The organism is Streptomyces sp. HD, assembly GCF_028369295.1.
Classification (GTDB): Bacteria; Actinomycetota; Actinomycetes; order Streptomycetales; family Streptomycetaceae; genus Streptomyces.
Map to the genome: position 1 here is coordinate 57,007 of NZ_JAQMYP010000012.1, position 55,220 is coordinate 112,226.

At 70.9% G+C, this 55,220-nt stretch carries 58 protein-coding genes (2 of these 58 only partly in view); 38 read left to right on the plus strand and 20 right to left on the minus strand.

The features are described from left to right. From POF73_RS14230 to POF73_RS14250, 5 genes are all read left to right on the plus strand, one after another. Positions 1-362: the 3' portion of a carbohydrate ABC transporter permease gene (locus tag POF73_RS14230; protein ID WP_272115091.1), read on the plus strand. The gene continues 625 nt to the left of window position 1, outside the view; 362 of the gene's 987 nt are visible here — the last part of the coding sequence; its start codon lies off the left edge, out of view; its stop codon occupies positions 360-362. 2 nt (positions 363-364) lie between these two features. Further along, complete coding sequence (locus tag POF73_RS14235) at positions 365-1,195, plus strand: carbohydrate ABC transporter permease (protein ID WP_272115093.1); 831 nt, start codon at positions 365-367, stop codon at positions 1,193-1,195. Positions 1,196-1,204: 9 nt separating this feature from the next. Then, positions 1,205-2,821 (plus strand): glycoside hydrolase family 3 protein, encoded by a 1,617-nt coding sequence (locus POF73_RS14240; RefSeq protein ID WP_272115094.1) that lies wholly within the window; start codon positions 1,205-1,207, stop codon positions 2,819-2,821. A gap of 61 nt (positions 2,822-2,882) precedes the next feature. Then, a complete protein-coding gene (locus POF73_RS14245) occupies positions 2,883-3,131 on the plus strand; it encodes a helix-turn-helix transcriptional regulator (protein ID WP_030949243.1) in 249 nt (82 codons plus the stop codon). Beyond that, the gene (locus POF73_RS14250; RefSeq protein WP_272115096.1) at positions 3,128-3,664 is read left to right on the plus strand and encodes a hypothetical protein; all 537 of its coding nucleotides are present in this window, start codon (positions 3,128-3,130) and stop codon (positions 3,662-3,664) included. Before POF73_RS14245 ends, POF73_RS14250 begins: the two co-directional genes overlap by 4 nt. A gap of 53 nt (positions 3,665-3,717) precedes the next feature. Here the strand turns inward: POF73_RS14250 and POF73_RS14255 are convergent, their stop codons facing one another. Both POF73_RS14255 and nagB read right to left on the minus strand, forming a co-directional pair. After that, positions 3,718-4,194, minus strand: a complete 477-nt coding sequence (locus POF73_RS14255; protein WP_272115097.1) for a DUF3592 domain-containing protein — start codon at positions 4,192-4,194, stop codon at positions 3,718-3,720. Positions 4,195-4,311: 117 nt separating this feature from the next. Beyond that, on the minus strand, positions 4,312-5,097 hold the full coding sequence (nagB, locus tag POF73_RS14260) for a glucosamine-6-phosphate deaminase (protein WP_272115098.1): 786 nt from the start codon (positions 5,095-5,097) through the stop codon (positions 4,312-4,314). Between the two features lie 427 nt (positions 5,098-5,524). On the opposite strand from nagB, the gene POF73_RS14265 reads away from it, so the two are divergent. Then, positions 5,525-6,613 (plus strand): SIS domain-containing protein, encoded by a 1,089-nt coding sequence (locus tag POF73_RS14265; RefSeq protein ID WP_272115099.1) that lies wholly within the window; start codon positions 5,525-5,527, stop codon positions 6,611-6,613. Between the two features lie 31 nt (positions 6,614-6,644). On the opposite strand, the gene POF73_RS14270 is transcribed toward POF73_RS14265, so the two are convergent. Further along, positions 6,645-7,397, minus strand: a complete 753-nt coding sequence (locus POF73_RS14270) for an SDR family oxidoreductase (RefSeq protein WP_272115100.1) — start codon at positions 7,395-7,397, stop codon at positions 6,645-6,647. A 97-nt stretch (positions 7,398-7,494) separates the two neighbouring features. Between POF73_RS14270 and POF73_RS14275 the strand changes: the two genes are divergently transcribed. Together POF73_RS14275 and POF73_RS14280 are read left to right on the plus strand one after the other, a co-directional pair. Then, on the plus strand, positions 7,495-8,136 hold the full coding sequence (locus tag POF73_RS14275; RefSeq protein WP_272115101.1) for a TetR/AcrR family transcriptional regulator: 642 nt from the start codon (positions 7,495-7,497) through the stop codon (positions 8,134-8,136). 421 nt (positions 8,137-8,557) lie between these two features. Then, complete coding sequence (locus tag POF73_RS14280; protein WP_272115222.1) at positions 8,558-10,024, plus strand: sensor histidine kinase; 1,467 nt, start codon at positions 8,558-8,560, stop codon at positions 10,022-10,024. Between the two features lie 243 nt (positions 10,025-10,267). Here the strand turns inward: POF73_RS14280 and POF73_RS14285 are convergent, their stop codons facing one another. Together POF73_RS14285 and POF73_RS14290 are read right to left on the minus strand one after the other, a co-directional pair. Continuing rightward, complete coding sequence (locus POF73_RS14285; protein ID WP_006142322.1) at positions 10,268-10,525, minus strand: WhiB family transcriptional regulator; 258 nt, start codon at positions 10,523-10,525, stop codon at positions 10,268-10,270. A gap of 319 nt (positions 10,526-10,844) precedes the next feature. Beyond that, a complete protein-coding gene (locus POF73_RS14290; protein WP_272115104.1) occupies positions 10,845-11,813 on the minus strand; it encodes a diacylglycerol/lipid kinase family protein in 969 nt (322 codons plus the stop codon). A gap of 169 nt (positions 11,814-11,982) precedes the next feature. On the opposite strand from POF73_RS14290, the gene POF73_RS14295 reads away from it, so the two are divergent. Further along, complete coding sequence (locus tag POF73_RS14295) at positions 11,983-12,429, plus strand: hypothetical protein (protein WP_272115106.1); 447 nt, start codon at positions 11,983-11,985, stop codon at positions 12,427-12,429. 21 nt (positions 12,430-12,450) lie between these two features. Here POF73_RS14295 and POF73_RS14300 read toward each other — a convergent pair whose 3' ends face one another. The 3 genes from POF73_RS14300 to POF73_RS14310 all read right to left on the minus strand — a co-directional run bounded on the left by POF73_RS14300 (position 12,451) and on the right by POF73_RS14310 (position 14,538). Beyond that, positions 12,451-13,578: an RNA polymerase sigma factor SigF gene (locus POF73_RS14300; protein WP_272115107.1), complete on the minus strand. Its 1,128-nt coding sequence runs from the start codon at positions 13,576-13,578 to the stop codon at positions 12,451-12,453. 17 nt (positions 13,579-13,595) lie between these two features. Then, complete coding sequence (locus POF73_RS14305) at positions 13,596-14,009, minus strand: anti-sigma regulatory factor (RefSeq protein WP_004925829.1); 414 nt, start codon at positions 14,007-14,009, stop codon at positions 13,596-13,598. A 268-nt stretch (positions 14,010-14,277) separates the two neighbouring features. Continuing rightward, the gene (locus tag POF73_RS14310) at positions 14,278-14,538 is read right to left on the minus strand and encodes a UBP-type zinc finger domain-containing protein (protein WP_272115113.1); all 261 of its coding nucleotides are present in this window, start codon (positions 14,536-14,538) and stop codon (positions 14,278-14,280) included. A 150-nt stretch (positions 14,539-14,688) separates the two neighbouring features. Between POF73_RS14310 and POF73_RS14315 the strand changes: the two genes are divergently transcribed. Further along, complete coding sequence (locus POF73_RS14315; RefSeq protein WP_272115114.1) at positions 14,689-16,284, plus strand: Na+/H+ antiporter; 1,596 nt, start codon at positions 14,689-14,691, stop codon at positions 16,282-16,284. A 7-nt stretch (positions 16,285-16,291) separates the two neighbouring features. Here POF73_RS14315 and POF73_RS14320 read toward each other — a convergent pair whose 3' ends face one another. After that, positions 16,292-17,209 carry a 1-aminocyclopropane-1-carboxylate deaminase/D-cysteine desulfhydrase gene (locus POF73_RS14320; RefSeq protein ID WP_272115115.1) on the minus strand — a complete coding sequence of 306 codons (918 nt, stop codon included), beginning with the start codon at positions 17,207-17,209 and terminating at the stop codon, positions 16,292-16,294. A 48-nt stretch (positions 17,210-17,257) separates the two neighbouring features. Next, entirely contained in the window at positions 17,258-17,848 is a 591-nt protein-coding gene (locus POF73_RS14325; RefSeq protein ID WP_272115117.1) for an N-acetylmuramoyl-L-alanine amidase, read from the minus strand. 299 nt (positions 17,849-18,147) lie between these two features. On the opposite strand from POF73_RS14325, the gene POF73_RS14330 reads away from it, so the two are divergent. The 9 genes from POF73_RS14330 to POF73_RS14370 all read left to right on the plus strand — a co-directional run bounded on the left by POF73_RS14330 (position 18,148) and on the right by POF73_RS14370 (position 24,989). After that, the gene (locus POF73_RS14330; RefSeq protein ID WP_272115119.1) at positions 18,148-19,554 is read left to right on the plus strand and encodes a family 2B encapsulin nanocompartment shell protein; all 1,407 of its coding nucleotides are present in this window, start codon (positions 18,148-18,150) and stop codon (positions 19,552-19,554) included. 113 nt (positions 19,555-19,667) lie between these two features. Further along, positions 19,668-20,753, plus strand: coding sequence for a family 2 encapsulin nanocompartment cargo protein polyprenyl transferase (locus POF73_RS14335; RefSeq protein ID WP_272115121.1), 1,086 nt, complete (start codon positions 19,668-19,670; stop codon positions 20,751-20,753). Positions 20,754-20,993: 240 nt separating this feature from the next. Continuing rightward, on the plus strand, positions 20,994-21,602 hold the full coding sequence (locus POF73_RS14340) for a GNAT family N-acetyltransferase (protein ID WP_272115122.1): 609 nt from the start codon (positions 20,994-20,996) through the stop codon (positions 21,600-21,602). A 201-nt stretch (positions 21,603-21,803) separates the two neighbouring features. After that, positions 21,804-22,388 (plus strand): dihydrofolate reductase family protein, encoded by a 585-nt coding sequence (locus tag POF73_RS14345; RefSeq protein WP_272115123.1) that lies wholly within the window; start codon positions 21,804-21,806, stop codon positions 22,386-22,388. Positions 22,389-22,414: 26 nt separating this feature from the next. Further along, positions 22,415-22,636 (plus strand): hypothetical protein, encoded by a 222-nt coding sequence (locus POF73_RS14350; protein WP_272115124.1) that lies wholly within the window; start codon positions 22,415-22,417, stop codon positions 22,634-22,636. A 96-nt stretch (positions 22,637-22,732) separates the two neighbouring features. Beyond that, positions 22,733-23,146 carry a YciI family protein gene (locus tag POF73_RS14355; protein ID WP_272115126.1) on the plus strand — a complete coding sequence of 138 codons (414 nt, stop codon included), beginning with the start codon at positions 22,733-22,735 and terminating at the stop codon, positions 23,144-23,146. 47 nt (positions 23,147-23,193) lie between these two features. After that, entirely contained in the window at positions 23,194-24,420 is a 1,227-nt protein-coding gene (locus tag POF73_RS14360; RefSeq protein WP_272115128.1) for an RNA polymerase sigma factor, read from the plus strand. 9 nt (positions 24,421-24,429) lie between these two features. Continuing rightward, the gene (locus POF73_RS14365) at positions 24,430-24,762 is read left to right on the plus strand and encodes a DUF952 domain-containing protein (RefSeq protein WP_272115130.1); all 333 of its coding nucleotides are present in this window, start codon (positions 24,430-24,432) and stop codon (positions 24,760-24,762) included. Then, positions 24,759-24,989, plus strand: a complete 231-nt coding sequence (locus POF73_RS14370) for a hypothetical protein (RefSeq protein ID WP_272115131.1) — start codon at positions 24,759-24,761, stop codon at positions 24,987-24,989. The genes POF73_RS14365 and POF73_RS14370 overlap by 4 nt, the downstream gene beginning before the upstream one ends. 59 nt (positions 24,990-25,048) lie before the next feature. Here POF73_RS14370 and POF73_RS14375 read toward each other — a convergent pair whose 3' ends face one another. Next, a complete protein-coding gene (locus POF73_RS14375; RefSeq protein WP_272115133.1) occupies positions 25,049-25,843 on the minus strand; it encodes a VOC family protein in 795 nt (264 codons plus the stop codon). A gap of 125 nt (positions 25,844-25,968) precedes the next feature. Between POF73_RS14375 and POF73_RS14380 the strand changes: the two genes are divergently transcribed. Together POF73_RS14380 and POF73_RS14385 are read left to right on the plus strand one after the other, a co-directional pair. Continuing rightward, positions 25,969-27,123 carry an inorganic phosphate transporter gene (locus tag POF73_RS14380; RefSeq protein WP_272115134.1) on the plus strand — a complete coding sequence of 385 codons (1,155 nt, stop codon included), beginning with the start codon at positions 25,969-25,971 and terminating at the stop codon, positions 27,121-27,123. 34 nt (positions 27,124-27,157) lie between these two features. Then, entirely contained in the window at positions 27,158-27,391 is a 234-nt protein-coding gene (locus POF73_RS14385; protein ID WP_272115135.1) for a hypothetical protein, read from the plus strand. Positions 27,392-27,525: 134 nt separating this feature from the next. Here POF73_RS14385 and POF73_RS14390 read toward each other — a convergent pair whose 3' ends face one another. Then, a complete protein-coding gene (locus POF73_RS14390) occupies positions 27,526-28,965 on the minus strand; it encodes a glycosyltransferase family 39 protein (RefSeq protein ID WP_272115136.1) in 1,440 nt (479 codons plus the stop codon). Between the two features lie 366 nt (positions 28,966-29,331). Continuing rightward, the gene (gene sodN, locus POF73_RS14395) at positions 29,332-29,727 is read right to left on the minus strand and encodes a superoxide dismutase, Ni (RefSeq protein ID WP_007491258.1); all 396 of its coding nucleotides are present in this window, start codon (positions 29,725-29,727) and stop codon (positions 29,332-29,334) included. 145 nt (positions 29,728-29,872) lie between these two features. On the opposite strand from sodN, the gene sodX reads away from it, so the two are divergent. Beyond that, positions 29,873-30,307 carry a nickel-type superoxide dismutase maturation protease gene (sodX, locus tag POF73_RS14400; RefSeq protein ID WP_272115223.1) on the plus strand — a complete coding sequence of 145 codons (435 nt, stop codon included), beginning with the start codon at positions 29,873-29,875 and terminating at the stop codon, positions 30,305-30,307. Here sodX and POF73_RS14405 read toward each other — a convergent pair. Further along, positions 30,211-30,840 carry a CGNR zinc finger domain-containing protein gene (locus tag POF73_RS14405; RefSeq protein ID WP_272115137.1) on the minus strand — a complete coding sequence of 210 codons (630 nt, stop codon included), beginning with the start codon at positions 30,838-30,840 and terminating at the stop codon, positions 30,211-30,213. The genes sodX and POF73_RS14405 overlap by 97 nt on opposite strands. 99 nt (positions 30,841-30,939) lie before the next feature. Between POF73_RS14405 and POF73_RS14410 the strand changes: the two genes are divergently transcribed. The 3 genes from POF73_RS14410 to POF73_RS14420 all read left to right on the plus strand — a co-directional run bounded on the left by POF73_RS14410 (position 30,940) and on the right by POF73_RS14420 (position 33,060). Further along, entirely contained in the window at positions 30,940-31,713 is a 774-nt protein-coding gene (locus POF73_RS14410; protein ID WP_272115138.1) for a class I SAM-dependent methyltransferase, read from the plus strand. A gap of 148 nt (positions 31,714-31,861) precedes the next feature. Beyond that, complete coding sequence (locus POF73_RS14415; RefSeq protein ID WP_272115139.1) at positions 31,862-32,350, plus strand: SigE family RNA polymerase sigma factor; 489 nt, start codon at positions 31,862-31,864, stop codon at positions 32,348-32,350. Next, positions 32,347-33,060 carry a hypothetical protein gene (locus tag POF73_RS14420; protein WP_272115140.1) on the plus strand — a complete coding sequence of 238 codons (714 nt, stop codon included), beginning with the start codon at positions 32,347-32,349 and terminating at the stop codon, positions 33,058-33,060. Before POF73_RS14415 ends, POF73_RS14420 begins: the two co-directional genes overlap by 4 nt. Before the next feature lie 61 nt (positions 33,061-33,121). Here POF73_RS14420 and POF73_RS14425 read toward each other — a convergent pair whose 3' ends face one another. Genes POF73_RS14425 through POF73_RS14435 form a run of 3 tightly spaced genes read right to left on the minus strand, consistent with a single transcriptional unit; the run spans position 33,122 to position 35,813 of the window. Continuing rightward, a complete protein-coding gene (locus POF73_RS14425) occupies positions 33,122-33,883 on the minus strand; it encodes an amino acid ABC transporter ATP-binding protein (RefSeq protein WP_272115141.1) in 762 nt (253 codons plus the stop codon). Next, entirely contained in the window at positions 33,880-34,821 is a 942-nt protein-coding gene (locus tag POF73_RS14430; RefSeq protein ID WP_272115142.1) for an amino acid ABC transporter permease, read from the minus strand. Before POF73_RS14430 ends, POF73_RS14425 begins: the two co-directional genes overlap by 4 nt. A 32-nt stretch (positions 34,822-34,853) precedes the next feature. Further along, positions 34,854-35,813 (minus strand): ABC transporter substrate-binding protein, encoded by a 960-nt coding sequence (locus POF73_RS14435; protein WP_272115143.1) that lies wholly within the window; start codon positions 35,811-35,813, stop codon positions 34,854-34,856. A gap of 648 nt (positions 35,814-36,461) precedes the next feature. Here POF73_RS14435 and POF73_RS14440 point away from each other — a divergent pair. From POF73_RS14440 to POF73_RS14455, 4 genes are all read left to right on the plus strand, one after another. Beyond that, positions 36,462-37,685 carry an NAD(P)-dependent malic enzyme gene (locus POF73_RS14440; RefSeq protein WP_272115144.1) on the plus strand — a complete coding sequence of 408 codons (1,224 nt, stop codon included), beginning with the start codon at positions 36,462-36,464 and terminating at the stop codon, positions 37,683-37,685. A gap of 196 nt (positions 37,686-37,881) precedes the next feature. Continuing rightward, a complete protein-coding gene (locus POF73_RS14445) occupies positions 37,882-38,844 on the plus strand; it encodes a zinc-binding dehydrogenase (protein WP_272115145.1) in 963 nt (320 codons plus the stop codon). 125 nt (positions 38,845-38,969) lie between these two features. Continuing rightward, positions 38,970-39,179 (plus strand): helix-turn-helix domain-containing protein, encoded by a 210-nt coding sequence (locus tag POF73_RS14450; RefSeq protein WP_003997975.1) that lies wholly within the window; start codon positions 38,970-38,972, stop codon positions 39,177-39,179. Beyond that, a complete protein-coding gene (locus POF73_RS14455) occupies positions 39,179-39,742 on the plus strand; it encodes a Clp protease N-terminal domain-containing protein (RefSeq protein WP_272115146.1) in 564 nt (187 codons plus the stop codon). Before POF73_RS14450 ends, POF73_RS14455 begins: the two co-directional genes overlap by 1 nt. 220 nt (positions 39,743-39,962) lie before the next feature. Here POF73_RS14455 and POF73_RS14460 read toward each other — a convergent pair whose 3' ends face one another. Both POF73_RS14460 and POF73_RS14465 read right to left on the minus strand, forming a co-directional pair. Further along, complete coding sequence (locus tag POF73_RS14460) at positions 39,963-41,015, minus strand: PadR family transcriptional regulator (RefSeq protein WP_272115147.1); 1,053 nt, start codon at positions 41,013-41,015, stop codon at positions 39,963-39,965. 1 nt (position 41,016) lies between these two features. After that, positions 41,017-42,081 carry a DUF4097 family beta strand repeat-containing protein gene (locus POF73_RS14465; protein WP_272115148.1) on the minus strand — a complete coding sequence of 355 codons (1,065 nt, stop codon included), beginning with the start codon at positions 42,079-42,081 and terminating at the stop codon, positions 41,017-41,019. A gap of 169 nt (positions 42,082-42,250) precedes the next feature. Between POF73_RS14465 and POF73_RS14470 the strand changes: the two genes are divergently transcribed. From POF73_RS14470 to fxsT, 9 genes are all read left to right on the plus strand, one after another. Then, positions 42,251-43,093, plus strand: coding sequence for a hypothetical protein (locus POF73_RS14470; RefSeq protein ID WP_272115149.1), 843 nt, complete (start codon positions 42,251-42,253; stop codon positions 43,091-43,093). A gap of 93 nt (positions 43,094-43,186) precedes the next feature. After that, the gene (locus tag POF73_RS14475) at positions 43,187-43,366 is read left to right on the plus strand and encodes a DUF6104 family protein (protein WP_128557595.1); all 180 of its coding nucleotides are present in this window, start codon (positions 43,187-43,189) and stop codon (positions 43,364-43,366) included. Positions 43,367-43,744: 378 nt separating this feature from the next. Beyond that, a complete protein-coding gene (locus tag POF73_RS14480; protein WP_272115150.1) occupies positions 43,745-44,101 on the plus strand; it encodes a CU044_2847 family protein in 357 nt (118 codons plus the stop codon). Beyond that, positions 44,098-46,050: a VMAP-C domain-containing protein gene (locus POF73_RS14485; RefSeq protein WP_272115151.1), complete on the plus strand. Its 1,953-nt coding sequence runs from the start codon at positions 44,098-44,100 to the stop codon at positions 46,048-46,050. The genes POF73_RS14480 and POF73_RS14485 overlap by 4 nt, the downstream gene beginning before the upstream one ends. A 136-nt stretch (positions 46,051-46,186) precedes the next feature. Continuing rightward, the gene (locus tag POF73_RS14490) at positions 46,187-47,185 is read left to right on the plus strand and encodes an AAA family ATPase (protein ID WP_272115152.1); all 999 of its coding nucleotides are present in this window, start codon (positions 46,187-46,189) and stop codon (positions 47,183-47,185) included. A 3-nt stretch (positions 47,186-47,188) separates the two neighbouring features. Then, complete coding sequence (locus tag POF73_RS14495) at positions 47,189-50,461, plus strand: tetratricopeptide repeat protein (protein ID WP_272115153.1); 3,273 nt, start codon at positions 47,189-47,191, stop codon at positions 50,459-50,461. Beyond that, a complete protein-coding gene (locus tag POF73_RS14500) occupies positions 50,458-50,610 on the plus strand; it encodes a hypothetical protein (protein ID WP_272115154.1) in 153 nt (50 codons plus the stop codon). The genes POF73_RS14495 and POF73_RS14500 overlap by 4 nt, the downstream gene beginning before the upstream one ends. Next, positions 50,607-51,806, plus strand: coding sequence for an FxsB family cyclophane-forming radical SAM/SPASM peptide maturase (locus POF73_RS14505; RefSeq protein ID WP_272115155.1), 1,200 nt, complete (start codon positions 50,607-50,609; stop codon positions 51,804-51,806). Before POF73_RS14500 ends, POF73_RS14505 begins: the two co-directional genes overlap by 4 nt. A gap of 111 nt (positions 51,807-51,917) precedes the next feature. Next, positions 51,918-54,878 (plus strand): FxSxx-COOH system tetratricopeptide repeat protein, encoded by a 2,961-nt coding sequence (fxsT, locus tag POF73_RS14510; protein ID WP_272115156.1) that lies wholly within the window; start codon positions 51,918-51,920, stop codon positions 54,876-54,878. On the opposite strand, the gene POF73_RS14515 is transcribed toward fxsT, so the two are convergent. Beyond that, positions 54,879-55,220 carry the 3' portion of a hypothetical protein gene (locus tag POF73_RS14515; RefSeq protein WP_272115157.1) on the minus strand. 240 nt of this gene lie beyond the right edge of the window, so 342 of the gene's 582 nt are visible here — the last part of the coding sequence; its start codon lies off the right edge, out of view; the stop codon is at positions 54,879-54,881.

A 55,220-nucleotide genomic window follows, 5' to 3' on the forward strand; every position in this document is an offset into this window, starting at 1 on the left:
ACCTGTACGCGGCCACGACCACCATCCCCGACGAGCTGTACGAAGCCGCCTCGCTGGACGGGGCCGGCGCGTGGAAGAGCTTCACCACGGTGACACTGCCGTTCCTGCGGCCCTTCCTCTACGCCACGACCTTCCTGGAGATCATCTGGGTCTTCAAGGCGTTCGTGCAGGTCTTCACCATCAACGGCGGCGGCCCCGACCGGCTCACCGAGATCCTGCCCGTCTACGCCTACATCGAGGGCGTCGGCAACCAGCACTACGGCATGGGTGCCGCGATCGCCGTTCTGACCATCCTGATCCTGCTCGGTCTGACCGCCTACTACCTCAGGATCGTGCTCAAGCAAGAGGAAGAGGAGGTCTAGCGGTGAAGCGCTCGCTCTTCGGCCGCCTGTGGCCCAATGTCACGGCCGTCGTCCTGTTCATCGGCTTCGTCTTCCCCGTGTACTGGATGTTCTCCACGGCCTTCAAGCCGACCGGCGACATCATCTCGGAGGACCCGGTCTGGTTCCCGACCGACGTCACCTTCGAGCACTTCGAGAAGGCGACCGGCGTCGACCACTTCTGGACGTACGTCTCCAACTCGCTGATCGTCACGCTGTGCGCCGTCGGCCTCGCCCTGGTCGTCGCCCTCGCGGGTTCCTTCGCCCTGGCCCGGATGCGGTTCAAGGGGCGGCGGGGCTTCATCATCGGCTTCATGCTCGCCCAGATGGCACCCTGGGAGGTCATGATCATCGCGATGTACATGATCGTGCGGGACGCGTCGCTGCTGAACAGCCTCCTGCCGCTGACGGTCTTCTACATGATGATGATCCTGCCCTTCACCATCCTGACCCTGCGCGGCTTCGTCGCCGCGGTGCCCCGGGAGCTGGAGGAGGCCGCGATGGTCGACGGCTGCACCCGCGCCCAGGCCTTCCGCAAGGTCATCCTGCCGCTGCTCGCGCCGGGCCTGATGTCCACGTCCCTGTTCGGCTTCATCACCGCATGGAATGAATTCCCGCTGGTCCTGGTGCTGAACAAGGAGGCGGAGGCGCAGACCCTGCCACTGTGGCTGTCCAGCTTCCAGACCGCCTTCGGCAACGACTGGGGCGCGACGATGGCGGCGTCCTCCCTCTTCGCCATTCCGATCCTGATCCTCTTCGTCTTCCTGCAACGCAGGGCTGTCAGCGGCCTGACGGCCGGCGCCGTGAAGGGATAACGCCACCCGATGACGACATTCGCCAGCGGTACGGACACTCTCACGCGCGACGCGCTGACGGTCCTCCAGCCCGGCTTCACCGGCACCACCGCCCCCGACTGGCTGCTGCGCCGGCTCGGCGAGGGCCTCGCCTCCGTCGGCCTGTTCGGCCGCAACATCGCCTCGCCCGAACAACTGGCCGCGCTGACGGCTCAGTTGCGCGCCGAGCGTGACGACGTGCTGGTCGCGATCGACGAGGAGGGGGGTGATGTGACGCGGCTGGAGGTGCGGACCGGCTCCAGCTTCCCCGGCAACCACGCCCTCGGCGCGGTGGACGACGTGGAGCTGACCCGTGAGGTCGCCGCCGAACTCGGGCGCCGCCTCGCCGCCTGCGGGGTGAACCTCAACTGGGCCCCGTCGGCGGACGTGAACTCCAACCCCGCGAACCCGGTGATCGGAGTACGCTCCTTCGGCGCCGACACCGCTCTGGTGGCCCGCCACACGGCCGCCTACGTCACGGGCCTCCAGTCGGCAGGCGTCGCGGCCTGCACGAAGCACTTCCCGGGCCACGGCGACACGGCGGTCGACTCCCACCACGCCATGCCCCGCATCGACGCGGACGCGTCGACACTGGCCGACCGCGAACTCGCCCCGTTCCGCGCGGCGATCGCCGCCGGTACGCGAGCAGTGATGAGCGCGCACATCCTCGTCCCCGTCCTCGACCCCGACCACCCGGCAACCCTCTCCCGCTCCGTCCTGGCCGACCTCCTGCGCGGCGAACTCGGCTACACCGGCCTGATCGTCACCGACGGCATGGAGATGCAGGCCATCGCCGCCACCTACGGCATCGAACGCGGCAGCGTCCTCGCCATCGCGGCCGGCGCCGACGCGATCTGCGTGGGCGGCGGACTCGCGGACGACGAGACGGTACGGCGGCTGCGGGACGCGCTGGTGGGGGCGGTCCGCTCTGGGGAGCTGGCCGAGTCCCGCTTGGCCGAGGCGGCTGAACGAGTGCGGGAGTTGGCACACTGGACGGCGACCGCCTCCGGAGGGGAGGCCGGCGGGGAGACCGCCGGGGCGAGGGCCAGGGCCCGGCTCGGGGCCGGCAACGGCGTCGGGGCTCGGGCCGGGACCGGCGTGGGGACCGGCGTGGGGACCGGTGTCGGGGCTGACGGCGAGGGGCGGGCGGACATCGGCCTTGTCGCCGCGCGCCGAGCCCTGAGGCTGACCGCCTCGTCGCCCTTCACCCCCCTAACCGAACCGCCGTACGTCGCCGCCTTCACTCCGGTCGCGAACATCGCGGTCGGCGACGAGACCCCCTGGGGCGTGGCGGCGGAGCTGGCCCGACTGCTCACCGGCACGGAGACGGGCAGCTACTCGGGTACGGGTGAGGAAGCGGGGCGTGCGGCCCTGGAGGCGGCGGGCGACCGGCGTGTGGTGGCCGTGGTCCGCGACGAACACCGCCACCCCTGGATGGCCGCAGCCCTGGACACCCTCCTGACCTCCCGCCCCGACACGATCATCGTCGAGATGGGCGTCCCCCAGGCGACCCCCCGAGGCGCCCTGCACATCGCCACCTTCGGCGCGGCCAGGGTCTGCGGGCGCGCGGCGGCGGAGGTCATCGCGGGGGGCACCGCGGGGGAGTGAGGGCACCACCCCGGCTGTCGACTGGTTGCAACGCTGCTCTCGAATGTAGTACTTCTTATACATGAGCGAGCAGGTGCACAACAGGTTGGCGATGGTGCGTGCCGAACGCAAGGTGTCGCGCCAGAGCCTGGCCGAGGCAGTGGGAGCCCACTACCAGACCATCGGCTATATCGAGCGGGGGCAGTACAACCCGAGCCTCGACCTGGCGTTGAAGATCGCGAAGTTCTTCGATCTGCCGGTCGAGGCCCTCTTCTCCCTCGAACCGTTCCGCCCGCTCACCGACGAGGTCTACGGGAGGAAACAGCCATGACGACGACGCGACTGACGCGCTACGACCGGAGCATGCTGCGGTTGATGAACCACCGCGACCCCCGACGGGATGCACTGCACGCCACGGCGGGGCGGCGCCGGCTGGCCGTCGCCGCGCATGTCGCGCTCACCCTGGCCATCGTGACGCTGTTCGCGCACTTCTTCTTCTCGCGGGCGGAAGCGGTGTGGGCGGCCGTCGTCGCGGTGGCGCTGATGCTGCCCTGGATGGTGGCGCAGGGGATGATCAACAGGGCGACCCGGGGTCTGCTGGAACTGCGCGAACGCGCCTTGGACGAGCGGCAGTCGGCCGAGCGCAACCGAGTGCTCGCCCGCGCCCACCGCATCACGACCGGTCTGCTGGCCGTGGCGGCGATCGGCCTGCTGGTGATGGCCGGCACGAGCGGTGACGTCCTGCGCAACTACGCGGTCTCCGCTCTCGCCGCCGTCCTGGTGGCCCACTTCGTGATGCCGTCCTGGTTGGCCGGCCTGACCGCACAGGACGAGCCGACCGAGGAAGATGCATCCGCTCTCTAGAACGGGCTCAACCCACTGCTGCGTTGCCGCGACGGCGACGCAGCAGTCTTCCGTCAGGAGCGCCGCCGCCCCACCACGGCAATGGCCGTCCCGATACCCGCGATCACGAGCCCGATCCCACCGAAGATCAGAGGCAGCAGCCACAACGAGGCGAACCCGTTGATCCGCGCGTCCTCGGGGGAGTCGGCCCGGTAGAGCACCTCGACCCGCTCACCCTCCTCGTACGAGGGCGGATTGGAACCCGTCGAGCTCCGGAACGTCCTCTTCGTGCCGTCCGCCGACGCGAACTCGACCACCGGGTACGCCACGGGCTTGTCGTTGTCCCTCCTCTTGCGGGAGGTGCCGCTGTCGTCGTTCCGCCACTCCAGCTCCACCACCGTGCCCGGGGCGCGCTTCGCATCCGTCAGGAACGAGACCGACATGCCGGCCAGGACCAACCCGATGACCAGGAACACCGAACCGAACGCGATCATCCCGAACGCGACCCACCGCCGGGCACCCCGCCCACGCACCTGAACCTGAACCTGCACGCCGTCCCCCTCACTCGTCCAAAGGCGAGAGGGACGCTATCCCAGGCACCCGATCGCCGTGCCCCCGCCCCGGGACCCGGCAGTCCGGCGACCGCCACTCAGGAAGGTGGCCGTCCCCTAAATCCCCTGCCACTCCGGCTTGTTGGCATACGTGTGCCGGAAGTAGTCGGCCAGCTTCAGCTTCGACGCGGCGGCCTCGTCGACCACGACCGTGGCGTGCGGGTGCAGTTGCAGCGCCGACGCCGGGCAGACGGCCGCGACCGGCCCCTCTACGGTCGCCGCCACCGCATCCGCCTTGCCCTCGCCGGTGGCCAGCAGCACCAGGTGCCGCGCCTCCAGAATCGTGCCGATCCCCTGCGTGATCACGTGATGCGGCACCTGCTCGATGTCCCCGTCGAAGAACCGCGCGTTGTCGACCCGCGTCTGCTCGGTCAGCGTCTTGATCCGCGTCCGCGAGGCCAGCGACGAGCAGGGCTCGTTGAACCCGATGTGCCCGTCGGTCCCGATCCCGAGCAACTGCAGATCAACGCCCCCGGCACCGGCCAGCGCCGCGTCATACGCCTCGCAGGCCCCCTGCACGTCCTCAGCCGTGCCGTCGGGCCCCATGAACGCGTCCATCCCGATCCCGAGCGGCTCCAGCACCTCCCGCCTCAGCACCGACCGGTACGACTCCGGGTGCTCGGCGGGCAGCCCCACATACTCGTCGAGCTGAGCGATCCGCGCCCGCGAGGTGTCCACGGCACCGGAGCGCACCTTGGCCGCCAGCGCCGCGTAGATGGGCAGCGGCGTCGACCCGGTGGCCACGCCGAGCACGGCGTCGGGCTTCCGCCCGAGCAGCTGGGCCATGGCCTCGGCTATCAGCTCGCCACCCGCCTTGGCGTCCGGAACGATGACAACTTCCACGCTGGGCCTGCCGATCTGAAGAGGGACTCGAAAGACATCCTGAGGGGCATGTGGTTTAGACCAATCTAACAGAGCGCCCCTCGCCGGCCCAGGTGAACGCAAGCCCCGCAGACATTTCGGGAACCCGTCGGGAAGGCGTCATTCCCCGTGGGGGAGTGGAATGGAAACTGTCCACCCGAGCCGCCCTACCGAGCGCACCCACCCGCCCGCAACGTCCGCCGGAACGGCCCGACCGAGGACGTCCACCCGAAAGCATCTGCCCGAGGGCCCGCCCGAACCGGACCGACCGAGGACGTCCACCGGAAGGCGTCCGCCCGAGTGCCGCCCGATGCGGACCGTCCGAGCAACCGCCCGACGGTGCCCCCGCGAACCGACAGCCGCCCTACCGCCCACGACGAGCGCGAGAGCAGGAACAGGAAGGGGCCCCATGGCCGCCGCGACCCCGTACCCTCCCGACCCCCACGCCCCGCACAACGACCGCCCCGGCCGCATCATGGCGCGCGAGATGGCCGAGCAGCCCGCCGTGCTGCGCAGGATCCTGTCCGAGGGCGCCCCCGCCATCCGCACGGTCGCCCAGGAGATCGTCGCCCGCTCACCCCGCTTCGTCCTGCTCACCGCCCGCGGCACCTCCGACAACGCCGCGCTCTACGCCAAGTACCTCCTGGAGATCCGCCTCGGCCTGCCCTGCGGCCTGACCTCGATGTCGACCACCACGGCCTACGGTGCCCGCCCCGACCTCACCGACGTCCTCGTCATCACCGTCAGCCAGTCCGGCGGCTCACCCGACCTGGTCGCCTCGACCCGGGCCGCCCGCCAGGCCGGCGCGATCACGCTCGCCGTGACCAACAACCCCGACTCACCGCTGGCCGGCGTCTCCGAGTACCACCTCGACATCATGGCCGGACCCGAGCGTGCCCTCCCCGCGACCAAGACCTATACGGCCTCCCTTCTCGCCCTGTACCTCTTCGTCGAAGGTCTGCGCGGCGGCGACGGCGCCCCCGCCCAGCTGCTCCCGGACCTCGCCGCGAAGCTGCTCGCCCGGCAGGACGAGGTCCGCACCCTCGCCGCCCGCTACCGCTTCGCCGAGCGCATGGTCATCACCTCCCGCGGCTACGGCTACCCCACGGCCAAGGAAGCCGCCCTGAAGATGATGGAGACCAGCTACATCCCGGCGCTCGCCTACTCCGGCGCCGACCTCCTGCACGGCCCGCTCGCCATGGTCGACAACGTCTCCCCGGTCATCGCGGTCGTCACCGACGGCAAGGGCGGCGAGGCCCTTCAGCCGGTCCTCGACCGACTCCGCGGCCGCGGCGCCGACCTGGTCGTCATCGGCCCCCGGCACCAGGTCGAACAGGCCTCGGCCGGCTTCGTCCTGCCCACCGAGGGCGTCGCCGAGGAGGTCCAGCCGATCCTGGAGATCCTCCCGCTCCAACTCCTGGCATACGAGGTCACCATCGCCCGGGGGCAGGACCCGGACGCGCCCAGGGCTCTGGCGAAGGTGACGGAGACCCGCTGAAGCTGGACCCCGCGGATCCAGAGGGCGGTCGCTACGTCAGTGAGCCGCCCGTCGCGTCCACCCAGCTCCCCGTCACCCACCTTCCGGCGTCCGACGCCAGAAACGCCACCACGTCCGCCACATCGGCCGGTGTCCCCACCCGGCCCAGCGCCGAATACGCCTCGGCCTGAGCCCATCCGTCCTCGGTGCCGTGCAGGAACCCGGCCGTGTTGTCCGTGTCGATGATCCCCGGCGCCACCGAGTTCACCGTGATTCCGCGCGGGCCCAGCACCTTGGACAGGTCACGCGTGAAGACGTCGAGCGCCCCCTTGGTCATGGCGTACGTCATCTTGTCCGGCATTGCCGCGGTGCGCGCCAGCCCCGAGGAGATGTTGACGACCCGCCCGCCGTCGCGCAGCCTGCCGAGGCCGTGCTTGACGATGAAGTGGGGTGCCTTCACGTTCACCGCGAAGACCCTGTCGTACTCCTGCTCGTCTATCTGGCCAAGGGGCGACGACGTGCCGATACCCGCGTTGTTGACCAGGACGTCCACGCCGTCCGCGTGGCGGTCGAACTCCTCCCACAGCGCCTCCGCATCGCCCGGCAGCCCCAGCTCGACGCCGATCGCGAACGCCGAGCCGCCCGCCGCCTCGATCGCGGTGACCGTCTCCTTAGCCGCCGCCTCGTTCCTGCCGTAGTGCACACCGACCCGCGCCCCGTCGCGCCCCAGCCGCTCGGCGATCCCTCGCCCGATCCCCCTGCTCGCCCCCGTGACCAGAGCCGTCCTGCCCGCAAGCGCACCCATGCCGGCGCCCCCTTCACATTTACCTAGCGGTCGATACAGAAATGACCGTAGGGCACACCGTGAACGTTTGTCTAGTGCTCGCTATAAAATGCACTCCATGGTGAGCAGCAAGGAGAGTGAGCAGACCGGGGCCAAGGCCCGTCCGGCGACCAAGCCCCGCGGCCGCCCCCGCTCCTTCGACCGCGAGACCGCCTTGGAGAAGGCGATCCTCGCCTTCTGGGAGCACGGCTACGAGGCGACGTCCGTCTCCGACCTCACACGCGTCATGGACATCGGCGCCCCGAGCCTGTACGCCGCGTTCGGTGACAAGCGGTCGCTCTTCGACGAGGTCGTCCGCGAGTACGGGGTGCGGTACGGCTCCTTCAGTGATCGCGCCCTGGCCGAGGAGCCGACCGCCCGCGCCGCCGTGGCGCGGATACTGCGCGAGGCCGCCGTGGAGTACACCGACCCCGCCCATCCGTACGGCTGTCTCGTCGTCCACGCGGCGACCAACTGCTCGACGCCCGAGGTCGAGGAGGCGCTGAGAGCACGGCGCAACGCCAACATCGCCGCGATCCGAAGCCGTATCGAAGCGGACATCGCCACCGGGGCCCTCCCGCCCCACGCCGATGCCCCCGCACTCGCCCGGCACGCCGGCGCGATCGTCCAGGGCATGTCACAACAGGCGCGCGACGGGGCGAGCCGGGAGGAACTGGAGGCACTCGCGGAAATTGCCATGGCCATCTGGCCCCGCACATGAACCCACACGGGTTAGGCTGCGTGATGTATGCGAGGGCGTCCTACTAGTTCTCCGAACGGTCGGAGCCCTTGTGGAAACGCCAACAGCAAACAGTCTCCAACGCATGGACACACCAGAGTGGTCTAGTCCACAATTGCGTAGGAGTGCGTAGGACAAGAACGCACCGACTTCCGTCTTCCCCGCACAGGAAGGCGGACCGAGGAACCGGAGCTCTCTGCCCTGACTGCCCCGGCTCCTCACCCTCGGCCGACCGGGACCGCACACCCCACGGCCGATATTGCTCCGGGCTGCGGTGCCGGGAGGGTTGAGGGTCCCTCTCAGGCGCCGCGGCCCGCGGGTGTTTCCACGGCCGGATCGCCTCCAAAGTGGCTGGTTTCGAGTCATGTCCGTACCGCCAGGTACGCTCGGCCACGTGCCCTCCATGAACGAACTCGTACGCCAGCACACGGCCCTCGACGACTCCGACCTTGAGTGGCTCCACCTGCTGGTCTCGGAGTGGCAGCTGCTCTCCGACCTCTCCTTCGCCGACCTGGTCCTGTGGGTCCCCACGAGCGACGGCACCCGCTATGTCTCCGTGGCGCAGATGCGGCCCAACACCGGCCCGACCTCGTACCAGGACGACATGGTCGGCCACCTGGTCCCACGCGGCCGCCGCCCGATGCTGGATGCCGCGCTCGACGAGGGCCGCATCGTCCGGGAGGGCGACCCCGAGTGGCGCGAGGAGGTGCCGGTCCGCGTCGAGTCGATTCCGGTACGACGGGACGGGCGCGTCCTGGGAGTCATCGCGCGCAACACCAACCTGCTGACCGTCCGCACCCCGAGCCGCCTGGAGTTGACGTACCTCCAGAGCGCCTCTGACCTCGCGCAGATGATCGCGGCCGGCTCGTTCCCGTTCGCCAACCAGCAGGTCGACATGGACGCCTCGCCCCGCGTCGGTGACGGCCTGATCCGCGTGGACGCCGACGGCACCGTCCAGTACGCCTCCCCGAACGCGCTGTCCGCCTACCACCGCCTCGGCCTCGCCGCCGACCTCGTCGGCCACCACCTGGGCAAGACCACCGCCGAACTCGCCCCGACCCACGGGCCGGTGGACGAGGCGCTGGCCAAGGTCGCCAGCGGCTGGGCGCCCCGCAACTTCGAGATCGAGTCCAACGACGGGGTCATCCAGTTCCGTTCGATCCCGCTCAGCCCCAAGGGCACCCGCATCGGTTCGCTGGTCCTGCTCCGGGACGTCACCGAACTTCGCCGTCGCGAACGCGAGTTGATCACCAAGGACGCGACCATCCGGGAGATCCACCACCGGGTGAAGAACAACCTCCAGACGGTGGCCGCGCTGCTCCGCCTCCAGGCCCGGCGCATCGAGTCCGAGCGGGGCCGCGAGGCCCTCGAAGAGGCGGTGCGGCGAGTCGGCTCGATCGCGATCGTGCACGAGACGCTCTCCCAGAATCTGGACGAGCGCGTGGAGTTCGACGAGATCGCCGACCGGGTGCTGGCGATGGTCGCCGAGATCTCACCCGGCAAGGTCAACGGCCGACGCACCGGTCGCTTCGGCATCCTGGACGCCGAGGTCGCCACCCCGCTGTCGATGGTCCTGACCGAGGTCCTCCAGAACGCCCTGGAGCACGGCTTCCGCGAGGGCGACACCGGCACCGTCGAGGTCTCGGCGGTCCGTGGCGGTACGACGAAGCAGGCCCGCCTCCTGGTCACCGTCCAGGACGACGGCGTGGGCCTGCCCGAGGGATTCGACCCGCACACCGCCGGCAACCTCGGCCTGCAGATCGTACGGACCCTGGTGGAGGGCGAGTTGGGCGGCACGTTCGACATGGTCCCGGCACCGGAGCGGGGGACCCGGGTGATCCTCGACATCCCGGTGCGGGCGCACAAGTAACCGCGCACAGGCAGGACGCACAAAGCAGAACGCACGAGCAGAACGCACGAGCAGGACGCACGAGCAAGGTGGGCCAGGACTTGCGGACAGCAAAGAGCCCCAGCCCGTTCAGGGGGCTGGGGCTCAACATGCTCGTTGCCAGCATTTGCTGCGCATCGGGGGTACTGCGCGCTGCGGCTCGGGGGCGGGAGATGCGTACTCGCTGTACGCGCCGCCAAGCTCAGGCTTGCGGGGCGGGTGTTGTCAGGCGGAGGCCTGACGGGCCCGGTTGCGGGCGGCGCGGCGCTTCATGGCGCGGCGCTCGTCCTCGCTGAGACCACCCCAGACGCCGGAGTCCTGGCCGGACTCAAGCGCCCACTGCAGACACTGATCCATAACGGGGCAGCGACGGCAGACGGCCTTGGCTTCCTCGATCTGCAGCAGCGCAGGACCGGTGTTGCCGATGGGGAAGAAGAGCTCGGGGTCTTCTTCGCGGCAAACGGCGTTGTGACGCCAGTCCATGGCTGCTACCTCTCCTTGGTATTACGTGCTGATTGCTTGTGAATGTGAACGCTTTCACGAATCCCTCAACAAGTGAAGGGCCTACCGCCAGTTCCCTGGCGTGGGTCCTGTGATTTGAAGGGGGATTCCGGTGATCCGTGGAGGCCGGTGTTGCGGGCCGTCCCGATCGCCACGTAGAGACTCGCAAACCTCAGCGACGGATACAACCCCTTCCGGAAAGTTTTTTTTGATTCCTCGGTGTCTACTAGGTCACAGCCGTACTTCCATGGGGTGGATCCTGGCCTAAACGTTCGAGTGAAAGGACTTTGGCCCGTTCCGCTCACACAATCACACGCAGTGCACGGCGTACGCCTGTGAACGTCACGCTCGTACGCAGCCCGAGGTGGTCGCCGTCCATCTGGAGGGGCAATGGGACCTTCGAATGCAAGGTGAACTGGTCCAGGTCGTGAAGTGTGACCGCGTGCTTGCCATGGGCCCCGCGCTCGGGGGACGAAGTGAGCAACTGGGTCGCATACCGGGCAACCGCGACCGTGGACATGCGGCTGAGACCGAGTACGTCGAGCCCGGTATCGAACGAAGCCTTAGGCGCCGCGTACACCGGACGATTGCCCAGATACGTCCATGGGGCGGTGTTGCAGACTATGGACAGCACCAAATCGGTCACCGGGTCGGCGTCCGGCCGCTCCAGGGTGATCGTGCCGTGCCGGCGGTTGGGCTCGCCCAGAAACTGGCGCGCGGCCTGGCGGAGGTAGAGGGCGTGTGTGGATTTCCGGCCGCGTTCGCGCTGCTGCTCCACACGGCCCACCACACCCGCGTCGAATCCGAGCCCCGCGTTGAAGAGGAACCAGCGGTCCGGGACCGCCTCGTCGTCGGTGCCCGGGGTGCCGGAGGTCAGGCCGAGCCCGACCGTGCGTTCGCTGCGGTCGCGCAGGGCGTCCAGGAGGGCGCCGGTCGCCTCCACGGGGTCGTTCGGCAGGCCCAGTGCGCGGGCGAAGACATTGGTGGAGCCGCCGGGAACCACGGCCAGTCCGGGGAGATGCTCCGGGTCGGGGCCCGCGTGCAGCAGGCCGTTGACGACCTCGTTCACAGTGCCGTCGCCGCCGAGGGCCACGACCAGGTCGATGTCGTCGCTCTCCGCCGCCTGCCGGCCGAGGTCGCGCGCATGGCCGCGGTACTCGGTGGTGACGGCCTCCAGCTTCATCTCGCTGGCGAGCGCGTGGATCAGGACATCGCGCGTACGTGCGCTTGTGGTGGTTGCTGCCGGATTGACCACGAGAAGTGCACGCATGAGTTGCAGCGTACCTACTGGGGGGTACCGGGCACAGGCCGAGGTAGGGATCAAGTAAGAGATGAGGCGTGAGTCTCGACACGGGGTGTCGCGGGCTTGGCGGGGGGCGCCGCTCCCGCACCCCGCCTCGGCCGACGAGGGCCACATCCCGGAGGGCTACCCTTCAGGGGTGACCCAGGAGCAGAGCCCCACCACCCCGGAAACCGCCGGTCCGCGTCCGCGGCGGCTGACGTATGCGGCCGTGCTGACCGCGCTGGAAGGGGTGGGGCTCGCCGTCGGGGGGCTCTGGGTGCTGGTGATGGGGCTCGCCGGTGATCCGGACGACCGGCAGCAGGCCGTCACGCTCGGCGTGACGCTGGTCGCCCTCGCCCTGCTGCCCCTGCTTGCCGCGCGCGGACTGTTGGCTCAGCGCAGCTGGAGCCGGGGGCCGTCCGTCATCACTCAGATCCTGGCGCTGCCGGTGGCCTACAGCCTGTTGCAGGCGGACAGCATCGCGATTCCCGCGGGGATCGCGATCGCCGCGGCCGCGATCGCCACGCTCGTGCTCCTGATCAACCCGGAGACGACCCAGGCCCTCGGGATCCGGGGGCCCGGCAGCGCGCCCGATCAGAAGTAGTCGGCTGCACCGAGGCGGCCGCTACTCCTCCACCAGCAGCTTCTCCCGCAGCTGAGCCAGTGTGCGGGCCAGCAGCCGGGAGACGTGCATCTGGGAGATGCCGACCTCTTGCGCGATCTGCGACTGGGTCATGTTGCCGAAGAAGCGAAGCAGCAGGATCCGCTTCTCGCGCGGCGGGAGGTCCTCCAGCAGCGGCTTGAGCGACTCGCGGTACTCGACGCCCTCCAGCGCCTCGTCCTCCGCGCCGAGGGTATCGGCGACCGCGGGGGACTCATCGTCCGTGTCGGGGACGTCCAGGGAAAGTGTGGAGTACGCGTTGGCCGACTCCAGGCCCTCCAGGACCTCCTCCTCCGAGATCGACAGCTTCTCGGCGAGTTCATGGACGGTGGGGGAGCGGCCGTGCTGCTGGGACAGCTCCGCGGTGGCCGTCGTAAGAGCGAGCCGCAGTTCCTGCAGGCGCCGCGGGACACGCACCGCCCAGCCCTTGTCGCGGAAGTGCCGCTTGATCTCACCGACGACCGTCGGGGTCGCGTACGTCGAGAACTCGACGCCGCGCTCCGGGTCGAACCGGTCGACCGACTTGATCAGGCCGATGGTGGCGACCTGCGTGAGGTCGTCGAGCGGCTCGCCGCGGTTGCGGAAGCGGCGTGCGAGGTGCTCCACGAGCGGCAGGTGCATCCGGACCAGCCGGTTGCGCAGCTCCGCGTACTCAGCGCTGCCGTCCTTCAGCTTGCGCAGTTCGACGAACATGGCGCGCGCCCCGCTGCGGTCCTGAGGGGCGTGCTGCGTGGCCTGCGCGCTGTGCGCGCCCATCGCCTCGTCCTCTGCGTTTCGCTCGTGCTCGCTCATCGTCCTGCCCGTCGCCCTCTCCCGAGCCCTCGCCTCCACTCGGACTGGGGAGACCCCGATCCGCCCGCCCAGAGGCGCGCCCTGCACGGCACCTTCGTCATCCCGTCCGTCGGCCAGGAAGCCCTCCACGGAGTCGTCCTCCGGGTGCGGCCGGGCCTGCTCGGGGATGCCGTCGATGCCGTCGACCATGCGTCGGGAACCGCTCGGGCCGCTCGGGCCCGCCCCCAGGCTCTCGGCTCCGTCCGAGCAGGGGGGAGTGCTTTCCGGCAGCTCCCGTGTGCCGCGCTCTTCGTCCCGCACCGGCCCGTCCCCGTTCCTCACGCCGGCCCGGGTCCCGCGCCGCGCTGTTTGTAGAGGCTGATCGAAACGGTTTTGTCCTCGTCCACGGCGGAGGAGACCTTGCCCGCGAGGGCGGACAGGACGGTCCAGGCGAAGGTGTCCCTGGAGGGGGCGTGGCCGTCCGTGGTCGGGGCCGAGACGGTGACCTCTAGCGAGTCGTCGACGAGCCGGAAGACACAGCTGAGCACCGAGCCGGGCACGGCCTGCTGGAGCAGGATCGCGCAGGCCTCGTCGACCGCGATGCGCAGGTCCTCGATCTCGTCGAGGGTGAAGTCCAAACGGGCCGCGAGGCCGGCAGTCGCCGTACGCAGCACCGACAGGTAGGCACCCGCAGCCGGCAGCCGGACTTCCACGAAGTCCTGGGTCGCGGGCTCGCCTGCGATCTGGGACACCCTCACCTCCATGGTGGTACAAGCTTCTCGGGGCCGAGGGTTGCCCCCCGGGTAACGCGATGGGTGGTTCAGCGGTGACGCTATCGCGCTCTGAACTTTCCTGTCCCCAGGACCCCAACCCCTTGCCGTCACTCACAGTAAACCTGTGGATACGCTCCGTGTCTAGGGGTCTGCGGCTCCAATTGGGAAGAGCACGCGCCGGGTTGACGTACCCAGACGTCAGACGGTCGAACCGTCCGGATCCTCGGTCGTCCAGCGTACGTCCCCGTCACACCAGTACGTGGTCGACGAAGCACCACCGCCAGCGCTCGCCGGGCTCGAACGTCCGCATGACCGGGTGCCCGGACTGCTTGTGGTGGTCGGTGGCGTGCCGCCCCGGCGAGGAGTCGCAGCAGCCGACGTGACCGCAGGTGAGGCACAGCCGCAGCTGCACCGGGTGCCAGCCCTCCGCCAGACACTCGGGACACGTCTCGCTCAGCGGGCCGGGTTCCGGGTGCGGCAGCGTGTCGGCGTGCGTGCACTGTTTCATGATTGCCAGGTTACGACGGCCACGCGCGCGACCGCGCGGAAAATCGAGGGCGGGCACCGGCGACCATGAACGACGGCGGGCGTAGACCATGAACGGGTCGCCGGTGGGGCGGCGCAGGGCGGGGCGAGCGGTGATGGGTGGGCGAGGCGTATGGAAGTGATGCCGCTGCTGTTGCTGGTGGCGGGGAGTGCCGTCGTGGCCGCGGCCGCGCGTCGCACCCCCGTGCCGGCGCCGCTGCTGCTCGTCGCGGCCGGGCTCGTCGTCTCGTACCTGCCGGGTGTCCCCGACTACACCCTCGACCCGCACATCGTCCTGCCGCTGGTGCTGCCGCCGCTGCTGCACAGTGCGGCGACGGACAGCTCGTATCTCGATCTGCGGGCTCAGCTGCGTCCGGTGATGCTGCTGTCCGTCGGCTACGTCCTCTTCGCGACCTTCACCGTCGGCTGGATCGCCTATCTCGTCGTGCCGGGGTTGCCGCTGACCGCGGCGCTGGTGCTGGGCGCGGTGGTGGCACCGCCGGACGCGGTCGCGGCGACGGCGGTGGCGCGCCGGGTGGGGCTGCCGTCCCGGGTCACCACGATCCTGCAGGGCGAGTCCCTGGTGAACGACGCCACCGCGATCACCGCCTACCGCGTGGCGCTCGCCGCGGCCGTCGGCGAGGGCGCCACCTGGGCCGGGGGCATCGGCGAGTTCCTGCTCGCCGCGGTCGGCGGCATCGGCGTGGGACTGGTGCTGATGGTGCCGATCCACTGGCTGCGCACGCACCTCAAGGAGGCGCTGCTGCAGAACACGCTCTCCCTGCTGATCCCGTTCGTCGCGTACGCCGCCGCCGAGCAGGTCCATGCCTCCGGAGTGCTGGCGGTCGTGGTGGTCGCGCTCTACCTGGGACATCGCGCGTGGGAGGTCGACTTCGCGACCCGCCTCCAGGAGGAGGCGGTGTGGCGGATGGTCGCGTTCGTCCTTGAGTCGGCGGTGTTCGCGCTGATCGGACTGCAATTGCCCGTCGTCCTCAAGGGCCTGGGCGAGTACGAGGGCGGCCGCGCCGCCTGGTACGCGATCGCGGTCTTCGCGGTGGTCGTCGTCTCGCGCTTCGTATGGGTCTATCCGGCGACGTTCCTGCCGCGCATGATGTCCGCGCGGATCCGCGAACGCGAGGGGGACCTGAACTGGAAGGGCCCCTTCATCATCTCCTGGGCCGGCATGCGAGGCGTGGTGTCGCTGGCCATCGCCTTCTCGATCCCGCTGACGGTCAACGGCGGCGAGCCGTTCCCCGAGCGCAACCTCATCCTCTTCCTGACCTTCACGACGGTCATCGGCACCCTGGTCGTCCAGGGCGTGACACTCCCACCGCTGATCCGGGTGCTGAGGCTGCCCGGCCGCGACCCGCAAGCGGAGACCCTCGCCGAGGCGAACGCCCAGGCCCAGGCCTCCCGCGTAGCCGAACGACGCCTCGACGAACTCCTCGCCGACGACCGCAACGCCCTCCCCGACCCCCTGGCCGCCCGGCTGCGAGCGGTCCTGGAACGCCGCCGCAACTCCGTCTGGGAACGCCTCGGCCAGGCCAACCCCATCACCGGCGAGTCCGTCGACGACACCTACCGCCGGCTGTCGCGCGAGGTGATCGGCGCCGAACGGGCGGTGTTCGTGAAACTGCGGGACGGTCGCTATATCGACGACGAGATGCTGCGGACGCTGCTGCGCAGGCTGGACCTGGAGGAGGCGGCGGCCTACCGGGAGGCGGGGTGAGGAGCGGTCACCCGGCGAACGGGGCCCCGGTGACCACGGCAGCAACCTTGGTCCCGCGCGGCAAGGCACCTTCCTCGACGAGGCTGACGACTCCATACAGCAATTTGGCGACATAGAGACGCTCCACCGTCATTTCGTGCCGCTCCTCGAAGTCCTCGGCAAAGGCGTCGAGCTCAGGAGTCGTGCGGGCGTACCCCCCGAAGTGGAACCGCTCGTCGAGCCACCACTCACCCCTTGGCCCCCCGAACGCCTCGCCCTGCAACGCCCGTACGTCACCACCGAGGAACCCGCCCTTGAGCACCGGCACCCCCAGCGCCCGCTGCCCAGGACCGAGCCCGGCGGCGAGCCCGGCCAGCGTGCCGCCCGTCCCACAGGCGACCGCGACCACATCGGCCCGCCCCCGCAGCTCCTCCCCGAGCGCCCGGCACCCCCGTACCGCAAGGGCATTGCTGCCGCCCTCCGGAACGACGTACGCCTCCTCCGCGCCGGCCGCGCGCAGTACGGCCGCCAGCGTCCGAGGCTCGGTCTTGCGGCGGTACGTCGACCTGTCGACGAAGTGCAGCCGCATACCGTCGGCCACACACCGGGCCAGCGACGGATTGAGCGCCCGGTCGGCGAGCTCCTGCCCGCGCACCACACCCACCGTGGGCAGCCCGAGCAGCTGTCCCGCCGCCGCGGTGGCCCGCAGGTGGTTGGAGTAGGCACCGCCGAAGGTGACGACCGTACGGCCGGCGGCGGCGACCAGATTCGGCGCGAGCTTGCGCCACTTGTTGCCGATCAGCTCCGGGTGGATCAGATCGTCCCGCTTCAGCAGCAGCCGAACACCACACCGAGAGAACCGCTCGTCCATGACCTCCTGCAACGGCGAGGGAAGCCGCGGACGCAACTCGGCGAGATCGGGTACGGCATCAGGGCTGGTCACCATGCCATTGTCGCCCGGCGTGGGGAGGCGGGGCCTCCCCGCCTCCCCGCCCTACCCCAACCGGTCGCCGATCCGCCCCCGCATCCACGCCATGGTGAACCCCCGCGGGTCCACCTTCCCCGGCTGCCACTCCAGATGCCCGATCACCGACCGTTCCGTCCACCCGTGATGGCGGCAGATGGCGGCCGAGACCCGTTCGATCGCCTCCAGTTGGACCTCCGGCCAAGGGTCCTCCCCGTCGCCCAGGTTCTCGCACTCGAAGCCGTAGAAGTGCCGGTTGCCGTCGGTGTTGGCCTCGTTGTCGGGCGGCAGCGCCGTCTCCGCGATGACCGCGCGCAGGACGTCGTCGTCGCCGAGACCTGCGTGGTTGGCGCGGCCGTAGCCGACCAGGTGGACCCTGCCGTCCTTGGTGATGACGACGTGACACAGCGGACCCGGCAGCCCCGCGTAGCCGTCACGGCAGAGTTGCACCGTGTGCTCGCTGCCCTTGGTCACCGTGTGGTGGATCATCACGCCGTGCACGGGACCCCAGGGCCCCACATGATTGCGGTTGTGGTGCTCCCAGTCGCCGACCTCGACGACCGTGACACCTTCCGCCTTGAGTCTCTCCAGGAACTTGCTCGCGGACATGGGTGAGGCCATGACCGCCTCCTTCACACACCTGCGTCGGCCGCCGAGCGCAGCCGCCCCGTACAGGTGCTTTACCGAGAACGGGCGGACGGGACTCCTCAAGCGGTACAGCGTGGGACTTGTTTCGGCCAGGGCCCGTGAGAGCGGCGGACAGATGGACAAGCGGCCCCTATTTGCCCACCAGCCGGTGATCCATTCCCGCTCTTTCGGGTAATAGCACAGACACACCCCGTGATGGAAGGCTCGGTCGTGCAGATCGCGATGCGCGGTGCCAGATCGGCGCCGGGGCATGACCGGGAGGGCAATTCCTTATGTCGGTAGGCGAAGAGGTCCGCACGGAGCAGGGCACGCCGCAGCAGAGTCTCGGCACTGCGGCCGCGCGGAACCTGGCCACCACGACCAAGTCCGCACCCCAGATGCAGGAGATCAGCTCCCGCTGGCTGCTGCGCACGCTGCCATGGGTGAACGTCCAGGGCGGCACGTACCGCGTCAACCGGCGTCTGACCTACGCCGTGGGGGACGGACGCATCACGTTCGTGAAGACCGGCGACCGTGTCGAGGTCATTCCGGCCGAGCTGACCGAACTGCCCGCCCTGCGGTCGTACGAGGACGAGGACGTGCTGGCGGAGCTCGCCCAGCGCTGTCAGCAGCGCGAGTTCGCGGCGGGGGCCGTGATCGCGTCGTTCGGCAGCCAGACCGACGAGGTGTTCCTGCTGGCGCACGGCAGGGTGGAGAAGGTCGGCACCGGCCCCTACGGCGAGGACGAGTCCCTCGGTGTCCTCGCCGACGGCGCCTACCTCGGCGAGCAGGCGCTGCTGGACGGCGACGCCATCTGGGAGTACACGGTCCGCGCGGTCACCGCCTGCACCGTGCTCGTCCTGCCCCGCCAGGACGTCGAGCAGGTCGCGGAGCGCGCCGACTCGCTGCGCGGGCACATCGAACAGCTGCGGTCGATCCCGAACCAGCGCACCAACAAGTACGGCGAGAAGGAGATCGACCTCGCCGCCGGCCACAGCGGCGAACCCGACATCCCGCACACCTTCGTCGACTACGAGGCCAGGCCCCGTGAGTACGAACTGAGCGTCGCCCAGACCGTGCTGCGCATCCACACGCGCGTGGCCGATCTCTACAACCAGCCGATGAACCAGACCGAGCAGCAGCTCCGGCTGACCGTGGAGGCGCTGAAGGAGCGCCAGGAGCACGAGCTCATCAACAACCGCGAGTTCGGGCTGCTCAACAACTGTGAGTACGACCAGCGGCTCCAGCCGCACGACGGTGTGCCCAGCCCCGACGACATGGACGAGCTGCTCTGCCGGCGCCGCGGCACCAAGCTGTTCCTCGCGCACCCGCGCGCGATCTCCGCGTTCGGCCGTGAGCTCAACAAGCGCGGACTCGTGCCCGAGACGATCGAGATCGCCGGCAACCGCATCCCCACCTGGCGCGGCGTCCCCATCTACCCGTGCAACAAGATCCCGGTGACCGAGGCCCGTACGACCTCGATCATCGCCATGCGTACGGGCGAGGCCGAGCAGGGCGTCATCGGCCTGCAGCAGGCGGGCATCCCGGACGAGATCGAGCCGAGCCTGTCCTGCCGGTTCATGGGCATCAACGAACAGGCCATCATCAAGTACCTCGTGACGGCCTACTACTCGGCCGCGGTTCTGGTGCCGGACGCCCTCGGCGTACTGGAGAACGTCGAGATCGGGCGCTGGAGGTGACGTTTCCGCACCTGGGGGCCGTGTCCGCGCGGGGCAGGGCGGGTACATCCTCGTCGTACGCGCCCAGCCGCAGCGGGAATGCCACCGCCCGCGGACTCTCCGAGAGGGAACCCATGGCCGAGTCGACGACGCGAACGACGCGGCGTTCCAGCACGACCGGCCCGCTCGACGGTCCCGAGGCAGCGGTCATCCTGGAGCGCGCCCGGGCCCTGGCCGACCCCGAACTGCGCGCCGCCGTCGAGACGTTGCCGGACTCCATGCGCCGGGTGGTGCGCTATCACTTCGGCTGGGAGCACGCGGACGGCACCCCGGCGGCGGGTGGCGCGGGCAAGGCGATCCGTCCCGCCCTCGTCCTCACGGCGGCCGCCGCACTCGGCGGACCGGGGGCGCGGGCGGCCGCCGTACCGGCGGCCGTGGCGGTGGAACTGGTGCACAACTTCACGCTGTTGCACGACGACGTGATGGACCGGGACACCACCCGTCGGCACCGGCCCACCGCATGGACCGTGTTCGGTGACGCCGACGCCGTCCTCGCCGGGGACGCCCTCCAGGCGCTGGCCCTGCGGCTGCTCGCCGAGGACCCGCACCCGGCGTCCACCGCGGCCGCCGTGCGAATCGCGGACTGTGTCGTCGAACTGTGCGCCGGTCAGCACGCGGACACGTCGATGGAGAAGCGGGGCCCCGCCGAGGTCGGCCTCGACGAGGTGCTCGCCATGGCCGAGGCCAAGACGGGCGCGCTGCTGGGGTGCGCCTGCGCGCTCGGCGCGCTGTACGCGGGGGCGGCCGAGGAGGACGTGGCGGCGCTGGACGCGTTCGGCCGCGAGGCGGGGCTCGCCTTCCAGCTCATCGACGACGTGATCGGTATATGGGGCGACCCGAGCCACACCGGCAAGCCGGCCGGCGCGGATCTCGCCGCCCGCAAGAAGTCCCTCCCGGTCGTCGCGGCGCTGACCTCCGGTTCTCCGGCGGCGGCGGAACTGGCCGCGCTGTACGACGTGCCGTGCGACAAGGAGGACGAGGAGAGCGTCGCCCGGATCGCGCTCGCCGTCGAGCGAGCGGGCGGACGCGACTGGGCGCAGGCCCAGGCCGCCGACCGGATGGCCCGCGCCATGCAGGAACTGGCCCGCGCGGTCCCCGACCCGGAGGAGGCGGGCGGACTCCTGGCCCTTGCCGAGTTCGTGACACGACGCAGCAACTGAGGGCCCGGCCGCGGCGGCAGCCGACGGCACTGCTCAGGACCCCGGAGCCACGGGGCCGTACGGTTCCTGACCCCGTACGGCAGCCGACGGGCTCCGGAATGGCGGGTCCCGCACATCCCCACGGTGTGCGGGGCCCGTCCCTGCGTACCGGCCAGATCTCGACAAACTCCTTCCGTGGAAGGCGGGTACGCCCCAATCCCCCTACGATCAAGGGCGGTTGACGTGAAGGGGCGGGTACACATGGGCGTGGCGATCCGGACGGCGGGGGAAGCGGACCGGGAGCTGGTGATCGGGCTGCTGGACGCGGCGTTCCAGGACGATCCGGTGAGCGGCTGGGTGTTCCCGGGTGAGGAGCACCGCCGTACCCGGCACCCCGCGCTCATGGCCGCCTTCACCGACATCGTGCTGGCCGACGGCCGCATCGACCTCACCGAGGACGGCACGGCCTGTGCGCTGTGGCTGTCCGTACCCGCGCAGGAGCACGGACCCGATCACGGACACGCCGACGACGAGGACCCCGCCCGGCTGCGTGCCGAGGTCGACCCGGACAACGAGCGGGTGGAGCAGATCGCCCGGCTGACCTCCGGCATCCACCCCTCCGGCCGCGCGCACGAATACCTGTGGATGATCGCCGTCGATCCCGGACACCAGGGCCGGGGCCTCGGCACCGCGCTCATCGCCTCGGTCCTCGACCGCTGCGACCAGGACGGCCTGCCCGCCTATCTGGAGGCGAGCAACGCCCGCAGCCGGAAGCTGTACGAACGCCTCGGCTTCGAGCTCAAGGACCGTCCCCTCGACCTCCCGGACGGCCCCCGGATGTGGCCGATGTGGCGCGAGCCGCGCGGCTGAGCCCCCCCCTCGCCGCCCGAGTCGACCGGTGCGGCCCGGCGTGGCATGACGCGGCACGACGCTCGGGACTGCCCGCCATTCGGAATGCCATCTCTTACTTCCGCCCGGTACCGAAACGCCCTTGCAACCACTACAGGCGAAGTAGTACAACTAAAGCACTACAGACGAAGTGGTTGACCATCCTGCGAAAGAGAGACCGGCTTGCGAAAGCTCACGTACTTCATCGCCTGCTCGATCGACGGGTTCATCGGGGACCCGAGCGGAGACGCGTCGGCGATGCTCGCCTTCATCGACGAGGAGTACCTCGCCTTCCTCAAGGGCGAATACCCGGAGACCCTGCCGACCCACGGCCGTCGGGCACTGGGCCTCGAAGGTCTGGAGAACAAGGGATTCGACACGATCATCCAGGGCCGGCGCAGCTACGATCTGGCCCTGAAGGAGGGCATCACCAGCCCCTACGCCCATCTGCGCGAGTACGTCGCCTCGCGCAGCCTGACCGAGTCGCCCGATCCGAACGTCGAGATCGTCGGCGACGACCTGGTCGCCAAGGTGCGCGAACTCAAGGCCGAGGACGGCGACTTGGGCATCTACCTGTGCGGCGGCTCGCAGATCGCGGGTGAACTGATCGACGAGATCGACGAGCTCGTCATCAAGACCTACCCCATCGTGTACGGCACGGGCATGCCGATGTTCGGCTCGGGCCTCGCCGTCACGGAGTTCACCTTCGACGGGGTGCGGACGTTCGGCAACGGCGTCGTGGTTCGTACGTACAGCAGGAAGCGCTGAGCGGTCTCCCGCCCTACTCTGAGGGCATGGGCAGCCAAGAGCATGTCTGTCCCGACTGCGGACAGCCCGTCGACACGGTCGTCAAGCGCCACAAGACGCTGGGCGCGTGGGTCCCCACCTGGGTGGGCGGCCCGTGCAGGAACCCCGACTGCGAGGCGTACGCCGAGGAAGGCGCCGAGCACGAGGAGAAGCACGGGCGGCCGGAGCGGCCCGAACAGCCCGAGACACCCGCCGCGGAAAAATCCTGAACCCCCTGTCGAGAATCCCGGTCCGGCTCCGACGTCCCCTGTGAGAGCCGCCCACCACGGGCGGCCCGAGCCGACGGAAACCGAAGGAGCGGACTGATGAAGTACCTGGTCATGGTGCAGGGCTCGCAGGCGGACTACGAGGCGATGCAGGGCAAGGGGTCCGAGCACTCCGTGGCCTGGAGCCAGGAGGACGTCCAGGCGATGTACGCCTTCATGCAGGCCCTCAACGACGACCTCGCCGAGACCGGCGAGATGATCGACGGACACGGGCTGGCCGAGCCTGCGAAGACCCGGCACGTCACGCTGGGCGACGACGGCAAGGCGGTGATCACCGACGGGCCGTACGGCGAGACCAAGGAGCTGCTGGCCGGCTACTGGGTCCTGGACTGCGCGAGCCTGGAACGGGTCACGGAGATCGCCGAGCGTGTCCTGCAGTGCCCCCAGCCCGCCGGAGCCTCCGTGTACCCGGTGGTGATCCGGCCCATCGACGACGGCTCCGGGGACGTCTGAGCCGTACGAGTGAGCCGTACGAGCCCCGCAGGAGCGCCACACCCGACATGGGCACCACACCCGAGACCGAGGACCTGCTGCGCCGCCACGCGCCGCAGGTCCTCGGCGCGCTGGTGCGACGGTACGGCCACTTCGACAGCGCCGAGGAGGCCGTACAGGAGGCGCTGCTCGCGGCGGCCGAGCAGTGGCCGCGGACCGGGGTCCCGGACAACCCGCGCGGCTGGCTGATCAAGGTGGGGGCACGTCGGCTGACCGACATGCTGCGGGCGGAGGAGGCGCGCCGGGCCCGGGAGGAGAAGGTCGCGGCGCTGTCGCCGCGGGATGCCTTCACGGCCCCGCCGCCCGGCGCGGACCGCGCTCCCCGTGAGGACGACACCCTCACCCTGCTCTTCCTCTGCTGCCACCCGGACCTGACCCCGCCCGCCCAGATCGCCCTCACCCTGCGCGCCGTCGGCGGCCTGACCACGGCGGAGATCGCCCGTGCGCACCTGGTGCCCGAGGCGACGATGGCCCAGCGGATCAGCCGGGCCAAGCAGAAGGTCCGCGGGGTGCGCTTCGGGCGGCCCGACAACTGGGAGGACCGGTTGCCCGCGGTCCTGCAGACCCTGTACCTGATCTTCAACGAGGGCTATACGGCGACCTCGGGTGCGAGCCTGCAGCGGCGGGACCTCGCCGGTGAGGCGATCCGGCTGACCCGCACGGTCCACCGGCTCCTCCCCGACCACGGCGAGGTGGCCGGCCTGCTCGCCCTGATGCTGCTCACCGACGCCCGCCGCGACGCGCGCACCGGCCCGCACGGGGAGCTCGTCCCGCTCGACGAGCAGGACCGCGACCGCTGGGACAGGACCGCCATCGACGAGGGCGTCGCCCTGGTCACCCGTGCCCTCTCCCGGGGCCACGCGGGCCCGTACCAACTGCGTGCCGCCATCGCCGCCGTCCACGACGAGGCGCCGTCCGCGCAGGAGACCGACTGGCAGGAGATCCTCGGCCTCTACGACGTCCTGACGCGCCTCGTGCCCGGTCCCGTCGAGCGTCTCAACCGCGCGGTCGCCGTCGCCATGGTCCGGGGGCCGCGTGCCGGACTGGCGGAACTGGGCGAGCTGGAGGACGAGTTGGGCGCCGGACACCGGCTGGACGCGGTCCGCGGTCATCTGCTGGAGCGGGCGGGCGCGTACGACGAGGCGCGCACCGCCTACGAGGCCGCGGCCGACAAGACCCTGAGCCTGCCGGAGCAGCGCTATCTGCACGCGCGGGCGGCCCGGCTGAGGCCGTAACCTCGGCCCATGCCCGAACACACGTACATCCTGCACATCACCGAACGCTCCCTGTGGGACGCGGCCCGCGAGCGCGGCACGTACGAGATGTCGACGCGTGGTCGCACCCTCCAGGAGGAAGGCTTCATCCACTGCTCGACCCGCGCCCAGCTCCCGACCGTGGCCGCCTTCCTGTACGGCTCCTACGACGGCCCCGACGAACTGGTGGTGCTGGTCGTGGACCCGGCACGGCTCGACGTGCCGCTGAAGTACGAGGAGCCGGAGCCCGGGAGCGAGGAGTTCCCGCATGTGTACGGGCCGATCCCGGTGGACGCGGTGGTGGCCGTGGAGCCGTGGAGGTGACGGGACGACGCCGGTTATGGCGGTGGGGCGTGGTCGCGTGGGTGATCGTCGTGGCCGTCGCGGGCGCCGCGACGCTCTGGCTCCAGGACTCGGCCGAACCGCCGGGACCGTACAGCTGGCAGGAGGCCAGTCCGTCGGCCACGCTGCCGGAGGGGTGGGAGTCGGCCTGCGCGGACGCCACGCCGGATGAGAACGGCCAGAAGCTCTGCTTCATCAGGACGCGCTAGACGACGTGCTGGACAGGGCCGGGTGGCCGGGGGGCTGGGTGGTCGGGTCGGCCAGTGGCCTAAGGGGTCTGGGGCCGGGGCAGTCCGCCCGTCTCCGGGTCCCGTCCCGTCAGGCAGTACACGCCGCCCGCCGGGTCGCGCATCACCGTCCAGTGGGCGCCCCGGGTGACGAAGGTCGCGCCCAGCTCCTCGTGCCGGGCGCGGGTCGCCGCGATGTCCGCACAGGCCAGGTCCAGGTGGGCGGAGGCACGCCGCTCCTCACCTGGCCGCTCCCCACCGGGCCGCTCCCCACCTGTCCCCTCCTCGCCGAGCCGCTGGAGCAGGATGCGGACCGGCATCCCGGGCGGCGGCTTGAGCACATGGAACTCGGGGAGGGAGCCCGGCGCCGACTCCCAGCCGTCCAACAGGGCGCTCCAGAAGGCGACTTCGGCGCCGTAGAGCGACGGCGGTACGTCGACGCAGACCTGGTCGAGCCGGCTGCCGTGCACCACGGGCGGGCGCACCGACTCCCCGTGCCAGGGCACGGCGCAGAACAACTGCCCGGCCGGCGACCGCAGCACTGCCCACCCCTCGTGCTCGGCGGCGACACCCGCGCCCAGCCGGAGCGCCGACTCCACGCATTCCGGTACGTCGTCCACGGCGAGGTCGAGATGCGCGCCACCGGCGCCCGAGTCGACCCCCTGCGCCTTGACACAGGCGTCGGCCCCGCCGCCGGGCAGCAGGGTCACGAACTCGCTCTTCGCGCCGCGGAATCCGGACAGCCGGGTCTCCGTCACGGCGGCCCAGAAGGCGTGGGCCCGGCCGAAGGACGCTGCGGGGCGGTCGATGAAGGCGTACGTCCAGCGGATGGTCATGGGGCGATCGTAGATCCGTTCACCATGCCCCATTCGTATAAATCTTACGATTCAAGCGCGTGCTCCTGGGACATGCTTTGCCGTCAGTTCCCCGTTTATTGGCCGACCCTTGTTTGCATTGGGGAATGGACCACATCACGTTCCTGGTGGCGGTCGTCATCGTGACGGCCCTCGCCTTCGACTTCACCAACGGATTCCACGACACGGCGAACGCGATGGCCACGTCCATCGCCACGGGGGCGCTCAAACCGAGAACGGCCGTGCTCATCAGCGGCATCCTGAACGTCGTCGGCGCCTTCCTGTCCACCGAGGTCGCCAAGACGATCTCCGGTGGCATCGTGGACGACACACTCGTCACACCGGGCATGATCTTCGCCGGTCTCGTCGGGGCGATTCTGTGGAATCTGCTCACCTGGCTGGTCGGGCTGCCGTCCAGTTCGTCGCACGCGCTGTTCGGCGGGCTGATCGGGGCCGTCTGGGTCGGTGCGGGGGCCAACGGCGTGCACTTCGACAAGGTTGTCGAGAAGGTGCTGATCCCGGCGGTGGCCTCGCCGCTCGTGGCGGGGATCGCGGCACTGCTGGCCACCTACCTGGCGTACAAGGTCACCGCTCGCGCCCGCAAGGAGTCCGTCACCAAGGGCTTCCGCGTCGGTCAGATCGCCTCGGCCTCGCTCGTCTCCCTGGCCCACGGCACGAACGACGCGCAGAAGACGATGGGCGTCATCACACTGACCCTGATCTCGGCGGGCGCGCTCGGCCATGACGCGGGCCCGCCCCTGTGGGTCATCGTCTCGGCCGGTCTCGCCATCGGTCTCGGCACCTACCTCGGCGGCTGGCGGATCATCCGCACGATGGGCAGGGGCCTGACGGAGATCCAGTCCCCGCAGGGCTTCGCCGCCGAGACGGCGTCCACGACGGTGATCCTCACCTCGGCCCACCTGGGGTTCGCCCTGTCGACCACGCAGGTCGCCTCCGGCAGCATCCTCGGCGCCGGGCTCGGCCGCCGTCTGGCGGAGGTCCGCTGGGGCGTCGCCGGCCGCATGGTGGTGGCCTGGCTGGTCACCCTGCCGGCCGCCGCGCTGGTCGGTGGTGTCTCGGCGAGCGTGGTCACGCACGGCGGCAACATCGGTACGGCCGTGGTCGCCCTGGTCGGCGCCGCCGTCGCCGCCGGCATCGTGTTCGCCTCGCGCCGCAACCCGGTGTCCGCCCACAACGTCAACGACGACCACGAGGTCACGATCCGTGGCACCGAGCCGGCCAAGGTCGGCACGGCCGCCTGAGACACAGCCGCCCGAGACAAGGGAAGTTCGCATCATGAGCCTCGACTGGACCGCACTCGGCCAGGTCGCCGCGGTGAGCCTCGCCGTCACGGTGGCCGTGGTCGCCGTCTTCGCCCTCGGCGTGCTGGGCCTGGCCCGCCACGAAGGGGCGCGCGCGGAGGGCGACGGCACGTCCACCCTCGGCTTCGCCCAGGCGGGGCTGTGTTTCCTGGCCTGCGCGGCCGTGGTGGCGTACGGGATCTATCTGATCGTGCCGCAGTTCCACTGAGTTCCACTGACAGACCCACAGACCCACAGACCCACAGACCACGACAGACCGAGAGACCGACAGACCGGCAGGCAGACCGACTGAACCGACGGATCGGCGAAGGCGTCTTTGGCCAGGGCATCAGAGGTCAGGCATCAGGCGTCCTTCGCCGGCTCCACCCGCTCGTACACCGTCACCCGCCGCCCGCGGACCTGTTCGTCCGCCACCACCGTGAAGTGCTCCTGCAGTACGGCGGTCTTCGCCTCGTCCCGCTCGTTCGACACCGGCCGGGCCACGTCGGGCGCGTCGGTGACCAGCAGTATCCGGTGCTGCGCCAGCATCGCGGACCGTATCCGGGCCGGATCCGCCTCCTCGCCCTTCAACGTCCCCGACGCCACGGGGCTCTGCGCCAGCGCTATGTCCCGCAGGCCGGTGAAGTGGCCGGGGGAGACGAGCGCGGTGTCGCGCCGGGCCGCAGGCAGGAACACCACCGCGTCCCCGCCCTCCTTGAGCCGCCGTACGTCCTCCGCTATCGCCAGGACGTCGTCCACCCGGCTGGCCGGGGACCGCTTCGCCAGCGCCTGTGGCAACAACGCCGCCACCGCCACGGCGACCACCGCCGGGACGAGCCACAGCGACGCCCTGGGGAACCTGGGCCGGGTCGCCCGTACGGCAGTCCCCAGCGCCGTACCGATCAGCAGGGCCAGACCGAGCATGCTGAACAGGACGTAGCGGTCCAGGAAGAGCGGCCGGAACAGGGAGAGGCCGAGGAGGCAGAGCTGCGGCACCGCCAGCAGCGGCAGCGCCACGGCCGCCACCGACAGCCGCTTCTCGCGCGGCCGGTCCAGCAGGGCCCCGAGGCCGCCGAGGGCCAGCAGGATCGCCGGGCCGATCAGCATGTGCCAGGTCAACGGGGGGATCCAGGAGACCTGGTTGGACTGGCGGCGGCTGAACAGGATCAACGGCGCCACGGCCGCCACCGCGAGCGTCGCGGCCACGGCCCAGCGCACCCGGGTTCCGCGCCGGGCCCGCGTCCACAGCAGGGTCGCCAGGTGCGCGGGCAGGATCAGCAGCGACAGCCAGTTGAGCAGCCCGCACACCGCGACCGTGCCCGCGTAGGCGGCCCAGTGCCGGGTACGGCCACGCCCCTGAAGGACGGTCACCAGGAGCAGCGTCGAGATGCCGGCCCCGGCCGTGACGAGCGCGTACGGGCGGCCCTCCTGCAGATAGAACTGCACGGCCGGAAGCAGCCCGAACGCCAGCCCTCCCGCCAGACCCGCCCAAACTCCGGCCAGCCGCCCGCCGATGACGGTGACGCAGGCCGCCGCCACCGCCGTGGCCAGCACGGAGGGCAGCCGAAGGGTGGTGGTACCGGCCCCGAAGCACTCGAAGAGCCCGTGCATCAGCAGGTAGTAGAGCCCGTGTACGGCGTCGACCTGCCCCAGCATGTGCCAGATGTCGGCGGCGGACCGACCGGCCACCTGCCAGGTCGCGGCCTCGTCCCGCCACACGCTGTCCTGCCGGGAGAGCCCCCACAGGCCGAGGGCGAGGGTCCAGAGCACGGGGATCGGCCAGAGGGGCGGGCGGTGCCTCAAGCGAGCGTTCTCCAAGGGATCGACATCCGGTCCGGCGGGGGCCGGGCCGCCGGTGATGTGATCTCACTCGCCCGCTGTCACAGGGCACACCGAAAACCGCCTCGACCGCAAAGGTCGAGACGGGATCTGAGTACCGCTCAGCTTCCCCCGAGAGCCCACCGGTTCTGGAGTGCACATGACCAGGTGGACACGCCAGAACCTACGTGACGTGAACAACCCGCGGCCACCGAGGACCGCGTGAACACAATCACCGCGAACCGAGGGAACCTCACGCCCGCCAAACCGTCCGGGTACGCCGAAGGGGCCCGACCGGCGAACCGGGCGAGCCCCTTCCGAGGTTCAGGAGAACGACGAGAACGCCTTGGGTCAGGCCTTCTTGGTCTCCCAGAAGATCTTGTCGATCTGGGCGATGTAGTCCAGAGCCTTCTGACCGGTGGCCGGGTCGGTCGAGCCCTTGGCGGCCGAGAGGGCCTTCAGGGCGTCGTTGACCAGCTGGTGCAGCTCCGGGTACTTCTCGAAGTGCGGGGGCTTGAAGTAGTCGCTCCAGAGCACCGAGACGTGGTGCTTCGCGAGCTCGGCGCGCTGCTCCTTGATGACGGTGGCGCGCGCCTGGAAGTGCGGGTCGTCGTTGGCGGCCATCTTTTCCTGCACGGCCTTCACCGACTCCGCCTCGATGCGGGCCTGGGCCGGGTCGTACACGCCGCAGGGCAGGTCGCAGTGCGCGCTGACCTTGACCTTGGGGGCAAACAGGCGGGAAAGCATGGAGCATTCCTTCCTCGTGATCGTCTTCTCAGGTGGGACATTACTCCCTGCAAGACGGGTTTTCGCGAGTGCCCCCATGGGCTTAGGACAAAAGTCCAGGGTCAGACTGAGACTGGTGGAGGACCGTACCGGGGAGGTGCCGGGGATGCCGGAGTTGTCGCAGGAGACCGAGCGCGGGCGCGCGGGCCGGCCCTTCGGGTGGGCCGAGGTGACCGGGCCGTCGATGGTGCCCACGCTGTACCACGGCGATCTGCTCGTGGTGGTGCACCGGGGCCGCATCAGGGCCGGCGACGTCGTCATCCTGCGCCATCCGTTCCAGCAGGACCTGCTCGTCGTCAAGCGCGCCGCGGAGCGGCGTGAGAGCGGATGGTGGGTGCTGGGGGACAACGCCTACGCCGGGGGCGACAGCACCGACTACGGGGTGGTGCCGGACGAGCTGATCCTGGGCAGGGTCCGGCTCCGGTACCGGCCGCGCAAGCCGGATCAGCGATCGCCGTTCGCGCTTGCCCGGTGGGCGCTGTCGGCCGTGCGGCCGGTGTTCGCCGACCGGTCGGCCGCCAGGCGTTTGCGGGCCCGGTAGGCGGCCACGTTGGCGCGGGTCGCGCAGCGGTCCGAGCAGTAGCGCCGGGAGCGGTTGGTGGACGTGTCCAGGTAGGCGTTGCGGCACGGGCTCGCCTCACACAGGCCCAGACGGTCCACGCCGTACTCGGTGAGGTGGAAGGCCAGGCCCATCGCCGCGATCGCCGCGTAGCCCGCGGTCGCGTTCGACGGATGGTCCGCCAGGTGCATGTGCCACAGGGGGCGGCCGTCGTCGTCCCGGAAGTCGTGGCCGGAGATCTGCGGGCTCACCGGGAACTCCAGCAGAAGCGAGTTCAACAGGTTCACGGCCAGTGCCTCGTCGCCCTTGTCCGCCGCCTCGAAGACCGCCCGCAGCCGTGCGCGGACCGAGCGGAAGCGGGTGACGTCGGCGTCGGTGGCGCGACGGCCCGCCTCCTGGCTGACGCCGAACAGATCGCGGACGGCCTCGACCGAGGTCAGTGAGTCCTTGCCCCGGGCCGGGTCCTCGCTGTTGACGAGTCGTACGGCGTAATCCGAGTAATAGGCCAGTTCCACTTGTAGTCCTTACGGAGGCGTTCTATGGTCGTGGTGCGGTCGGGTAACAGCTGATCGTGCTTCCAGGGTATTACGTGACGTGCGCTATGGAGGGGCTCGATGACGGACACGGACATCACCACCACGACCGGAGCCGACTGGGCTGCCTGGCAGCAGAGCTGGGACCGGCAGCAGGAGTGGTACATGCCCGACCGCGAGGAACGCTTCCGGATCATGCTCGACATGGTCGAGGCCCTCGTCGGCCCCGCCCCGCGGGTGCTCGATCTCGCGTGCGGCACGGGAACCATCACCGCCCGGCTGCTCGACCGGTTCCCCGACGCCACCAGCACCGGGGTCGACCTCGACCCGGCGCTCCTCGCCATCGCGGAGGGCTCCTTCGCGGACGACGAGCGGGTCTCCTTCGTCACGGCCGACCTCAAGGACCCCGACTGGCCGGCGAAGCTGCCGTACGACTCGTTCGACGCCGTCCTGACCGCCACGGCCCTGCACTGGCTGCACCGTGAACCCCTCGCGGCCCTCTACGGTCAGGTCGCGGAACTCGTCCGCGACGGCGGTGTCTTCCTGAACGCGGACCACATGATCGACGAGACGACGCCCCGGATCAACGCGGCCGAGCGTGTCCAGCGCCACGCCCGTATGGATCAGGCCAAGGCGGACGGCGCCCTCGACTGGTCCGAGTGGTGGCAGCTGGCCGCCAAGGACCCGGTCCTCGCCGGGCCGACGGCCCGCCGCTTCGAGATCTACGGCGAGCACGCCGACGGCGACATGCCGTCCGCCCAGTGGCACGCGAGCGTGCTGCGCGAGAAGGGCTTCGGCGAGGCACGCCCGGTGTGGTGCTCACCGTCGGACACGCTGCTGCTCGCGCTGAAGTAGGGCGCCGGGGGCCACGTCCTCGTGGCCGTACGGCGAGCTGGAGGCGGTACGAGAAATTCGTACCGCCTCCACTGCGTCCGGCAAGGCCTCCCGCCGCACTGGAAGGAGTGAGACGGTCCCTACCGGAAGGGGCGGGAGAGGGGGCGGGATGACGGGGGGCGCGGAAGCGTCACTGCATGCCTTCGTCGAGGGCAGACGGACGGCCCTGTTCCGCAGCGCCTATCTGCTGTGCGGCAACCGGGACGAGGCGGAGGACCTCGTCCAGACCACGCTGGTCAAGGTCGTCCTCGGCGCACGCCGGCACCCGCACCTGGACAACCTCGACGCCTATGCGCGCAAGACGCTGGTGAACACCTTCATCGCCGCCCGCCGGCGTTTCTGGCGGCGCGAGCAGGCGTACGGCGAGCTGCCGGACGTGCCGGAGCGGTCGGTGGACAACGACACCGGCGTCATGGTCCGGGCCGCCCTCGCACAGCTCGCGCCCAAGCAGCGGGCCGTGCTCGTGCTGCGCTACTGGGAGGACCTCAGCGTCGCCGACACCGCCGAGTTGCTCGGCATGCGGGAGAGCACGGTCAAGAGCCACACGGCGAGGGGGCTCGCGGCACTGCGGGCCGCGGTGCGGGAGGAACACGTATGAGCGGGGACGACGTCAGCGAGGTGCCGTGGGCGACGGAGCTGCTGGGGCGGGCCCTCAGGGGTGTTGCGATGCCGTCCGGTCCCGGTGCGGACGCGGTGTTCGCGCGGGTGGCGCGGATGCGGTGGCGCCGGCGGGGGGCGGTCGCGGCGGCCGTGGCCGCGGTGAGCCTGACGGCCGGGATCGGGGCGCTGCCGGGGAACGGCCGGGAGCCGGCGGGGATCGCGGACCCGCAGCCCGGATCCAGGGTGGACCGGCTGGCGAAGCTGCTGCCGCCCGGAACCGGCAGGATCCGCGAGGTCCGGCACGTCGTGGGCGAAGGGCCGTACGACGGGGTCTACGCGGTCTACAAGGACGGCGGCGTCGGGTATCTCAACTTCCAGGTCCTCCCGGGCCGGCGGGAGGACTGGCCGGTACCGCTCGGGGAGCACTGCTCGTCGTACGTCCCCGGGACGGCGGCGACCTGCGTCCCCGAGACACTGCCGAACGGCGATCAGCGCGAGTCCACCGAGCTGGCGCGGGAGATCCGTAGCGGTGGCCGGACATGGGAGCCCTTTCGTGCCGTGCGGCTCTTCACGCAGGGCTACACGGTCATGATCAAGGCCGGCAGCGGGTTCGACGCCAGGCGGACGCTGGGACCGGCGCTGGACGCCCCGCCGCTGACCGCAGATCAGCTGCGAGAAGTGGTGACGGCGCCACAGCTGTTGCCGTAGGCCGAGCACATGGTGAAGGGGCGGTACGAGGATCTCGTACCGCCCCTTCACCGTCGTACCGTCAGAGCACCTTGGACAGGAACGCCTGCGTCCGCTCGTGCTGCGGGTTGGTCAGGACCTCGCGCGGGTCGCCGGACTCGACGACCACGCCGCCGTCCATGAAGACCAGGCTGTCGCCGACCTCGCGGGCGAAGCCCATCTCGTGGGTCACGACGACCATCGTCATACCGGACTCGGCGAGGTCGCGCATGACGTCGAGGACGTCACCGACCAGCTCCGGGTCGAGGGCCGAGGTCGGCTCGTCGAACAGCATCAGCTTCGGGTCCATCGCCAGCGCACGGGCGATGGCGACGCGCTGCTGCTGGCCGCCGGAGAGCTGGGAGGGGTAGTTCCCGGCCTTGTCGGCGAGGCCGACTCGGTCGAGCAGTTCCTTCGCGCGCTCCCTGGCCTGGGCCTTGCTCACGCCCTTGACCTGGATCGGCGCCTCGATGACGTTCTCCAGCGCCGTCATGTGCGGGAACAGGTTGAACCGCTGGAACACCATGCCGATGTCCCGGCGCTTCACCGCGACCTCGCTGTCCTTGAGCTCGTACAGCTTGTCGCCCTTCTGGCGGTAGCCGACCAGCTCGCCGTCGACGTACAGCCGACCGGCGTTGATCTTCTCCAGGTGGTTGATGCACCTCAGGAAGGTGGACTTGCCGGAGCCGGAGGGGCCGATGAGGCAGAAGACCTCGCCGGACTTCACCTCCAGGTCGATGCCCTTGAGCACCTCGACGAGCCCGAAGGACTTGTGGACGCCTTCGGCCTTCACCATGGCGGTCATGCGGCACCTCCCGCCGACGAACGGTTCGACAGGGACAGCAGGTTCGCCCTGATCTTCTGGAACGGGGTCGCCGGCAGGCTGCGGCTGGAGCCTCGGGCGTAGTACCGCTCCAGGTAGTACTGGCCGACGCTGAAGATCGACGTCAGCAGCAGGTACCAGGCCGCGGCCAGGAACAGCATCTCGGCGGGGGCGCCGGAGGTCTGGCCGATGTCCTGGGCGACGCGCAACAGCTCGGAGTACTGGACGACCGACACCAGCGAGGTCGTCTTCAGCATGTTGATGACCTCGTTGCCCGTCGGCGGCACGATCACGCGCATCGCCTGCGGGATGACGATCCGGCGCAGCGTCTTGCTGTGGCTCATGCCCAGCGCGTGCGCCGCCTCGGTCTGGCCCTCGTCGACCGCGAGCAGACCGGCACGGCAGATCTCCGCCATGTACGCGGCCTCGTTGAGCCCCAGGCCGAGCAGCGCCGTCAGGAACGGGGTCATGAAGTCCGACCACTCGTTCTTGTAGATCGGGCCGAGGTTGATGTACTCGAAGACCAGGCCCAGGTTGAACCAGACGATCAGCTGGACCAGGACCGGTGTGCCGCGGAAGAACCAGATGTAGAACCACGCGATGGACGAGGTCACCGGGTTCCGCGACAGCCGCATCACCGCGAGCATGATGCCGCCGACGATGCCGATCACCATGGACAGGACGGTCAGCAGGAGGGTCTTGCCCACACCGCTGAGGACGCGGTCGTTGAAGAAGTAGTCCGGGATCGCACCCCAGTTGATCTTGCCCTGGGAGAACGCGTACACGACGGCGCCCAGCAGGGCGAGCGCGACGACGGCGGTGACGTACCGCCCGTAGTGACGGACCGGGATGGCCTTGATGGCCTCCGGGCCGGCCGGCGGGGTGTCCGCCGGCCCGTCCGTCTTGTTGATCTCAGTCACGGATATTGCCTTTCAGTGCCCGCTGCGCGCGGTCACTTGCCTCCGTTGATGGTGGCCTCGGTCACGGAGCCGTCCTCGACGCCCCACTTCTTGATGACCTTCTCGTACTCGCCGTTCTTGATGATGGCGTCCAGCGCGGCCTTCAGCGCGTCACGCAGCTGGGTGTTGCTCTTGGCCACCGCGATGCCGTACGGGGCGGCCTCGACCTGCTCGCCGACCAGCTGGAAGTCGTTGCCGCCGCCGGAGGTCTTCACGGCGTACGCGGCCACGGGGAAGTCGGAGGAACCGGCGTCCGCACCGCCCGCGCGCAGGCGGGTCTGGGCCTGCTGGTCGTTGTCGAAGGACTCGATGGAGATCGTCTTGCCACCGGTGCACTTCTTCGCCTCGCTCTTGGCGAGGTCCTCGGAAGTCGTGCCGCGCTGCACGACGATCTTCTTGCCGCACAGGTCCGACCAGGTCTTGATGTCGGTGTTCTTGCCCTTCTGGGTGTAGATCGAGACACCGGCCGTGAAGTAGTCGACGAAGTCGACGCCCTCACCGACCTTCTTGCCCGTCTCGGAGTCGATGCCCTCCTGACGGTCCTTGGTGTCGGTCATCGCGGACATCGCGATGTCGTAGCGCTTGGAGCGCAGACCGGTGATCAGGCTGTCGAAGGTGCCGTTCTCGAACTCGAACGTCACACCGAGCTGCTTGCCCATGGCGGCGGCGAGGTCGGGGTCGATGCCGACCGTCTTGCCGGAGCTGTCCTTGAACTCGACCGGCGCGTACGCGATGTCCGAGCCGACCTTGATGACTCCCTTGTCGCGGATCGCCTGGGGCAGCTTGTCGGCCAGCGGGGCGCCGGCCGTGGCGGTGTCGGTGCTGTCCGAGCCGCCGCCCTTGGTCTGGTCACCGCAACCGGTGAGCATCAGAGCGCCTGCGACCGCGATCGCACCTACCGCGGCTGCCCTGGAGCGCGCGGCGGAGGTACGGCGGGTGGAGCGTGCGGTCATGGTGGGTTCCTCCGGCGGATGGGTGGAGTTGCCGATGGGGCCGGCACCTGCCGATGGGCGGCAGGTGCCTTGGTTTCGTAGGTCGACGGGAACACACGCCTTCGAGTGTCGCGACCCCGTGTGATTACGGCATCTTGCCATTCGGACTGAGCCATTCAGGGCGCCCGCCATGTCAAAATCGGATAACGGGTTACCCCCGAAACCGCATCAGGCCGGTACATCACGACCGGACCTTCTACGGGAATCCTTGCTTCCGGCCGAAGGATCTTCGGTGCCGCTCGGAATGCGGACCGGGCATGTGCCGGGTTTGCGGTCTTCGGTTGTCTTTCGCGGCTTGTGATGTTGATTGTCCACTTATCCGGCCATGAATCACAGCGGTTTCGCCGTCGGGTCGTGTCCGATTCGTGTCATCGCGGCCGGGCGTTTCCCTTGCCGTCGTGTGATCTTGCACGTATTGGACTCGTCGTCGGTACCGTCCGTCCGGTAAGAAGGTTCTTTACACCCCTCATCCGGGGCTCAGGGCGCGTGTGCGGCGCGCCCATCGCGCATGACCCGTACGCATCAACAGATCGGGGCATGTGCGGTCCCGCCCACCCCTCACCAGGAGTGGCCACCCTCAACCAATGAAGATTTAAGGGGTAAAACAAAGTGGCAGCGGAGATCGTCAATCCTCGAAGCGACAGCAATACGGATCAGGAGGCCGGGGGCGAGCCCCTGGATTCCTTCGATCCGGCGTTCGCGCTGCACCGCGGCGGCAAGATGGCCGTGCAGGCCACCGTGCCGGTGCGTGACAAGGACGACCTGTCCCTCGCATACACACCCGGCGTGGCGCGCGTGTGCACCGCGATCGCCGAGCAGCCGGAGCTCGTCCACGATTACACGTGGAAGTCGTCCGTGGTGGCCGTGGTCACCGACGGCACGGCGGTGCTCGGGCTCGGGGACATCGGTCCGGAGGCCTCCCTTCCCGTGATGGAAGGCAAGGCGATTCTGTTCAAGCAGTTCGGCGGCGTGGACGCGGTCCCGATCGCGCTCGACTGCACGGACGTCGACGAGATCGTCGAGACGGTGGTGCGACTCGCCCCGTCCTTCGGCGGCGTGAACCTGGAGGACATCTCGGCACCGCGGTGCTTCGAGATCGAGCGCAAGCTCCAGGAGCGGGTCGACATCCCGGTCTTCCATGACGACCAGCACGGTACGGCGGTCGTGACGCTGGCGGCCCTGCGGAACGCGGCGCGGCTGAGCGGGCGGGCCATCGGGGATCTGCGGGCCGTCATCTCGGGCGCGGGCGCGGCCGGCGTCGCCATCGCGAAGATGCTGATCGAGGCCGGTATCGGTGATGTGGCCGTCGCGGACCGCAAGGGCGTCGTCTCGGCCGACCGGGACGACCTGACGTCCGTCAAGCGCGAGGTCGCCGGGTTCACCAACAAGGCCGGCATCACCGGGTCGCTGGAGGCGGCTCTGGAGGGTGCGGACGTTTTCATCGGCGTCTCCGGCGGTACGGTCGCGGAGGCGGCGGTGGCTTCGATGGCGGAGGGCGCGTTCGTCTTCGCCATGGCCAACCCGAACCCCGAGGTGCACCCCGACGTCGCGCACAAGTACGCGGCGGTCGTGGCCACCGGGCGGTCGGACTTCCCGAACCAGATCAACAACGTGCTGGCGTTCCCCGGAATCTTCGCCGGGGCGCTGCAGGTGCGGGCCTCCCGGATCACCGAGGGGATGAAGATCGCCGCCGCTGAGGCGCTGGCGGGTGTGGTGGGGGACGACCTCGCCGCGGACTACGTCATCCCGTCGCCGTTCGACGAGCGGGTCGCTCCGGCGGTCACCGCGGCTGTCGCCGCTGCGGCTCGCGCGGAGGGCGTCGCTCGGCGCTGACGCGTGGAGCCTGCCTGCTGAATGGCCCCGCCCGGGTGGGCGGGGCCATTTCTTTACCTTGGGGCGGGGCTGTCCGGGTGGTTTCGTGTGCGTCCCGTTCAGGTGCCCGGCCCCACACCGGTCCCTTTGGCAACAGGGCGTGTCTCACAAGGCCGCGTGGTTCCGTCGGGCGGTGGGGGAGCCTATCGTCAAGGTCATGTTCGCCGTCTATGCCGCCCGAATCGACCGCGACCAGCCGCTTTCCGGACTGGAGTTGGGGGAGCGGCCGGCCCCCGAGGTCCGTCCCGGCTGGAGTGCCGTCAACGTCAAGGCCGCCTCCCTCAACCATCACGACCTGTGGTCGCTGCGGGGCGTGGGCCTCGCGGAGGACAAGTTGCCGATGATCCTCGGATGTGACGCCGCCGGCGTCGACGAGGACGGCAACGAGGTCGTCCTGCATTCCGTGATCGGGCAGAGTGGGCACGGGGTGGGGCCCAAGGAGCCGCGCTCCATTCTGACCGAGCGGTATCAGGGCACGTTCGCCGAGCAGGTCGCCGTGCCGACCTGGAACATCCTGCCCAAGCCCAAGGAGCTCTCCTTCGAGGAGGCCGCCTGTCTGCCCACCGCGTGGCTGACGGCCTATCGGATGCTGTTCACCAATGCCGGGGTGCGGCCCGGTGACTCCGTGCTGGTGCAGGGGGCCGGCGGTGGGGTCGCCACGGCGGCCATCGTGCTGGGGAAGGCCGCCGGACTGCGTGTCTTCGCGACCAGCCGGGACGAGGCCAAGCGCAAGCGTGCCCTGGAGCTGGGGGCCGTGGAGGCGGTGGAGTCGGGGGCTCGGCTGCCGCAGCGGGTCGACGCCGTGATCGAGACCGTGGGTGCCGCCACCTGGTCGCACTCCGTCAAGTCGCTCAAGCCGGGCGGCACGCTGGTCATTTCCGGTGCCACCAGCGGTGACCGGCCCTCGCATGCCGAGCTCACCCGGATCTTCTTCCTGGAGCTGAAGATCGTCGGGTCGACGATGGGGACCAAGGACGAGCTGGAGGATCTGCTCTCCTTCTGTGCCGCCACCGGTGTGCGGCCCGTCATCGACGAGGTGCTTCCCATGGACCGGGCCCGGGAGGGCTTCGAGCGCATGGAGTCCGGGGAGCAGTTCGGGAAGATCGTGCTCACCAACTGACGGTTCTTTCGGTCGTCGGTACTTTCCGTACTTGTGGCGGGTCCGGGGTTTCGATACCTCGGGCCCGCCCTTCTGTTTGTCAATCAGGGTTGACGTCTACCCGTGTGTCAACTTACGTTGACATCATGACCGAAGCAACAGACCTTGCCGAGCGGGCTGGTGATCGCGATCCGCGGGTCGGGCTGCGGGCCGTTGCCGCGTTGCGCCGGCTGCTGGAGCAGTTGGAGGCGGTGCAGGTGCGCAGTGCGCGCAATCAGGGGTGGTCCTGGCAGGAGATCGCCGCGGAACTCGGGGTCAGCAGGCAGGCCGTGCACAAGAAGTACGGGAGGCGTTGATGTTCGAGCGGTTCACGAAGGATGCCCGTGCGGTGGTGACGGGTGCCGTCGAGCAGGCCGAGAGGGGTGGGGCGCAGACCGTCGATGCCGAGCACATGCTGTTGGCGCTGCTCGATCGCGAGGGGAGCCGGGCCTCGTTCGCGCTCGGCGCGCTCGGGGGCGGGCAGTGGCTGGAGTCCGTGCGGAGTGCGTTGGGCGAGGCCCGGCGGCGCGGCGGGCTGTCGCAGGCCGAGGCCGATGCGTTGGCCGGGTTGGGGATCGATGTGGGGGAGATCGTCGCCCGGGTGGAGGAAGTGCACGGGGCCGGGGCTTTGTCCGGCGACGCCAAGGACAAGGGGTGGTGGTCGGGGCGGCGGTCGTTCGGCCGGGGTGCCAAGGACGTGCTGGAGCGGGCGTTGCGTATCGCCGTCGCCCGCCGGGACCGGCACATCGGCGACGAGCACATCCTGTTGGCCCTCGTCGGCCGTCCCGGTGTCGCGGCCGAGGTGCTTGCCGATCACGGCGTGACCCATGAGTCCGTCACTCGCGTGCTGTACGGCGGGGGAGAGGCCAAGGCCGGTTGAGGGCCTGGAGAGGGCCCTGGGGGCCTGGGCGGCCGGATACCGGGCGCCCAGGGCCGACCGGATACCGGGCGCAGGTGGGCTGGGCGCGGCGAGAAACTCCAGCGTTGGGTACTGGTGGGTGCGTTGACCGGCGTGCCGCCGGCCGTGCCGGGGGGGGCGTGCGTGCCGGGGCCTGGGCAGTGCGGGGGACGTCGTGGCCGTACTGCCCAGGGGGCCGGGGTCACGCCTTCGGGGTGCGCAGTAGTGCTCCGATGTGGGCCGCCGCTGTCGACAGGTGGCGTCGGGCGTCCAGGAGTTGGTCCGCTGTCACGCCGTGGTCCCTTGCCGCGTCGCGGATGTCGTCGCGGAAGCGGTCCAGCAGGCGGTCCAGGTCACGGGTCGGGTCGCCGGTGGGGGGCTCGTGGGCCCAGGTGGGTTCGTAGTCGGCGGGGAAGTCTTCGGGGGTGTCCGAGTAGTCGGGGTCGTGCTGCGGCGACTTGGGCGGGGTGCCCTGGCGGCCGAAGCCGAAGTCCCTGCCCAGCCCCTTCCCGTAGTCCTTGCCGAAGTCGCCGAACTCCTTGGCCAGTTCCGTCAGGCCCTCCCGGACCCCCGTCGGCCAGTCGCCGCGGGCGAAGTGGTCCTGGACTTGGTCCTGGACCCGGCGGGCGATGCGCTGGACCTCCTCCTGGGCCTGGGCGCGGGCGCGGTCCTGGGCCTCCTTGGCCTGGCGGCGGGCGCGCTGCGCCTCCTCGCGGGCGCGGCGGCTCTCGTCCTTGGCGCGGCGGGCCTGCTCCTTCCACTCCTGCTTGGCGCGGCGCATCTCCTCCTTGGCGGCGCGCCACGCCTCCTTGTCGGTGTACTCCGAGAAGTCACCGAAGGGTGTGTCCGCCTTGGCGCCGGTGCCCTTGCGGGCCTCGGACGCCGCCGCGCGCATCTCGCGCCGCAGATCGCCCGCCGCGCCGCGCACATCGGCCCGGATCTCGGCGGCGAGTTCGGCGACCGACTCCCTGATCTCCAGCTCCAGGTCGGCCAACTCGCCGCTGCGGTCGGCTAGTTCGGCGCGGCCGGCGTCCGTGATGGCGTACACCTTGCGGCCGCCCTCGGTGGTGTGGGTGACCAGGCCCTCGGCCTCCAGCTTGGCCAGGCGGGGGTAGACGGTGCCGGCCGACGGTGCGTACAGCCCCTGGAAGCGCTCTTCGAGGAGGCGGATCACCTCGTAGCCGTGGCGCGGGGCCTCGTCCAGCAGCTTCAGCAGATACAGACGGAGGCGGCCGTGGGCGAAGACGGGGGGCATGTCAGAGCACCTTCTTGTCGGTCGTGCCGTCGGCCGGGGTGGCGGTGGAGGCGTCGGCGGCTTCGGCGGAGCCGTTGCCGTGGTCGTCGCTCGCCGTGTCGCCCTGGCCGGAGACGGAATTGTCCCCCGAGGTGTGGTGCGTGCCGGTCACCGGGGTGGCCGGTGAGTCCTTCGGTGAGGTGCCGGATGTCTCGCCCGGTCCGCCCTGGTCCTTGGCCGGTTCGGGCTCCTCCCAGGCCTCCGCCTCCCACGGCTCCTCCTCCTTGGGCGGGCGGCGCAGCAGGGCGATCGAGCCGGAGACCGTCGTCGCCCGGAGCTTGCCGGTGCCGGCACCCAGCCGGCCGGTGATCTTGTGGGCGCCCCACTGGCCGTGGACCCGGAGGTCCTCGAAGGCGTTGGAGATCGTGCCGCTCGCGGTGTTCGCCTCGACGTCGGCGTCCGCCGGGGCCGGCAGGCGGATGGCGATCTCGCCGGAGACGCTGGTCAGCCGGATGTCGGTCGGGCCGTCCGGGTCGAGGTCGACGATCATGGAGCCGCTCACGGAGTCGGCCTTCACGGACGAGCCGGAGCCCTCGACGACCGTGAGATCGCCGGAGACCGAGTTGAAGCGGAGGTCGCCGGTGACGGACTGTGCCTCCAGATTCCCCGAGACGGTGTCGGCGCGCACCGGGCCGGACAGGCCGACCAGGGTCGTGTCGCCGGTGACGCCCTTGACGACCGACGGGCCCTGGATCCCGGAGACCACCGCCCCGGCGCCGACCACCCCCACCTCGACGCGGGTGTCGGCCGGCACCGCCAGGGAGACCACCGCGCTGCGCCGCCAGCCCTTGCGGTCGAGCCACTTGAGGAAGCCCTTCCAGGGCAGGTCGTCGTACGCCACCGTCAGTGTGCCGCCCTGTTGGGTCACGATCAGGGGCGGGCCCTCGATCTCGGAGACCTCCAGGCGGGCGGAACCTTCTTCCGTCCCCACGACGTTCACAGTGCCGTTGACGATGCGGACCTGGAGCTCGCTCACCGGCTCGTCGAAGGCGAGCTTCCTGGGCTCTGCTACGGACCACTCGGACATGGTGCGGACCTCCTGGGCGACCGGACACGGCCGCACGGGCCGGACCTGAACACGACACGCCATATCGCGTCTTCCGTAAAACACGATATATCGCGGGCACGGAAAGTCAAGCACTCGTTCTGGTGATCACAAATCACCTGAGGTGGACAAAACGGCCTAGCGTGTTGGCATGCCGACGGAAGAGTCCAGGACCGCCCGCCGGGACCGCCCCACCCCGGGCGCCCTGCTGCTCTGCCGGGCCGAGCCCGAATCCGTCGCCGCCGCGGCCCAGCTGCTGCGCGAGCACATGCTCCTGGTGCCGGCCGGCGGGGAGTGGAGCGTGCTCGTGCCCGAGGGCCGGCCCTGGCAGGAGGGCGGCGAACCGGTCGACCGCGTCCTCACGGGCTGGGCCACCGCCCTCGCCGTCGGGGGCACCTGGCCCGTGCTCGCCCTCTGGTGGGACGCCGACCGGGCCGGATTCACCCTCGCCTCCGGCTTCCGCCGCCCGGTCGGCTACATCTGGCTCACCAACGGCACCCCGGCCGGCGAGAACGAGGCGATGCACACCTTCGCCGGCCGGCTCGGCCTCGACCCCGTCCTGGACATGCAGTCCCTCGACACGCTGACCCGCCCCGACGGCGCGGCCGACGCGCGGGCACGCATGCGTGGCCTCGTCGCCGTCCTCACGCGCGCGGGTGTCGCCCTGCCGTCCGGCCTCACCCCCGGCGACAGCGCCGACCGCCTCCACGAGGCCGCCCGGCTCCAGCCGCACGTCCGGATCGAGTGGCCGGGCTGGCGCGAGGCCTTCCTCGCAGAACTCGACGCCGTGGAGGGCGGCCGCCTCGTCCCCTGGCTGCCCTGGGCGGGCGGCCCCAGGGCCAACGCCGTCGCCCTCGCCCAGGTGGCGGTCGGTCTGCCCCTCACGGTCTGGGGCCTGTGGCGCCGCAGCGGTGGCTGGACCGCCGCGGGCGCGGTGCTGCTGGCGAACGGCGCGCTGGGGCTGGCGTACGGCCTCACCCACGTACCCGACTGACGGCCGGGGAAGCGCCGGGCCGGTGTCGGCCGGCGCGGCATACCCTGAGGGAGTAGGTCCCAGGGCTTGTCCCGTCAGTCTCAGGAGCAAGAGTTGTACTTCACCGACCGTGGCATCGAGGAACTGGAGAAGCGGCGCGGCGAGGAGGAGGTCACCTTCGAGTGGCTCGCCGAGCAGCTGCGCACGTTCGTCGACCTCAACCCGGACTTCGAGGTACCGGTGGAGCGGCTGGCGACGTGGCTGGCCCGCCTGGACGACGAGGACGAGGACTAGGGCCCGTCCGGCGGATCAGGCCGGCTACAAGGAACCTTTGCGGACCGGCCGACCCGAGCGGGGTCTGGTGCGTGCAGCTGCAAGGTGGAGGAGGGCGGCGACGCGATGGGGGTCTCCGCGAGAGGTTGTTCGAGCGTGGGGGAGTCTGCAACCGACGACAACGCGGCCGGGGGTCCCCTCTGGGGGAGCGCGTGCCAGCCCCCGCGACGTCGGCATGATCCGCCGGACAGTCCTAGGGGGCTGCCGCTGGATCTCCGTGGCGTCGCGGCCCTCCCCGCATAGTCCTGCAACCAATCTGGGTATTAGCCTCGTCGCTGTTCAAGTGGGCGCCGCCCGAAGCCGGTTGGCCGGGCGGCCGGGCTCTGCGGGGGGATCGGGATGAGTCACATCCAGGACATCGAGCTGCCGGGCGGCGCGGTGGTCACCGCACGGATCGGCGCTGCCGACGCCTACGACGACCAGGAGGACGTCGGTTTCACCGAGGCCGCGACGGCGAAGGTCGAGCAGCTCCAGGAGCTGATCAGGGCCGTCGGCGGCAGCGTGCTCGACGCGGCCCGGGAGGTCAGGCCGGACGAGGCGTCCATCACCTTCGGCGTGGAACTGACCGCCAAGGAGGGCCTGGCGGTCGCCGTGCTCGCGCGCGGGGAGGCCAAGGCGTCCCTGGAGGTCACCCTCACCTGGCAGTTCGATCGCGGGAGCGCGGGGGAGGGCGACCGGAGAGCGGTCGGCGCATGAGCGAGCACGACGACCGTCTCTTCGAACTGGTTCGGGCCGCCACCGTCCATCTGCTCCCCGCCGGCGGCAAGGACAGCCCCCTGTGGGGCAGCGGTTTCTTCGTCGCGCCCGGCTGGGTGCTGACCGCCGCCCATGTGCTGCGCCCGCACCTCGCGGCGGACCGCACGACCGTGTTCCGGGTGCGCGGCGAGGGCATCGACGCCGAGGCCCGTCTCGCCGAGTGGCTGATCACCGACCCGCGCAGCCCCAAGGTCCCGCTGGCCGAGGACCTGGCCCTGGTCCGGCTGACAGGCGAGCACCTCCACGAGTGCGTATGGCTCACCGACCGTGCCGCCCGCCACACCGGTGCACTGAAGGCCTGCGGCTACTACCCCGGCCCGCCCGAGGCCCACTTCCGCATCGTGGACGCCTGGATCAACGGCCACGAGGACACGTACGGCCTGATCATCAAGTCCGACATCGACATCCCGAGCGGGATGTCGGGCGGCCCGCTGCTCGACCCGGAGACGGGCGCCGTCGTCGGACTGATCAAGTCGCGGCGCAAGGACAAGGACGGCGGCAAGGCGGTGGCCGTCGCCGCGCTGCGCCGGTTCGGCGAGACCTACCGCACGGTCATGGCCGCCCACGACCGCTGGCACGGCGAGGAGCCGATGTCGGAGAGCGGGGACAACTGGATCGAGCTCCAGCGCGGGTCGGCCGACGGCCAGGGCGCGGTCTGGACGCCCCGCGACCGTCGCAAGGCGCTCGCCCTCCTCGCCGCGCTGCCGCCCCCGCCCGACGAGCCCACCGTCAAGGTCATCGCCAAGGTGGCGCGCAGCGGCAACCAGTGGCCCGGCGCCACACCCGAGCTGCGGACCTGGCGCGACGGCCACGGCCTGCTCTACGAGGGCACCGCACCGCTCGACCCGCTCACCTTCCTGCGCTACCTCAGGCTCGTCGAGGCCCACGCCCGCGCCCGCGACTCCGGCAGCCCCCTCCTCGCCGGGTGGATCGACGAACGGCTGCGCCGCGACACCCGCCGCTACCTGCACGCCTACGCCCGCGACGTCAGCCTCCCCGGCGAACTCCGGCCACCCCCCGAGGCCGCCGGCCCGGAGCGCGTGGTGATCTCCTACCCCGGCCCCGGCGAGGGCCCCGTCGTGGCCCTGCTCCTGGACCCGGTGATCGGCGCGCAGCCCGTCCGGTTCTTCTGGCAGATCTGGTACGACGACGGCGACGGCCTGCCCGAGGTCCACGAGACCGACGCCTCCGTGCACGGATACCGGCCCGACGAACTCGTGCAGGCGCTGCGCGTCCCACTGGGCGGACTACTGGAGTCCAAGGACCGGGAGGGGCACCCCGTACCGCTCGAAGTCGCGCTGCCCGCCGAGTACTTCGACACCGCCGTGCACCGCTGGCGGTTCGCGGACATCGCCGCGCTGAACGACCCCGGGCACCTGGGCGCACGCCGCCGCCTCGTGCTACGCGCCCTTGAGCGCCGGGGAGAACCGGACAACCTCTGGGCCGACCGCTGGCAGAGCATGACGGCCGGGCGGCGCTTCCAGGGCTGGCGCATCCCCCCGCCGGGCGTCGTCGACGCCACCGGCTACCGCACCGCCGCACTCGACCGCATCCCCGTGATGTGCCGCCCCGCCGGACAGGGCACCGGGCGCGTCGCCATGAAGCACGCGCTGAGCGGCGGCCACTCCGTCGCGCTCTGGCACATCGGCCCGCACCCGGAGCGCGGCGCCTGCCTGCCCGAGTGCGACGCGCTGCACGCGCGCGTGGAGAAGTTCCTCGAAACGCTCGGCTCGCTGGCCGAACTCCCCGACCGGCTGCGGCACGTACGGCAGGACATCAGCGAACAACGCCCCGACAGCACCTGGGCCGAACCGCTCGCCCTGCTCTACGACGATCCGCGCAGGCCTCTGCCGGGAGAGGAGAGCGAAACGGTGGACGCGCCGCTGTGAACAACATCGACAACTGGCCGAAATCGCCGGTGTACCAAGGCAGTTCCGGGTATGTTCCCAGGGGCCCGTTGCGGGCGCACGACGCTCCCGTCGGCCAGGACGTGGACCACCACCGACCGTCGACGAGGAGCGCGCCATGAGCGAGTGGTTCATCTACCGGGGGATCGGAGAACCGGATCCGGCCAGGATCGCCGAGCTGCCGGGTCCACCGCCCTGGCGCCAGTTCGACGCCCCGCCCGTCGCCTACGAGGTCCCGGAGCTCGACTCCGTCACCCACCGCAGGCTCGGCGAGCGCACCGTCCCGCTGCCCGTCCAGGACCCCGACGCCCTCGAACTCGTCAACGCCGCCCTGTATCTGCGCCGCCCGCTGCTCGTCACCGGCGAACCCGGCGTCGGCAAGTCCACGCTCGCCCACTCGGTCGCCTACGAACTCGACCTCGGCCGGGTCCTGGAGTGGCCCGTCGTCAGCCGCAGCGAACTGCGCGACGGCCTCTACACCTACGACGCCATCGGCCGCCTCCAGGACGCCCAGCTGCCCGCTGAGGAAGGCGCCCAGGACATCGGCCGGTACATCAAGCTGGGCCCGCTCGGCACCGCCCTGCTCGCCGCCGACAAGCCCCGGGTGCTGCTCATCGACGAGCTGGACAAGAGCGACATCGACCTGCCGAACGACCTGCTCAACGTCCTGGAGGAAGGCCGTTTCGCCATCCCCGAGCTGGAGCGCATCGCCGACCGCACCCCGGAAGTGCGGGTCCTCACCGACGACGGACGCCGGGTGACGGTGACGGGCGGTCAGGTGGGGTGCCGGGCCTTCCCGTTCGTCATCATGACCAGCAACCGCGAGCGCGAGTTCCCGGCCGCCCTGCTGCGCCGCTGCATCCCCCTCGACCTGAAGGCCCCGCGCGACGAACGCCTCGCCGCCCTCGTCCAGGCCCACTTCGGGCAGGGTGCCTACGACGCCAACCGCGATCTCGTCGACCAGTTCACCCGGTCCGAGGCGGACGGCGCGCTGCGCCCCACCGACCAGCTGCTGAACGCCATCTTCCTCGCCCAGCACGCCGCCCGGGACGCGGGCCGGCGCCGCGAGGAGATCTCGGAACTGCTGATGCAGCCCCTCGACCACGGGCCCCGGTAGCCGATGACCCCCCGCGCCCCCGGCACCCCGCCCAGCGGCGTGAGCCCCGTGCTCACGGCGCTGGTCGCGCGGCTGCGGGACGCGGGCATCACACCCGGCGTCGAGGAGCTGGCGGACGCCCTGTGGCTGGCCCGCTGGCTGCCTCCCTCCGCGACACCGCCCGACCGGACGGGAACGACCCCCCTCGTCGACCCGGAGCCACCTGCAGGCCCCGACACCCTCGCCCCGCACCCGCCCCAGCCCGTGGGCCCGCCCACCGAGGACGCCGAGCCCCGGCAACCCGACAGCGCCCGCCTGTTCGCACCCGGCCCGGGCGGCGCAGGCACCGACACCCGGACCACCCCGGTCCGCGTCCCGGCCGCCCCGGCCCTGCCCGAACCCCTCGCACTGCAAAGAGGGTTACGGCCGCTCCAGCGCTACCGCGCCCCCGTACGCCCCGTTCCACGCACCCTCGACGAACGCGCCACCGCCGAGCGCGCCGCCGAGTCCGGGCTCGTCCTGCCCGTCCTGCGCACCGACCGGCGCCGCGAGGCCCGCCTGCTGCTCCTGATGGACGTCTCCACCTCGACGGTCGTATGGCAGCAGGCCCTCGACGAACTGCGGCAGGTGTGCGCCCGAGCCGGCGCCTTCCGCGAGGTGCAGGTGCGCTACCTCCACGAGACGCCCGGCGGTCGGCCCGGCTGTGCGGCCACCCCGGAGCCGGGTGCCGCCCTGCACGCCCCGGAGCAGCTCAGCGACCCGACCGGGCGGCGCGTCACCCTGGTCCTCAGCGACTGCGCCGGGCCCATGTGGCGCAGCGGACAGGTGCAGCGGCTGCTGCACCGCTGGGCCGCGACGGCGCCCGTGGCCGTCGTACAGCCACTGCCGCAGCGGATGTGGCTGCGCACCCATCTGCCCGCCCGGCGGGGGATGTTGCACCGGCGTGAGGGGCCCGCCGGGTCGCTGGTGTTCCGGTCCGACAAGGGGCCGGTGTACGCCGGGGCGCTGCCCGTTCCGGTGCTCGCGCTGCGCCGGGAGTCGGTGGAGGGCTGGGCGCGGCTGGTGTCCGGGGCAACCGGGCAGTCGCTGTCCGCCGCGGCCGGCTGGGTGCGGGCGGACCATCCCGCGTCGGCGGCACCGGTGCGGGCCGCGCAGGAGCGCAGCGGAGCGGACCGCGTCCGCGCGTTCTGGCGTCCGGCGTCGTCCGAGGCGCGGCGGCTGGCGGTGTATCTGTCCGCGGTGCCGCTGTATCTGCCGGTGATGCAGCTCGTCCAGCACGCCATGCTGGCCGGGAGCGGGCCGGACGTGCTGTCCGAGGTGCTGCTGAGCGGGCTGCTGCGGCGGCGGGAGGACGCGGACGATCCGCGGGCCGTCCAGTACGAGTTCCTGCCCGGTGTGGCCACCGAGCTGCGGTCACGTCTGTCGGTCGACGAGGTGGAGCTGCTGCTCAAGCACTGCTCCGAGTACGTGGAGCGGAAGTTCGGGCGCAGCGCGCGCAACTTCCCCGCGCTGGCGGGAGCGTTCCTGCGGGGCGCCGTACCGCCCGACCCGGGTCCGCTGACCGGTTCGGCGGAGCGGGAGCCGGCCGGGCTGCGGGCGTTCGCCGAGGTGTCGGCGGAGGTGCTGCGGGATCTCGGGGCGCGGTTGCCGGCGGTGCCGGTGGCGCCGGGTCAGGGCGTACAGGAACTGCTGGCGCAGGGGCGGCAGGCGCTCGCGCGGTTCGAGGGCGAGGGACTCACCCGGGAACTCGATTCCGCGGTGAGGTGTCTGCGGCAGTCGGTGATGGTGGCGCGGTCGGAGAGTGAACGGGCCGCGGCGCGTGCGGAGTTGGCCCGTGCACTCCTTGCCCGGTGGCGGGTGCGGCGGGTGCGGGAGGACCTGCGGGACGCCTGGGAGGCGGTCGCAGGGCAGACCCTCACCGCGCACGGGCGACTCGTCCTCGGGCTGGTGTACTGGGCGCAGGCGCAGGAGGTGCGAACGAGCGGGGTCGGTTTCGACGGCATTCCGGAGAGCCTGCGGGAGTGGGCCCCGAGCCAGCCGGGGCGGGCGCAGGAGCATGCGCTGGCCGTGCTGCTGTATCTGGCCGACGACAACCTCGGCGCGGTCCTGGCCGACGAGGACACGGAGGCGGCGGTACCGGAACGGCGCAGAGCAGCCGCGGAGGCGCTGACGGGCGTGCGGCGGGCCGTGGCCGAGTTGGGGCCGGGAGTCTGGGGGGACGGCGAGCCCGTCGTCACCGCCGAGGACTGGCATGTGCTGCATCTGCACCGGGCCGTCGACGCGGCCGGTGTGTGGTTCGAGCTGTCCGGCTCGGCGCTCGCTCTGGTCGCCCGGGGGCGGCTGTGGCTGGACCTGGCCCGGCAGCACGAGCGGCATGCGGAGGTCGCCGCCGACGCGGCCGCCAGCGCGGCCGAGGATCTGATGGAGGCGGTCCGGGACGAGACCGCCCTGCCGGCCGCCGAGCGCGCCCGGGTCTGGCTGGATGTGGCGGCCGCCGTCGAGATCCCGCAGCCCGAGCGCGAGGAGAGCCTGCTGCTGTACGCGGTGGAGCAGGCCCACCAGGCCGCGGGCGACGACGCGGAGCTCAGGTTCGAGTGCCTGGTACGGACCGGGCGGATCCACCACGGCCGCTACGAGCAGTCCGGATCGCTGGCCCAGCTGCACCGAGCCGTCGAGGCATGGGAACCGGCCCTCCAACTCCTCGGTGAGGACGACCCCCGGCGGCTCGGGGTGCTGACCGACCTAGGCCTGGCACTACAGGCCCGGTTCGGCCTGCGGGGCGAGGGCGAGGACATCGCGAGGAGCATCGATCACCTGCGTCAGGCGGTCGACGAGTGCATGCCGGACGAACCCCGTCTCCCATGGCTGCGCCTGTACCTGGGGCGCGCCCATTACCAGCGCTACCTGCTCACCAGCGTGCTGACCGACCTGTACGAGGCCGACTGGCTGTTCGCGGAGGCGGCTCGCGGTGCCGAGGACCCGTGGTTCCTCACGGAGTGCCACAGCAACCGTGGGAGGGTGTCCCGGCAGCTGTACGAGCGCACAGAAGCGATCACGCATCTGCACAAGGCGATCGAATTCTTCAATCGGGCAGTCGAGTACGCCGAGGAGGCCGACGACGACGAGTTGGTGGCCGAAGCCCTCAGGAGGCGCGGCCAGGCGCGCGAGTCACAGGGCAGGCCCAGGACGGCCCTGGCCGACTACGACCGTGCCCTGCGCCTGACGAACGACCGCGAGCGCACCCTCTTCCTCCGTCTGCGCGTCTCCCGCCTGTCCCCCGAAACGGCCGTCGAGTGACCCTCCCCACCGACAACACCCACATACCCCTCCCGGAGCTCACCCGGCCCGACCAAACCGACCACCCGGTACTGGCCGTGATCCTCGCCGAGCTCCGCACCCGAGAGGGGGAGTCCCTCGTCGTCGCCCACTATGAAGACGCGCCATGACGACCCATCCCCACCCGCCCTGGCCGTACGCCCTTCTCGACATCACGGCCCACCGGCCCGTCCCGTTCCGGCAGTTCGTGCTGAAGGTGCACGGCCGGTGCAACCTCGACTGCACCTACTGCTACCTCTACCAGGGCCCCGACCACGGCTGGCGCGACCGTCCGGCGAGCACCCCCGCCCGTACCGTGCGTCGCACGGCGGCCCGGATCGCCGAGCACGTCCGCACCCACCGCCTCGACGCCATCCGCATCGAACTGCACGGCGGCGAACCCCTCCTCACCGGCCCCGACCCGGTCCTGGCCTACGTCGACGCGGTACGCGCGGCCGTCGACTGCCGGGTCACCGCCACCGTCCAGACCAACGGCACCCGCCTGACGGACCGGGCCCTCGACCGCCTCGCCGGTGCCGGAGTCCGGGTCGGCCTCAGCCTCGACGGCGGCCGGGCCGCGCACAACGCCCGCCGCGTCGACCACGCCGGACGCCCCGCCTGGCCCGCCGCCCGCGCAGCGGCCCGGCGACTGGCGGCGCGCCCGGAGTCGTACGCCGGAATCCTCTGCACGATCGACCTGGCCGCCGATCCCCTGGACGTCTACCCCTCGCTCCTCGAACTGCGCCCGCCCGGCGTCGACTTCCTGCTCCCGCACGCCAACTGGGACCGTTCGCCCCCGGGTCTGCCCAGCAGCCCGCCCGGCAGGCACCGCCCGCACCCCACCCCCTACGGCGACTGGCTCGCCGCCCTCTTCGACGCCTGGTGGGACGAGGAGCGGCTCACCACACGCATACGGCTGTTCCAGGAGATCGCGGGGCTGCTCCTCGGCGCGCCCAGCAGGGCCGAGGCCGTGGGACTGTCGCCGATGGCCGCCGTCGTGGTGGAGACGGACGGCGCCATCGAGCAGGTCGACTCGCTCAGGTCGGCGTACGAGGGCGCCTCGGAGACCGGGCTCGACGTGTACGAGCACTCCTTCGACGACGCCCTGCGCCATCCCGGCGTCGCCGCACGGCAACTGGGGGAGCGGGCCCTGGCCGAGGAGTGTCTGGCGTGTCCCGTGGGGAAGGTGTGCGGGGGCGGGAACTATGTGCACCGGTACGCTCCCGGGACCGGGTTCCGGCACCCCAGTGTCTACTGCGCCGACCTGGAGCGGCTCGTCCGGCACATCGCGCACCGGCTGCAGCGGACGTCCGGGAAGGCCCGGTGACCTGAGCGATGCTCTACTCGGTGCAACTCGGCACCTCTGGAACCGATTTGACGCACAATTGAATAACCTGTGCACACTCGTGACCAGGTTCAGTCGAGGGGAAACGGCGAGATGGCGGCAGAACTCGGACATGTCACGGTCGTCTTCGCCGGACAGAGCGAGTCCTGGGCCAAGTGGATCGACCACCAGATCCGGGCCGCGGGACGGGGCACCACGCTGATCAGGTGGAACCCGCTGCGGCGACCCCCGACCGCCGAGGCCTTCACCGACCTGCTGAGCGCGCCGGGACGCGTCCTGCTGGTGATAGACGACTGGCACGAGCGGCTGGGCAACGAGCGGTTCGAGGCGTGGGCCGAGGCCCTGCGGCAGGTGCTGCCGGCGTACCAGGACCGCATGGCCGCGGTCAGCATCACCGCACGGCCGATGCCCGAGGCCGTCATCGCGCTGGCCCCCGTCGAACTGCGCGGACTGCGCCCCGAGGTGGCGCGCAGCCGGATCCTGGAGTGCGCGGGCATCGCCGCCCCGGGCACCCTGATCGACCTGCGCCGCGGCCCGCGCTTCCCCGACGATCCGCCGGACGTCTGGCAGGTCCCGCGCCGCAACCGCCGCTTCGTCGGCCGCACCGAACTGCTGGAGAAGGTCTACGGCGCCTTCTCCGCCGCCGGTGCCGACGGCGCCGCCGTGGCGCTGCTCGGCCCGGGCGGCTTCGGCAAGACCCAACTGGCCCTGGAGTACGTCCACCGGTTCGCCGGCGAGTACGACATCGTCTGGTGGGTCAACGCCGCCCAACGCGTCACCGCACGCCAGCAGTTCGCTGACCTCGCGGCAGCCCTGGGCGTGCAGGACTCCGGCGACCTCGCGACCACCATCACGGCCGTCCGCCGTGAACTCGACCGCACCGCCCGGCCCTGGCTGCTCGTCCTGGACGGCGCCGGCGACCCGGAGCGGCTCACCGACCTGTTGCCCGAGGGACGCGGCCACATCCTCGTCACCACGCTCAGCAGCGAGTGGGGCGCGCATGCCGAGACCATCGCCGTACCGGCCTTCGAGCGCCGGGAGAGCATCGCCTTCGCCGAGCGCCGTACGGAACGCCTCAGCGACGCCCAGGCCGCGCGGCTCGCCGAGGCCGTCGAGGACATGCCCCTGCTGCTCGACCAGACGGCCGCCTGGCTGGACATCAACCCGACGGTGCCGGTCGACGACTACATCCGGGACATCCGCGACGGCCGCCCGGACCGCTTCGGCGTCATGGCCTCCGGCCAGTACCCGCAGAGCTTCGAGGTCGCCTGGGCCAAGCTCGTCAACACCCTGCGCGAGGGCTCGGAGTCCGCCTGGCAGCTGCTCAACCTGCTCGTCTGCTTCTCGCACGACGTGGTGCCGGTACGGCTGCTGCAGACCGCCCGGCACAGCGACCTGCCCGCCGAACTGGCCGAGCTGATCGCCGAGCCCAGCAGCTGGAACACCGCGCTGCGCCGACTGTCCGAGATCACCTCCATGCGGATCGAGTACGAAGCCGGGCCGCGGATGGACACCCAGACCGTCGGCACCCTGCGCATGCACCGGCTCTTCCACCGCTTCGTACGGTCCATCCAGTCGCCCGCCGACGCCGACCGCTACTCGGCAGCCGCTCGCAAGGTCCTCGTCTCCGCCGACCCGCGAGACTCCTCCTCGGCCGGCAACTGGGCCCGCTACGCCGCCCTCATCCCGCACCTGGAACCCTCACGGGCCCTGGAATCGGACGACGACGACGCGCGCGAACTCGTCCTCAACTGCATCGAGTACCTGCGGATGCGGGGCGAGTACCACGACGGCTGGGTGCTCAGCCGCAAGGCCGTCGAGCACTGGCGGGCCAGCTCCGGCGCCACCGACCGCTCGGTGCTCGTCGCCATCCACCAGCACGCCAACATGCTGCGCAGACTGGGCAAGTACGAGGACGCAGAGACCGTCGGCCGCGAGGTCCTCGCACGGCTCGAACGCGCCGAGGACGTACGGCCGATCGAAGTGATCCGCGCCAAGGACGGCCTCGGCGGCACCCTCATGGCACTCGGCCGGTACCCGGACGCCCGCGGCCTGTTCGAGGAGGCCGCGTCGGGCGCCGCCGCGGAACTCGGCGGCGAGCAGGTGCCCCGCACCCTCGCCATCCGCAGCAACCTCGCCGTCGCCATCGGCCTGCAGGGCCACTACACCGAATCACTAGCCCTGCACCGCGGGATCTACGACGCCCGCCTGGAACTCCTCGGCGAACGCGACCCCCTCACCCTCAACTCCGAGCTGCGCATGGCCTGGATGCTGCGCCTGCTCGGCCGGTACCGCGAGGCACTGACCATCCAGGGCTACAACTCCCGTGTCCACAGCCAGATCCTGGACCGCGCCCACGGCCAGACCCTGCTCGCCGAGCACAACCTCGCGCTGTGTGCCCGCCGGGTCGGAGATCTGCAGTTCGCACACGCCATGCTGCGCGGGGTCCGCAGGAAGATGATGAGCCGCCGCGGTCCGCTGCACCCGGAGACGCTGATGGTGTCCTGCGACTACGCCATGCTGCTGCGCGACCTGGAGCGCACCGAGGAGGCCAGGGACCTGGCCGACGCCACCGCCACCCACTACGCCGCCCAGCTGGGCGAGCGCCACCCGTACACGATCGGCGCCCGGGACAACGTCGCCATCGTCATGCGGGACATGGGCGAGAACCGGGCCGCACTGGAGCTGTCGAGGCGGACCGCGCGTCAGATGCGGCGGGCGGTCGGCCGGGACCACCCCTGGACCATCGGCTGCGCCAAGAACGAGGTCGCCGCCCTGGCCGCCGTAGGAGACATAGAGGCCGCGGCCACGCTGGGCCGGGAGACGGCCGACCGTTCCGCGCGCGTCCTCGGCGACGCGCACATGCTCACCATCAGCCTGCGGACCGGGCTTGCGCTCGACCTGGCCGAGCTGGGCGAGCGGGAGGAGTCCGAGGCGCTGCACCGGGACGCGGTGGCCCGTCTCACCTCACTCCTCGGCGCCGACCACCCGCACACCCGCCACATCCTCGAACGGCACCGGCCGTACTGGGACTTCGAGCCCCAGCCGATCTGATCAGCCGAGCGGCGGAGCCGGCGGTACGTACCTCAGCCGCCCGTCGGGTTCGGTCACCGGCAGGAAACCGGCGGCCTCCAGCAGGGCGGCGTGCTTGGCCCGGTAGCGCCGGTTGACGACGTACAGGACCGGGACGAGGGCCATCAGCACGGCCCAGACGCCGCCGCCGATGACGGGGCCGAACCTGAGAGCGGGGCCCAGGGCCAGCAGGGTGAACCCGACCGCCGTGATCGCGGCCATCTGCTTCTCGGTGAACCGGGTGGCCAGGTCGTAGCCGATCCGCGCCTTGAACAGCGCCACAGCGCCGGGATCCAGCGGCGGCAGTGCGCCGCCGAGAGCGGC

Coding starts and splice junctions, on each gene's coding strand:
- POF73_RS14240 (WP_272115094.1), top strand. CDS start 1,205: ATGACGACATTCGCCAGCGGTACGGACACTCTCACGCGCGACGCGCTG.
- POF73_RS14245 (WP_030949243.1), top strand. CDS start 2,883: ATGAGCGAGCAGGTGCACAACAGGTTGGCGATGGTGCGTGCCGAACGC.
- POF73_RS14250 (WP_272115096.1), top strand. CDS start 3,128: ATGACGACGACGCGACTGACGCGCTACGACCGGAGCATGCTGCGGTTG.
- POF73_RS14265 (WP_272115099.1), top strand. CDS start 5,525: ATGGCCGCCGCGACCCCGTACCCTCCCGACCCCCACGCCCCGCACAAC.
- POF73_RS14270 (WP_272115100.1), bottom strand. CDS start 7,397: ATGGGTGCGCTTGCGGGCAGGACGGCTCTGGTCACGGGGGCGAGCAGG.
- POF73_RS14275 (WP_272115101.1), top strand. CDS start 7,495: ATGGTGAGCAGCAAGGAGAGTGAGCAGACCGGGGCCAAGGCCCGTCCG.
- POF73_RS14280 (WP_272115222.1), top strand. CDS start 8,558: ATGAACGAACTCGTACGCCAGCACACGGCCCTCGACGACTCCGACCTT.
- POF73_RS14285 (WP_006142322.1), bottom strand. CDS start 10,525: ATGGACTGGCGTCACAACGCCGTTTGCCGCGAAGAAGACCCCGAGCTC.
- POF73_RS14290 (WP_272115104.1), bottom strand. CDS start 11,813: ATGCGTGCACTTCTCGTGGTCAATCCGGCAGCAACCACCACAAGCGCA.
- POF73_RS14310 (WP_272115113.1), bottom strand. CDS start 14,538: ATGAAACAGTGCACGCACGCCGACACGCTGCCGCACCCGGAACCCGGC.
- POF73_RS14315 (WP_272115114.1), top strand. CDS start 14,689: ATGGAAGTGATGCCGCTGCTGTTGCTGGTGGCGGGGAGTGCCGTCGTG.
- POF73_RS14320 (WP_272115115.1), bottom strand. CDS start 17,209: ATGGTGACCAGCCCTGATGCCGTACCCGATCTCGCCGAGTTGCGTCCG.
- POF73_RS14325 (WP_272115117.1), bottom strand. CDS start 17,848: ATGGCCTCACCCATGTCCGCGAGCAAGTTCCTGGAGAGACTCAAGGCG.
- POF73_RS14330 (WP_272115119.1), top strand. CDS start 18,148: ATGTCGGTAGGCGAAGAGGTCCGCACGGAGCAGGGCACGCCGCAGCAG.
- POF73_RS14335 (WP_272115121.1), top strand. CDS start 19,668: ATGGCCGAGTCGACGACGCGAACGACGCGGCGTTCCAGCACGACCGGC.
- POF73_RS14340 (WP_272115122.1), top strand. CDS start 20,994: ATGGGCGTGGCGATCCGGACGGCGGGGGAAGCGGACCGGGAGCTGGTG.
- POF73_RS14350 (WP_272115124.1), top strand. CDS start 22,415: ATGGGCAGCCAAGAGCATGTCTGTCCCGACTGCGGACAGCCCGTCGAC.
- POF73_RS14355 (WP_272115126.1), top strand. CDS start 22,733: ATGAAGTACCTGGTCATGGTGCAGGGCTCGCAGGCGGACTACGAGGCG.
- POF73_RS14360 (WP_272115128.1), top strand. CDS start 23,194: ATGGGCACCACACCCGAGACCGAGGACCTGCTGCGCCGCCACGCGCCG.
- POF73_RS14365 (WP_272115130.1), top strand. CDS start 24,430: ATGCCCGAACACACGTACATCCTGCACATCACCGAACGCTCCCTGTGG.
- POF73_RS14375 (WP_272115133.1), bottom strand. CDS start 25,843: ATGACCATCCGCTGGACGTACGCCTTCATCGACCGCCCCGCAGCGTCC.
- POF73_RS14380 (WP_272115134.1), top strand. CDS start 25,969: ATGGACCACATCACGTTCCTGGTGGCGGTCGTCATCGTGACGGCCCTC.
- POF73_RS14385 (WP_272115135.1), top strand. CDS start 27,158: ATGAGCCTCGACTGGACCGCACTCGGCCAGGTCGCCGCGGTGAGCCTC.
- sodN (WP_007491258.1), bottom strand. CDS start 29,727: ATGCTTTCCCGCCTGTTTGCCCCCAAGGTCAAGGTCAGCGCGCACTGC.
- sodX (WP_272115223.1), top strand. CDS start 29,873: ATGCCGGAGTTGTCGCAGGAGACCGAGCGCGGGCGCGCGGGCCGGCCC.
- POF73_RS14410 (WP_272115138.1), top strand. CDS start 30,940: ATGACGGACACGGACATCACCACCACGACCGGAGCCGACTGGGCTGCC.
- POF73_RS14415 (WP_272115139.1), top strand. CDS start 31,862: ATGACGGGGGGCGCGGAAGCGTCACTGCATGCCTTCGTCGAGGGCAGA.
- POF73_RS14420 (WP_272115140.1), top strand. CDS start 32,347: ATGAGCGGGGACGACGTCAGCGAGGTGCCGTGGGCGACGGAGCTGCTG.
- POF73_RS14425 (WP_272115141.1), bottom strand. CDS start 33,883: ATGACCGCCATGGTGAAGGCCGAAGGCGTCCACAAGTCCTTCGGGCTC.
- POF73_RS14435 (WP_272115143.1), bottom strand. CDS start 35,813: ATGACCGCACGCTCCACCCGCCGTACCTCCGCCGCGCGCTCCAGGGCA.
- POF73_RS14445 (WP_272115145.1), top strand. CDS start 37,882: ATGTTCGCCGTCTATGCCGCCCGAATCGACCGCGACCAGCCGCTTTCC.
- POF73_RS14450 (WP_003997975.1), top strand. CDS start 38,970: ATGACCGAAGCAACAGACCTTGCCGAGCGGGCTGGTGATCGCGATCCG.
- POF73_RS14455 (WP_272115146.1), top strand. CDS start 39,179: ATGTTCGAGCGGTTCACGAAGGATGCCCGTGCGGTGGTGACGGGTGCC.
- POF73_RS14460 (WP_272115147.1), bottom strand. CDS start 41,015: ATGCCCCCCGTCTTCGCCCACGGCCGCCTCCGTCTGTATCTGCTGAAG.
- POF73_RS14465 (WP_272115148.1), bottom strand. CDS start 42,081: ATGTCCGAGTGGTCCGTAGCAGAGCCCAGGAAGCTCGCCTTCGACGAG.
- POF73_RS14470 (WP_272115149.1), top strand. CDS start 42,251: ATGCCGACGGAAGAGTCCAGGACCGCCCGCCGGGACCGCCCCACCCCG.
- POF73_RS14480 (WP_272115150.1), top strand. CDS start 43,745: ATGAGTCACATCCAGGACATCGAGCTGCCGGGCGGCGCGGTGGTCACC.
- POF73_RS14485 (WP_272115151.1), top strand. CDS start 44,098: ATGAGCGAGCACGACGACCGTCTCTTCGAACTGGTTCGGGCCGCCACC.
- POF73_RS14490 (WP_272115152.1), top strand. CDS start 46,187: ATGAGCGAGTGGTTCATCTACCGGGGGATCGGAGAACCGGATCCGGCC.
- POF73_RS14495 (WP_272115153.1), top strand. CDS start 47,189: ATGACCCCCCGCGCCCCCGGCACCCCGCCCAGCGGCGTGAGCCCCGTG.
- POF73_RS14505 (WP_272115155.1), top strand. CDS start 50,607: ATGACGACCCATCCCCACCCGCCCTGGCCGTACGCCCTTCTCGACATC.
- fxsT (WP_272115156.1), top strand. CDS start 51,918: ATGGCGGCAGAACTCGGACATGTCACGGTCGTCTTCGCCGGACAGAGC.